The 55,092-nt window shown below is 66.2% G+C and carries 58 protein-coding genes, 1 pseudogene and 1 riboswitch (1 of these 60 cut by a window edge); of the genes and pseudogenes, 23 read left to right on the top strand and 36 right to left on the bottom strand.

Annotated features, from left to right (window positions below; translation table 11 throughout):
* Window positions 1–369: hypothetical protein (locus QX010_RS26390; RefSeq protein ID WP_316182798.1), on the top strand; the 369-nt coding region annotated here is incomplete at its 5' end.
* 90 nt (window positions 370–459) lie between these two features.
* Here QX010_RS26390 and QX010_RS26385 read toward each other — a convergent pair.
* Window positions 460–750 (bottom strand): hypothetical protein, encoded by a 291-nt coding sequence (locus QX010_RS26385; protein WP_410051985.1) that lies wholly within the window; start codon window positions 748–750, stop codon window positions 460–462.
* Between the two features lie 208 nt (window positions 751–958).
* On the opposite strand from QX010_RS26385, the gene QX010_RS26380 reads away from it, so the two are divergent.
* Window positions 959–1,285 carry a hypothetical protein gene (locus QX010_RS26380; RefSeq protein ID WP_316182802.1) on the top strand — a complete coding sequence of 109 codons (327 nt, stop codon included), beginning with the start codon at window positions 959–961 and terminating at the stop codon, window positions 1,283–1,285.
* Between the two features lie 79 nt (window positions 1,286–1,364).
* On the opposite strand, the pseudogene QX010_RS26375 reads toward QX010_RS26380, so the two are convergent.
* Window positions 1,365–1,568, bottom strand: a pseudogene (locus QX010_RS26375) (hypothetical protein); the annotation flags it as partial.
* Window positions 1,569–1,836: 268 nt separating this feature from the next.
* On the opposite strand from QX010_RS26375, the gene QX010_RS26370 reads away from it, so the two are divergent.
* Window positions 1,837–2,256, top strand: coding sequence for an NUDIX hydrolase (locus QX010_RS26370; RefSeq protein WP_315805164.1), 420 nt, complete (start codon window positions 1,837–1,839; stop codon window positions 2,254–2,256).
* A 51-nt stretch (window positions 2,257–2,307) separates the two neighbouring features.
* On the opposite strand, the gene QX010_RS26365 is transcribed toward QX010_RS26370, so the two are convergent.
* Both QX010_RS26365 and QX010_RS26360 read right to left on the bottom strand, forming a co-directional pair.
* Window positions 2,308–2,517, bottom strand: coding sequence for a PRC-barrel domain containing protein (locus QX010_RS26365; protein ID WP_316182797.1), 210 nt, complete (start codon window positions 2,515–2,517; stop codon window positions 2,308–2,310).
* Between the two features lie 140 nt (window positions 2,518–2,657).
* A complete protein-coding gene (locus QX010_RS26360; protein WP_316182796.1) occupies window positions 2,658–4,325 on the bottom strand; it encodes a tannase/feruloyl esterase family alpha/beta hydrolase in 1,668 nt (555 codons plus the stop codon).
* 198 nt (window positions 4,326–4,523) lie between these two features.
* Here QX010_RS26360 and QX010_RS26355 point away from each other — a divergent pair, with 198 nt between their 5' ends.
* Window positions 4,524–5,882: an LLM class flavin-dependent oxidoreductase gene (locus tag QX010_RS26355; protein ID WP_316182795.1), complete on the top strand. Its 1,359-nt coding sequence runs from the start codon at window positions 4,524–4,526 to the stop codon at window positions 5,880–5,882.
* A 12-nt stretch (window positions 5,883–5,894) separates the two neighbouring features.
* Here QX010_RS26355 and QX010_RS26350 read toward each other — a convergent pair whose 3' ends face one another.
* Entirely contained in the window at window positions 5,895–6,494 is a 600-nt protein-coding gene (locus QX010_RS26350) for an aspartate/glutamate racemase family protein (RefSeq protein ID WP_315805172.1), read from the bottom strand.
* Here QX010_RS26350 and QX010_RS26345 point away from each other — a divergent pair.
* Window positions 6,415–6,582 carry a hypothetical protein gene (locus QX010_RS26345; RefSeq protein WP_315805174.1) on the top strand — a complete coding sequence of 56 codons (168 nt, stop codon included), beginning with the start codon at window positions 6,415–6,417 and terminating at the stop codon, window positions 6,580–6,582. The two genes, QX010_RS26350 and QX010_RS26345, sit on opposite strands and share 80 nt — an antisense overlap.
* A gap of 77 nt (window positions 6,583–6,659) precedes the next feature.
* Here QX010_RS26345 and QX010_RS26340 read toward each other — a convergent pair whose 3' ends face one another.
* The gene (locus QX010_RS26340; protein WP_315805160.1) at window positions 6,660–7,322 is read right to left on the bottom strand and encodes an O-methyltransferase; all 663 of its coding nucleotides are present in this window, start codon (window positions 7,320–7,322) and stop codon (window positions 6,660–6,662) included.
* Between the two features lie 93 nt (window positions 7,323–7,415).
* Here QX010_RS26340 and QX010_RS26335 point away from each other — a divergent pair, with 93 nt between their 5' ends.
* A complete protein-coding gene (locus QX010_RS26335; protein ID WP_316182794.1) occupies window positions 7,416–8,066 on the top strand; it encodes a TetR family transcriptional regulator in 651 nt (216 codons plus the stop codon).
* A gap of 442 nt (window positions 8,067–8,508) precedes the next feature.
* On the opposite strand, the gene QX010_RS26330 is transcribed toward QX010_RS26335, so the two are convergent.
* Window positions 8,509–9,933 carry an IS1182 family transposase gene (locus QX010_RS26330; RefSeq protein ID WP_316182793.1) on the bottom strand — a complete coding sequence of 475 codons (1,425 nt, stop codon included), beginning with the start codon at window positions 9,931–9,933 and terminating at the stop codon, window positions 8,509–8,511.
* A 152-nt stretch (window positions 9,934–10,085) separates the two neighbouring features.
* Between QX010_RS26330 and QX010_RS26325 the strand changes: the two genes are divergently transcribed.
* From QX010_RS26325 to QX010_RS26290, 8 genes are all read left to right on the top strand, one after another.
* Window positions 10,086–10,373: a hypothetical protein gene (locus QX010_RS26325; RefSeq protein WP_315805158.1), complete on the top strand. Its 288-nt coding sequence runs from the start codon at window positions 10,086–10,088 to the stop codon at window positions 10,371–10,373.
* Between the two features lie 1,161 nt (window positions 10,374–11,534).
* A complete protein-coding gene (locus tag QX010_RS26320) occupies window positions 11,535–12,683 on the top strand; it encodes an IS4 family transposase (protein WP_316182801.1) in 1,149 nt (382 codons plus the stop codon).
* An 891-nt stretch (window positions 12,684–13,574) separates the two neighbouring features.
* Entirely contained in the window at window positions 13,575–14,504 is a 930-nt protein-coding gene (locus QX010_RS26315) for an aliphatic sulfonate ABC transporter substrate-binding protein (protein WP_316182800.1), read from the top strand.
* An 81-nt stretch (window positions 14,505–14,585) separates the two neighbouring features.
* Window positions 14,586–15,206, top strand: a complete 621-nt coding sequence (locus QX010_RS26310; protein WP_316182792.1) for a nitroreductase family protein — start codon at window positions 14,586–14,588, stop codon at window positions 15,204–15,206.
* A gap of 92 nt (window positions 15,207–15,298) precedes the next feature.
* Window positions 15,299–16,594, top strand: a complete 1,296-nt coding sequence (locus QX010_RS26305) for an O-acetylhomoserine aminocarboxypropyltransferase (protein WP_316182791.1) — start codon at window positions 15,299–15,301, stop codon at window positions 16,592–16,594.
* Between the two features lie 3 nt (window positions 16,595–16,597).
* Window positions 16,598–17,380: an alpha/beta hydrolase gene (locus tag QX010_RS26300; RefSeq protein ID WP_316182790.1), complete on the top strand. Its 783-nt coding sequence runs from the start codon at window positions 16,598–16,600 to the stop codon at window positions 17,378–17,380.
* A 123-nt stretch (window positions 17,381–17,503) separates the two neighbouring features.
* Window positions 17,504–17,902 (top strand): BA14K family protein, encoded by a 399-nt coding sequence (locus QX010_RS26295; RefSeq protein WP_316182789.1) that lies wholly within the window; start codon window positions 17,504–17,506, stop codon window positions 17,900–17,902.
* A gap of 140 nt (window positions 17,903–18,042) precedes the next feature.
* Window positions 18,043–18,582 carry a hypothetical protein gene (locus tag QX010_RS26290; RefSeq protein WP_316182788.1) on the top strand — a complete coding sequence of 180 codons (540 nt, stop codon included), beginning with the start codon at window positions 18,043–18,045 and terminating at the stop codon, window positions 18,580–18,582.
* 316 nt (window positions 18,583–18,898) lie between these two features.
* On the opposite strand, the gene QX010_RS26285 is transcribed toward QX010_RS26290, so the two are convergent.
* The 12 genes from QX010_RS26285 to QX010_RS26230 all read right to left on the bottom strand — a co-directional run bounded on the left by QX010_RS26285 (window position 18,899) and on the right by QX010_RS26230 (window position 29,220).
* On the bottom strand, window positions 18,899–19,807 hold the full coding sequence (locus QX010_RS26285) for a flagellin (RefSeq protein WP_315805152.1): 909 nt from the start codon (window positions 19,805–19,807) through the stop codon (window positions 18,899–18,901).
* Window positions 19,808–19,822: 15 nt separating this feature from the next.
* Entirely contained in the window at window positions 19,823–21,580 is a 1,758-nt protein-coding gene (gene flgK / locus QX010_RS26280) for a flagellar hook-associated protein FlgK (protein ID WP_316182787.1), read from the bottom strand.
* A 27-nt stretch (window positions 21,581–21,607) separates the two neighbouring features.
* Window positions 21,608–22,060 (bottom strand): flagellar protein FlgN, encoded by a 453-nt coding sequence (locus QX010_RS26275; RefSeq protein ID WP_316182786.1) that lies wholly within the window; start codon window positions 22,058–22,060, stop codon window positions 21,608–21,610.
* A 15-nt stretch (window positions 22,061–22,075) separates the two neighbouring features.
* Window positions 22,076–22,345 (bottom strand): hypothetical protein, encoded by a 270-nt coding sequence (locus QX010_RS26270; protein WP_315805149.1) that lies wholly within the window; start codon window positions 22,343–22,345, stop codon window positions 22,076–22,078.
* A 2-nt stretch (window positions 22,346–22,347) separates the two neighbouring features.
* Window positions 22,348–23,586, bottom strand: coding sequence for a flagellar hook protein FlgE (flgE, locus tag QX010_RS26265; RefSeq protein WP_315805148.1), 1,239 nt, complete (start codon window positions 23,584–23,586; stop codon window positions 22,348–22,350).
* Between the two features lie 22 nt (window positions 23,587–23,608).
* On the bottom strand, window positions 23,609–24,274 hold the full coding sequence (locus QX010_RS26260; protein WP_315805147.1) for a flagellar hook assembly protein FlgD: 666 nt from the start codon (window positions 24,272–24,274) through the stop codon (window positions 23,609–23,611).
* A gap of 365 nt (window positions 24,275–24,639) precedes the next feature.
* Entirely contained in the window at window positions 24,640–24,912 is a 273-nt protein-coding gene (locus QX010_RS26255) for a hypothetical protein (RefSeq protein WP_315805146.1), read from the bottom strand.
* A gap of 232 nt (window positions 24,913–25,144) precedes the next feature.
* Window positions 25,145–25,570 (bottom strand): flagellar export chaperone FliS, encoded by a 426-nt coding sequence (locus QX010_RS26250; protein ID WP_316182785.1) that lies wholly within the window; start codon window positions 25,568–25,570, stop codon window positions 25,145–25,147.
* A complete protein-coding gene (fliD, locus tag QX010_RS26245; protein ID WP_316182784.1) occupies window positions 25,570–27,282 on the bottom strand; it encodes a flagellar filament capping protein FliD in 1,713 nt (570 codons plus the stop codon). Before fliD ends, QX010_RS26250 begins: the two co-directional genes overlap by 1 nt.
* Before the next feature lie 61 nt (window positions 27,283–27,343).
* Complete coding sequence (locus QX010_RS26240; RefSeq protein WP_315805143.1) at window positions 27,344–28,168, bottom strand: flagellin; 825 nt, start codon at window positions 28,166–28,168, stop codon at window positions 27,344–27,346.
* 138 nt (window positions 28,169–28,306) lie between these two features.
* Window positions 28,307–29,014 (bottom strand): RNA polymerase sigma factor, encoded by a 708-nt coding sequence (locus QX010_RS26235; RefSeq protein WP_315805142.1) that lies wholly within the window; start codon window positions 29,012–29,014, stop codon window positions 28,307–28,309.
* Window positions 29,011–29,220, bottom strand: a complete 210-nt coding sequence (locus QX010_RS26230; protein WP_316182783.1) for a hypothetical protein — start codon at window positions 29,218–29,220, stop codon at window positions 29,011–29,013. Before QX010_RS26230 ends, QX010_RS26235 begins: the two co-directional genes overlap by 4 nt.
* A gap of 734 nt (window positions 29,221–29,954) precedes the next feature.
* Here QX010_RS26230 and QX010_RS26225 point away from each other — a divergent pair.
* Together QX010_RS26225 and QX010_RS26220 are read left to right on the top strand one after the other, a co-directional pair.
* The gene (locus tag QX010_RS26225; RefSeq protein ID WP_316182782.1) at window positions 29,955–31,286 is read left to right on the top strand and encodes a hypothetical protein; all 1,332 of its coding nucleotides are present in this window, start codon (window positions 29,955–29,957) and stop codon (window positions 31,284–31,286) included.
* A gap of 18 nt (window positions 31,287–31,304) precedes the next feature.
* Window positions 31,305–32,030, top strand: coding sequence for a formyltransferase family protein (locus tag QX010_RS26220; RefSeq protein WP_316182781.1), 726 nt, complete (start codon window positions 31,305–31,307; stop codon window positions 32,028–32,030).
* Between the two features lies 1 nt (window position 32,031).
* Here QX010_RS26220 and bluB read toward each other — a convergent pair whose 3' ends face one another.
* Window positions 32,032–32,688, bottom strand: coding sequence for a 5,6-dimethylbenzimidazole synthase (gene bluB / locus QX010_RS26215; RefSeq protein WP_316182780.1), 657 nt, complete (start codon window positions 32,686–32,688; stop codon window positions 32,032–32,034).
* Window positions 32,685–34,025 (bottom strand): cobyrinate a,c-diamide synthase, encoded by a 1,341-nt coding sequence (locus tag QX010_RS26210; RefSeq protein ID WP_316182779.1) that lies wholly within the window; start codon window positions 34,023–34,025, stop codon window positions 32,685–32,687. The genes bluB and QX010_RS26210 overlap by 4 nt, the downstream gene beginning before the upstream one ends.
* Before the next feature lie 47 nt (window positions 34,026–34,072).
* Here QX010_RS26210 and QX010_RS26205 point away from each other — a divergent pair, with 47 nt between their 5' ends.
* The gene (locus QX010_RS26205) at window positions 34,073–35,203 is read left to right on the top strand and encodes a cobalt-precorrin-5B (C(1))-methyltransferase (protein WP_316182778.1); all 1,131 of its coding nucleotides are present in this window, start codon (window positions 34,073–34,075) and stop codon (window positions 35,201–35,203) included.
* Here QX010_RS26205 and cobM read toward each other — a convergent pair.
* From cobM to cbiE, 3 genes are read right to left on the bottom strand one after another with little or no spacing between them, the layout of a single operon-like run.
* Window positions 35,173–35,934 carry a precorrin-4 C(11)-methyltransferase gene (gene cobM, locus QX010_RS26200; protein WP_316182777.1) on the bottom strand — a complete coding sequence of 254 codons (762 nt, stop codon included), beginning with the start codon at window positions 35,932–35,934 and terminating at the stop codon, window positions 35,173–35,175. The two genes, QX010_RS26205 and cobM, sit on opposite strands and share 31 nt — an antisense overlap.
* Entirely contained in the window at window positions 35,931–36,335 is a 405-nt protein-coding gene (locus QX010_RS26195) for a cobalamin biosynthesis protein (protein WP_316182776.1), read from the bottom strand. Before QX010_RS26195 ends, cobM begins: the two co-directional genes overlap by 4 nt.
* Entirely contained in the window at window positions 36,332–37,567 is a 1,236-nt protein-coding gene (cbiE, locus tag QX010_RS26190; RefSeq protein ID WP_316182775.1) for a precorrin-6y C5,15-methyltransferase (decarboxylating) subunit CbiE, read from the bottom strand. Before cbiE ends, QX010_RS26195 begins: the two co-directional genes overlap by 4 nt.
* Window positions 37,568–37,581: 14 nt before the next feature.
* Here cbiE and QX010_RS26185 point away from each other — a divergent pair, with 14 nt between their 5' ends.
* Window positions 37,582–38,355, top strand: coding sequence for a cobalt-precorrin-6A reductase (locus QX010_RS26185; RefSeq protein ID WP_316182774.1), 774 nt, complete (start codon window positions 37,582–37,584; stop codon window positions 38,353–38,355).
* Here QX010_RS26185 and cobJ read toward each other — a convergent pair.
* Genes cobJ through QX010_RS26145 form a run of 8 tightly spaced genes read right to left on the bottom strand, consistent with a single transcriptional unit; the run spans window position 38,319 to window position 47,249 of the window.
* A complete protein-coding gene (gene cobJ / locus QX010_RS26180) occupies window positions 38,319–39,086 on the bottom strand; it encodes a precorrin-3B C(17)-methyltransferase (protein WP_316182773.1) in 768 nt (255 codons plus the stop codon). The genes QX010_RS26185 and cobJ overlap by 37 nt on opposite strands.
* Window positions 39,083–39,841 carry a precorrin-2 C(20)-methyltransferase gene (locus QX010_RS26175; protein ID WP_315805130.1) on the bottom strand — a complete coding sequence of 253 codons (759 nt, stop codon included), beginning with the start codon at window positions 39,839–39,841 and terminating at the stop codon, window positions 39,083–39,085. Before QX010_RS26175 ends, cobJ begins: the two co-directional genes overlap by 4 nt.
* Window positions 39,838–40,470, bottom strand: a complete 633-nt coding sequence (locus QX010_RS26170; protein ID WP_316182772.1) for a precorrin-8X methylmutase — start codon at window positions 40,468–40,470, stop codon at window positions 39,838–39,840. Before QX010_RS26170 ends, QX010_RS26175 begins: the two co-directional genes overlap by 4 nt.
* A complete protein-coding gene (cobG, locus tag QX010_RS26165) occupies window positions 40,463–41,734 on the bottom strand; it encodes a precorrin-3B synthase (RefSeq protein ID WP_316182771.1) in 1,272 nt (423 codons plus the stop codon). Before cobG ends, QX010_RS26170 begins: the two co-directional genes overlap by 8 nt.
* Window positions 41,731–45,153, bottom strand: a complete 3,423-nt coding sequence (gene cobN / locus QX010_RS26160; protein WP_316182770.1) for a cobaltochelatase subunit CobN — start codon at window positions 45,151–45,153, stop codon at window positions 41,731–41,733. Before cobN ends, cobG begins: the two co-directional genes overlap by 4 nt.
* 9 nt (window positions 45,154–45,162) lie before the next feature.
* Complete coding sequence (cobW, locus tag QX010_RS26155; RefSeq protein ID WP_315718434.1) at window positions 45,163–46,200, bottom strand: cobalamin biosynthesis protein CobW; 1,038 nt, start codon at window positions 46,198–46,200, stop codon at window positions 45,163–45,165.
* 20 nt (window positions 46,201–46,220) lie between these two features.
* Entirely contained in the window at window positions 46,221–46,613 is a 393-nt protein-coding gene (locus tag QX010_RS26150) for a DUF1636 domain-containing protein (RefSeq protein WP_316182769.1), read from the bottom strand.
* Window positions 46,614–46,616: 3 nt separating this feature from the next.
* On the bottom strand, window positions 46,617–47,249 hold the full coding sequence (locus QX010_RS26145) for a HupE/UreJ family protein (RefSeq protein WP_316182768.1): 633 nt from the start codon (window positions 47,247–47,249) through the stop codon (window positions 46,617–46,619).
* Window positions 47,250–47,367: 118 nt separating this feature from the next.
* A riboswitch (cobalamin riboswitch) is annotated at window positions 47,368–47,561 on the bottom strand.
* Between the two features lie 34 nt (window positions 47,562–47,595).
* Between QX010_RS26145 and cobU the strand changes: the two genes are divergently transcribed.
* From cobU to QX010_RS26130, 3 genes are read left to right on the top strand one after another with little or no spacing between them, the layout of a single operon-like run.
* Entirely contained in the window at window positions 47,596–48,132 is a 537-nt protein-coding gene (gene cobU, locus QX010_RS26140) for a bifunctional adenosylcobinamide kinase/adenosylcobinamide-phosphate guanylyltransferase (RefSeq protein ID WP_316182767.1), read from the top strand.
* 16 nt (window positions 48,133–48,148) lie between these two features.
* Window positions 48,149–48,757, top strand: a complete 609-nt coding sequence (gene cobO / locus QX010_RS26135) for a cob(I)yrinic acid a,c-diamide adenosyltransferase (RefSeq protein WP_042339416.1) — start codon at window positions 48,149–48,151, stop codon at window positions 48,755–48,757.
* A 4-nt stretch (window positions 48,758–48,761) separates the two neighbouring features.
* Window positions 48,762–50,255, top strand: a complete 1,494-nt coding sequence (locus QX010_RS26130; RefSeq protein WP_316182766.1) for a cobyric acid synthase — start codon at window positions 48,762–48,764, stop codon at window positions 50,253–50,255.
* Here QX010_RS26130 and cbiB read toward each other — a convergent pair.
* Window positions 50,242–51,213 (bottom strand): adenosylcobinamide-phosphate synthase CbiB, encoded by a 972-nt coding sequence (gene cbiB / locus QX010_RS26125; protein ID WP_316182765.1) that lies wholly within the window; start codon window positions 51,211–51,213, stop codon window positions 50,242–50,244. The two genes, QX010_RS26130 and cbiB, sit on opposite strands and share 14 nt — an antisense overlap.
* 37 nt (window positions 51,214–51,250) lie before the next feature.
* Here cbiB and cobD point away from each other — a divergent pair, with 37 nt between their 5' ends.
* Complete coding sequence (gene cobD / locus QX010_RS26120; protein ID WP_316182764.1) at window positions 51,251–52,303, top strand: threonine-phosphate decarboxylase CobD; 1,053 nt, start codon at window positions 51,251–51,253, stop codon at window positions 52,301–52,303.
* Here the strand turns inward: cobD and cobS are convergent.
* The 3 genes from cobS to cobT are packed head-to-tail and all read right to left on the bottom strand — an operon-like array spanning window position 52,300 to window position 54,664.
* The gene (gene cobS, locus QX010_RS26115) at window positions 52,300–53,019 is read right to left on the bottom strand and encodes an adenosylcobinamide-GDP ribazoletransferase (RefSeq protein ID WP_316182763.1); all 720 of its coding nucleotides are present in this window, start codon (window positions 53,017–53,019) and stop codon (window positions 52,300–52,302) included. The two genes, cobD and cobS, sit on opposite strands and share 4 nt — an antisense overlap.
* Window positions 53,016–53,609, bottom strand: coding sequence for a histidine phosphatase family protein (locus QX010_RS26110; RefSeq protein WP_316182762.1), 594 nt, complete (start codon window positions 53,607–53,609; stop codon window positions 53,016–53,018). Before QX010_RS26110 ends, cobS begins: the two co-directional genes overlap by 4 nt.
* Complete coding sequence (gene cobT, locus QX010_RS26105) at window positions 53,609–54,664, bottom strand: nicotinate-nucleotide--dimethylbenzimidazole phosphoribosyltransferase (RefSeq protein ID WP_316182761.1); 1,056 nt, start codon at window positions 54,662–54,664, stop codon at window positions 53,609–53,611. Before cobT ends, QX010_RS26110 begins: the two co-directional genes overlap by 1 nt.
* A gap of 143 nt (window positions 54,665–54,807) precedes the next feature.
* Between cobT and QX010_RS26100 the strand changes: the two genes are divergently transcribed.
* Window positions 54,808–55,092: the beginning of an Orn/Lys/Arg decarboxylase N-terminal domain-containing protein gene (locus QX010_RS26100; protein ID WP_316182760.1), read on the top strand. Its footprint extends 2,073 nt past the window's final position; only the first 285 of its 2,358 coding nucleotides appear in the window; its start codon is at window positions 54,808–54,810; its stop codon lies off the right edge, out of view.

Below are 55,092 nucleotides of genomic sequence, written 5' to 3'. Positions count from 1 at the left end.
GCGAAAACCATGGTGTTACCTTTGAAACATTGTCCGCCGAAGTCTTCTCGTCCGATCTCAGAACCAAAAGCCGAAGCTCTCAACCCCGAGACCCGCAAGGACTCCGCCGTCCACGTTTCTCTTTCTTCATCTTCACTTGTCAAACAGCCCGCACTTGTTAGTTCGCTCGAACTACTTAGTGCATCATCTTCGATCGTCTGTTTCGCCGAAGAAGTCCCGATGTCCGGGGCGCTTCACATAGCCGATTTCCAGAGACCGTCAAGAGCATTTCTTGAAGAAAAACTCAGGAGCCAGTCAGACGAAAAGCAACGTCGGTCCCGAAAGTCGGGGGCCTCAGTCATCAGTGATGTCCGGCTGGCGTGGTGGTGAGATAGTGCGATGCCGCATCCCGCGCAAGAACTTTTTGCGACGGCTGTGCAGAAATGTGGATAGCGCTGTCGCCCCCCACGCTCGAACCCCTCACACGCGGTTTCCGTTCCATTTTGGAACGGTGGGCGCGCGCAGCGTCGGGAATTGCCCGCCTTCGGTTGCACCGGCGCACGATACGAGCGCGGCATGGGCATGCAGGACGACATCCTTCCGCCGGACAAGGTTGGTCGAACAGACGCTGTCGAGATTGCGGGTGTCGATTTCGACGGTCGCGATCCCCTCCCCGCCTGCGACGATCGCGGCGCGGACGCGGAAACGCCAATGGTTCCGCACCGAACACGCCGCTGAGCCCGGGATCGAAATTCGCGGCGTCGCACGCATTCGCGAATGCGAACTGGCATTGCTCTCGCCACCGCGAACACCGAAGTGACGCCGGTGATACGGATCGGCGATATCCGCAAAGCCTGGCGGTGACGCGGCCGGGAATTGGCTCGCCGTCTCGGCCGGATTCGGTCAGCCCTGTTGCCGCAAGCTCCGGAAATACCACCAGCCCGGCGCTCTCGCCTTCGCGGCCGCAGCCAGATCAGCGATGCGCGCGACGACGCCGGACGGAGCCGGTCGAGAGCCTCCCCAACGCGACACGTCGTCCGTCCCGCGTCCCAAAAAAACGCCCGTCGGCCGTGAAGCCGAGGGCGCCCTCGCCACCAACCAAACATTCTTCAATCCGCGCGGCCTTGGAAATGGTTTGATCGTGCTCGCGTCTCTGGACTGCCTTGCCCAACGCATGGTCGTTGCGGTCGCTCAGGACGTCGATCCTGTCGAGCGCGTTGTTGCAGCGATGTCTGCATCAATTCGAGTCCGCATGCCGCAAAAGCAGCCGCGGCATTGTTGCTCGGTCGACATTGCTGCTTGGTGACCTGCTGCGTGGTGACCTCCGCGGCGTCGCGCCACGTCGTCCGAGGCCGGCGCGAGACGGCGTCAACGCGACCGCGGCGGCGTGCTGGGGCCGTCAGGAAGCGATCGAGCTCGACGATCGCTTCGGCCTCGCGGGCGCGCCGCAGCTGCCTGGCCTGTTCGATGCCCGGGGGCAGACGTTTCGCCCTGTCTCGCGCCTCGCGCGCCATCTCCAGCAACCGCTCACCCAGCGACATCGTCTGCTTGACACGCCGGCGCCGCTTCTTTTGACCTTCTACTTCCATGCGGGATTGCATCCAGTTTCATTGATGCGCATCGACAACTCTAGATCAGGCGATGCCGCGCGCATCAACATAGGTGAATCGGCCGTGACCAACGTCGTCCCGGACGGCAGACCAGCAGCGGCCGGCCGCGCCGGGAGCATCGACGGTAGCCGCGGTGCCGGCCCGCTCTCGGATCATTTGATATGCGGTGGCCCAGGTTTTCCGGCGGCTCTCTCAGGAACCAATCGAGCCGGTGTATGGTTCAAGGCATTCGACGAAAGGGGGTCTCATGAAGAACAAGCAATTCGCCGCCCTGCCCTTTCGTATCGAGGCCGCGCAGCTCAGCATCCTGCTGATCACCACCCGGCGCAAGCAGCGCTGGTCGGTGCCGAAGGGCTCGCCGATCCTTCGCAAGGGTCCGCATCGGGTCGCGGCGATCGAGGCGTATGAAGAGGCAGGCTTGCGCGGCAAGATCGGCCGCCAGCCGCTTGGCCGTTTCAAGCACAGCAAGCGCAAGGGCAAGCGGAAGATCCCGTGCGAGGTCAAGCTCTACCCGCTGAAGGTGACCAAGCAGCACGGACGCTATCCCGAACGCGGGCAGCGGAAGCTGGCCTGGCTGCCCGCCGCGGAAGCCGCACGTCGCGTGCACCGGGCCAAGCTGCGGCGCCTCATCGAGAGCTTTGCCAGCGGGCACGCCAAGCAGCGTTGATCAAGCCGCTCGATCGCTTGAGCGCTCCAGATCCGAGACCAACGCCGCCGCTCAGGATTGCGTGAACTTGATGGTCGACACCGGCCAGCGCCCGTCATGACCGCTGAGGGTGATGCGCAACCCATGCAGTTCGTCGAGATACACCTGCTCGACGGTTCCCGCCTTGCCGTCGCTCAGGGCCACGCATTTCCCGATCAGCTCGATCTGGGCGCGCTCGAACTCGCACAGAATGGTGAAGGCTCGCGTCTTGACGGCAACCATGATTGAACGGTCTGAGGGCTGATGGGAGCCGCAACGCTGCGGAGACAGGCCGGCGCTGGCGGATAGATCGGCTCGTCCCCGTCCCGGGTCAACCGCTCATCAAGTGATCGTGCACCGTGCAGACGGCATGCACGACCGGTTCAGCGGCACTCGAAATTCGCCGCGTCCTCGAGGCTGCCGCTGCCCTTGTAGGTCAGCACCTTCGGGAACGCGCAGAGATCGCGTGTGCGTCCGGGCCATGGCACATCGGGCGCGCGCCGCGCGGTGGCCCGGATCGCCTCGGGCGCCGCGGCCGTGCCCTCCACCCATCGGTCCAGCGCGGTCAGCAAGTCGAACTGATCGGTGGTGGGTCCGCCGCCGCAATGGTTCATGCCGGGAACCAGGAACAGCCGCGCAAAGCCGTCGGCATCAGGGCCGTATCTGGTCTTGAGCTGATCGACATAGTCGATCGTGTCGAGCGCCGAGAAGATCGGGTCGGCCGTGCCGTGATAGAACAGCATCTTGCCGCCCTTCGCCTTGAAGGCGTCGAGATCGGTCGAGGTCGCGGCCTCATATTCCATGCCGGCGTCGAAGCCGCCGGCGCCCTTCATCACCTTCCGCGGATCGCGGTCGAGATCGAAATTGCGCACCCAGGCGACGAGATCCTCCGGCGTCTCCGGCGGGCTCATGAAATCATAGGCGACGCCGCCGGGAATGAGCGTGAGGTTGCGCGCATTGGGTGGACTCGCCTTGGGCGTACCGAGCTTCCAGGCGCGCCAGCCGGGCGCGGCGAGCCCGGGATCATACGGCCAGCGCGCATAGATCAATCCGCCCATGGAATTGCGGCTGCCGTCGAACATCAGCCTGACGGCCTTCAGCTTGGGAGCGGACAGGCATTGCGCGCTCTCGCCCTCCTTGCAGGCGAGCACGGCCGGATCGAAGCGGCAGGCCATGACATCCTGCACCATGCCGTCCTTGGCACCGTCGGCGCCGTCGCAAGAGGCGGTCACGGCATCGGCGACGAGCTTCAGGTCGTCGTCGGTCAGCGCGCTGCCCACATCGGCCTTGCCGTCAGGTCCCGGAGGCGCGATCGCCAGCAGCGCCTGCTCCTGCGCGATCACGTCGATGCCGGCCAGCGGCACGCGATAGGCCGGCGCACCGGCGATGACGCCGTCGAACAGCTCGGGGAAGCGCTGGGTCACCGCCATCGCCTGCCGGCCGCCGTTGGAGCAGCCAGCGAAGTAGGACCGGCGCGGTGCCTTGCCGTACAGCTTCTCGGCCGCGGCCTTCGCCGCCGCGGCCACCGGCGGGATCGAGCTGTAGCCCTTGTCCCGCCGCGCCTGCGGATCGAGGCCGAACAGATACGGCCCGAGCGGCCCCGGCTCCTCGAGATGGCCCGAGTCGGTCGAGGCGACGGCATAGCCGTTCGAGAGTCCGTTGGGCGGCGTCGCGCCGGTGAGCAGGCCGAGTGCCGGGCGCAGCACGCCGTCGACGCCGCCGCCGCCCTGAAAGACGAACTTGCCATTCCACGTCGCGGGCAATCGCAGCTCGTAGCCAACAGCATAGGGCTTGCCGTCGATGCCGGTACGCTCGTTGATCTTGCCCCGGATCAGGCAGTGATCCGGCGCGGGTGCGGTCGCGCCCGCAGGCGCGGGCGGCGCCAGTTGCACGCCGCCTGCAGCGACGAATTCCGCCGTGACGATGCGGCCGCTGCCGGAGAAGCCTTGCGCCAGCGTGGCGCAGCTCGCCTTGAACTCCTCCGCCTGCGCGGCCGCCATGGCGGACGTCGTCAGCAAGACCGCGGTCAGCGCCGTCACACGGATCGTCATCACGGTCGTCCTCACAGTCGTCCCCACACCTGCGGGCCAAAGCCCGTCACGCATCGTCGTTGCTTCGCGGCGCGCTCGATCGCTTCCGACCATAGCCAAGCCTGCGCCCGCCGCAAGCGGCCGTGCGCAGGGGTGCGATTGAAAACGTCGGCCGAAGCGTGCCATCTGATGGGCGTCGAGGAAGCGCCGAGGGACATCATGGCTGCGGACATCAGGTTGAATGCGTTTGCGATGAACTGCGTGGGGCACCAGTCGCCCGGCCTGTGGCGGCATCCGCGCGACCGGTCCTCCGACTACAATCGCCTGCCCTATTGGCTCGACCTCGCCAAGACCTTGGAGCGCGGCCGCTTCGACGGACTGTTTCTCGCCGATGTGCTCGGCGTCTACGATGTCTATGGCGGCAACCCCGACGCGGCGCTCCGTCACGCCATCCAGGTGCCGGTGAACGATCCGATGATGCTGATCTCGGCCATGGCCGCCGTGACCGAGCATCTCGGCTTCGGCGTCACCTGCACGCTGTCCTATGAGCCGCCCTACCCGTTCGCGCGGCGGATGTCGACGCTCGATCATCTGACCGAAGGCCGCATCGGCTGGAACATCGTCACCGGCTATCTCGACAGTGCCGCGCGTGGCATGGGCAAGGACCGCCAGACCGCGCATGACGACCGCTACGACGTCGCCGACGAGTACATGGAGGTGGTCTACAGACTGTGGGAAGGCAGCTGGGAGGACGACGCCGTCAAGCGCGACCGGACCAGCGGCGTGTTCACCGATCCCACGAAGGTTCACCGCGTCAGCCATCGCGGCGAGAACTACCAGCTCGACGCCATCCATCTCTGCGAGCCGTCGCCGCAGCGGACGCCGGTGCTGTATCAGGCCGGCACCTCGCCGCGCGGCCGCGTGTTCGCCGGCCGGCATGCCGAATGCGTGTTCATGTCCGGCCCGTCGGCCAAGATCATCGCGCCGCGCGTCGCCGCGATCCGCCAGGCCGCCGCCGACGCGGGTCGCGCGGGCAGCGACATCGTCATCTTCAGCATCGCCACCGTCGTGCTCGGCGAAACCGATGGGGCGGCCGAGGCGAAGTTCGCCGACTATCGCCGCTACATCGACCACGAGGCGTCGCTGACCCTGATGTCGGGCTGGACCGGCGTCGACTTCTCGACCTACGACCTCGACCAGCAGGTCCGCCACGTGCTCAACGATGCCGGCCGCAGCGCGATGGACAACGTCACGCGGGCCGATCCGGACCGGGTGTGGACCGTGCGCGAGGTTGCCGAGCATGTCGGCATCGGCGGCATCGGCCCGGTGTTCGTCGGCTCGCCGGCGAAGGTCGCCGATCTCATCGAGAGTTGGATCGAGCAGACCGGGGTCGACGGTCTCAACCTCGCCTTTGCGCTGTCACCAGAGAGTTTTGCCGATGCCGCCGACATGCTGGTGCCGGAGCTGACCAGACGCGGCCGCTACAAGAAGGCCTACCAGCCGGGGACGCTGCGCGAAAAGCTGTTCGGCCGTGCCCGGCTCGCGGCCCCGCATCCCGCGGCGGGCTACCGGCCGTAATGCTGCTGGCACTCAGCCCGACAGACGCGACAGCAACACGGCCACCGCCGCCTCGATCGGCTTGATGATCGGCACGGCGAATTGCCGCTGCAACTGATCGGCGGCCTGCGCCAGCGGCCCGCCGCCGATGATCACGGCCTCGGCGCCGTCCTCGGCAATACAGGCGCGCGTGGCGTCAGCCAGGGCGGCAGCAAGCCGCGCCGGATCGACGGCGAGCGCGGCCGGGTCGCCGTGCGTCAGACGCGTCCCGGTGAACTGCGCGGACAGGTTCAGCCTGTCTGCAAGGCCCGCGATGCTCGCGACCAGCGCAGGCGTCACCGTGGCAACGCCGAAGCGCCGCCCGCCCTCTGCGGCCTCGCGCATCGACGCCTCGCCGATGCCCGCCACCGGCAGCGAGCACTGGCTGCCAAGCTCCGCGGCGCCGGGATCGCCGAACGCCGCGACGATGATGCCGTCGCAAGCATCGCGATGCGCGCGGCCGATATCGACCACTTCCGCCGCCGATGCGGCCAGCGCCTCGGCATCCACGATCATGGCCGGCGCCCGCGTCGCGGTCGCGCCGACCACCTCGGCCCGGCCGGCGCAGCAGGCGGCCGCGATCGAGACCATCATCGCGGTGGTCGTGGCCGAGCTGTTGGGATTGATCAGGAGGATGCGAGGCATGAGGACGGTTGCTCAGATGACGAAGCTCTCCTCGTGAACAATCGTCGGCCAAACGTCAACTCCAGCCCCATTCGCCTATGAGGGTGGCGGGCATCGCCGTTCGCCGCCGCCGGCTCACCCGATCCGCATCGACAATTCGACTTCGTCGCCGAACGGCACCGACAGATAGCCGTTATCAGGCGAACGGACGTAGGCGAGGTAGTCGGGGCTGTGGTCGGCATTGTCAGCGACGATGAACGCGCCGGCGCTGAGCCGGCTCTCGAGCAGCGCCAGGATATCGCCATACAGCGGCTTGGCGCCGTCGAGCAGAACCAGGTCGATCGCGTCCGGGAGATCACCGCTTAGCGTCTGCAGAGCGTCGCCCTGGCGGATCTCGACCAGATCGGCCAGCCCGCCCTCCGCGAGGTTGGCACGGGCACGGGCGACCTTGGACGGCTCGAACTCCGTGGTGATCAGCCGGCCGCCGCCATTGTCACGCAGCGCCGCGGCGAGGAACAGCGTCGAGATGCCGAACGAGGTGCCGAATTCGACGATCGATCGCGCACCGACGCCGCGCGCCAGCATGTAGAGCAGCATGCCGGTGTCGCGCGACACGGGCAACGGAAAGTCCTTGAGCTGCGTGTAGAGCTCGACATGGCCGGACCTGCTGCGCATCAGCTGCGCGCCCCGTTCGGCCATGCCGGCGAAGATCGGGCTCGTCTCCGGCCGCAGCAACGTGGCCTCGGCAAGCAGGCGATCCAGCAGCGGCGCCACCGGCTGGGTGGTCAGGGTGATCATCGATATTCTCCGTATTCTCGATGCGTGTCGTTTGCGTCGAAGTCAGAATACGAATAATCATTCGCATTCGCTAATCGCATTTCGGAACGCTCCATGGCCCCGGCTCGAAAAGCCCCGATTTCCCCGCGAAAACTGCCGCAACAGGCACGCTCGGCCGACCTCGTCGCGGCCATTCTGCAGGCGGCTGTTCAGGTTTTGACCAAGGAAGGCGCGCAACGTTTCACCACGGCCCGTGCCGCCGAGAAGGCTGGCGTCAGCGTCGGCTCGCTCTATCAGTACTTCCCGAACAAGGCGGCGATCCTGTTCAGGCTGCAGAGCGACGAGTGGCAGCAGACGACGAAACTGCTGCACGGCATTCTGGAGGACACCCGCCGTCCGCCTCTGACGCGATTGCGCGCCCTCGTTCACGCGTTCCTGCAATCGGAGTGCGACGAGGCCGCCGTGCGCGGCGCACTCTACGACGCCGCCCCGCTCTATCGCGACGCGCCCGAGGCACGCCAGGCCAGGGCCAGTGGCCGCCGCGCCATGCTCGCCTTCATGCGCGAGGTGCTGCCTGGTGCCGGAGAGGCCGAGCGCGCGCGGGCCGCCGATCTGATCAAGACGACGCTCGGCCAGGTCGGCAAGCGCTTCTCGGAGACACCGCGCAGCCGGGCCGAGATATCGGCCTATGCCGATGCGATGGCCGACATGTTCTGTGCGTACCTCTCCACCGCGAACAAGCCTCACAGGCGTAAGGCCGGGTAGTCCTAGAGCCGGCGTGTCTCCGGTCAAGCGGCCTCTCGGGGTGTTCCCGCCATGGGCGGGCTTGTCCCGCGCATCCACGCCTCTCCCACGCAAACTGGGAACCTCTGCACGGCCACGGGGCGCCGCGACGCTCCGTTGACTTGATGCCGTCGTATCCCAGATCGCCGCCGACTTGATGCAGCGCCGCAGGTCGGGGGTCCGCAGCCAACGACGGACCTCTCATCAGAGTCCGTGATTGTCGGTTAAGGGCGAATTCCGGACACGATGAGGCGTCCAATCAAGTCGCGAATTGACCGATGCTGTCGAAAAAAGTCTTTGTCGCCGCGCGGGACTGCTTCTCCTGGTCTGGTTCGACGGCGAGGCCATTTATGGATCGAGTACCCGCTGCGCCGGCCGATCGCTGGCTGCGACGCTGACGCATAATTGCTCACACGCATACAACTCATACCCGCGCCGGCTCTGGCGGCTTGAGCAGCTTCAGCGCCATTGTCTTCAGGTTCTGCACGATGGCGGCGAGATGGAATTCGTCGCGGGCGCCGGACAGACCTCTCAGGCGCAACCGCTCGAACCCATGGTGGGTCTTCAAATGTGCGAACCGCATCTCGACCCGCTTGCGCTCGTCGCGTGATTTGAGGAACGCTTTCGTCGTCATTTTCCGGCGCGCGACATCTCGGGCGTCTTCGTGGAGATCGCGCGGGATCTGCCGGGCGGGCATGTTTGGGCAACACTGCGCCTTCAGAGGGCAGATGGAGCAATCGTGTTTGCTGGCGCGGAACCGTAGCATCATTCCATCGTGAACTTTGCCGGTGGTGCGAAGTACCTTCCCACTGGGACAGACATACACATTGGCGCGGCTATCCCATTTGAAGTCTGCACGCGAGAAGGTGCCGTCTTCGCGTTTACTTTTATCCCACACGGGGATATGCGGCGTGATCTGCTTCTCCTTGACGAGCCAACCGAGGAACTTGCCTGTGCCATAGGCTGTATCGGCGATCAGTCGCTTCGGCTTCAGATCGAAGCATCGCGCTGTGCGATCGATCATCGTCTTGGTCGCGACGACTTCGTCATAGGTTCGCGCTGGCGTTGCTTCCACGTCGACGATGACCGCATGTTCGACGTCGATCAGGTAATTTAGACCATAGCCGAACTGGACGCGCTTGTTGGCTTTTGCCGTCCACGCAGAAGACGGATCGGACGGCGAGATCACCTTCGGCGCCTTGCGTTCGCTGCGCCGGTGCCGCGGCGTCTCAGGATCATTGTCGGTGTCGTCGGCGCCATCCGCCGCCTCGGTGGGCTGCGCGGCAGCTTCGATCGAAGCAAGATACTCAGCAACGGCGCGCCGCTGACGTTGTGCGTCGGTCCAGTCGAGTTCAGCCGGCGGCTTGCCGTGGTAGCGACTGGCGTTGGCCTCCAGCACGCTGGCATCGACCGCGAAGCCTTCGCCCTTTACCAGCCCGGTCGCCATCGCCGACCAGACGACACGCTCGAAGATGTGGCGCAGCACGTCGCTCTCGCGAAAGCGGCCGAGCCGGTTGACCGAAAATGTCGAGTGATGCGGGAGAGCGTCATCGAGATCGAGCTGGCAGAACCAGCGGTAAGCGAGATGCAGTTCCACTTCCTGGCAAAGCCGGCGCTCTGAGCGGATGCCGTAGCAGTACCCCACGAGCAGCATCCGGATCATGAGTTCGGGATCAATCGACGGTCGCCCGATCTCGGAATAGTGCGGCTCAAGCTCCTTGTGTAGATCGGCGAGTGCCACGGCGACGAACGCATTCATCCGCCTGAGCAGATGGTTCTCGGGGATACGATCCTCCAAGCGAAACTCATAGAACAGGCTGCCCTGATCCCGCTTCCGCCGTCCCATCATCACCGTTCTCCGTCACCGAAGCTCGATCAGATGAAGGAATCAGTGTTCGCCGCGGCTCTCAAGCCTTTTTTCGACAGCATCGGCCCATTGAAGACGTCGCATGGTTCGGTAAATGTGAGGCTCGGAGATATCTCACGACCAACGGAGTGAGAATGAATTTCGTTGCCGTCACTGCTGAATACGGGATCGTCATCCGTCGGCGCGCCTTGACCGAAAGGGGCGTATCGTATCAGGCCGTACTTAATGCCCTTGAGACGGATAAGCCGCGCGGTGCTGATGAGGAGCTACTCTCTTTTGGTCCAAGCTTCGGTCCAGAGGCACTCGCAACTCTGACGCGGAGGCTCATCGATCTGGGCCTCGTCTATTTCGATGACTTCTTCGAAGTTCGCCAGCGACGTCCCGCTGTGGTGCAAGTTTGCCGTGGCGTTTGTGGCGACTAAGTCAACGTGAAACCAGCGCACAGGATGTCTGCTGTTAGTCCGTCGCGGATCTCACGGTCGGTGGTCGTGAAGTCCGCATTCTGGTTTCAACCGGAAGTAAGCCGCCGGAGGGCCGGAGGTCGCTTTGACCCAGAGCGGACCTATGATGGGACTGTTCCCAGTTCACCGCCGGGCGTGATCAGTCAGCTTTTCTCAGCGTGAGATTCTGGCTTTGAATGGCTCTGATACGGCTGATGTTCAATGTATCCTTAAGGTCGACGCAATCAATATACGCTACTGGACGTCCCCCGACCTTCGCTTGGCAACGGCTGGCGCCAAGGACAACGTTCAATGTACTTACTCATTGTCTGTCTAATCATTATAATCGTTAGTGCCCAGATATCATCTCGTTGGGCCTGGAACCTGTTCCGGGACTATGAGCTGGCGAGCCCATCCAAGCGGCTCGCCGCGCGGCGGCGCGCGGTTTTGCCAGTACTCTGCGTGGGAGGTGTGGGGCTTCTTGTCGTCCTGCTACTTCGTGTTTCAGGGCCAGAACTTGGAGCAGCCTTAGTGAATGCTCTGATGGTGGTGGTTTCCATTTTTTTCGGCCTGTTTATTGGCATCATTGGTGCCGTCGGCGCGCACCGTAATTAACAAGCACTACAATGGCCGGCACTTCCGCTTCTGTGAAGGGTTTCGGACGCCGGCCGCATGATTGACGGCGCGGCACATTCGGGCGGCCGGCGTGCCCTACCGCGCGAGCGGTTTAATCCATTGGCCCATCTCCGACCTTCCGGTCTACGCCTGGGATGTCCGCGACGCGCTGAATGCGGACGCCGCCGACTCGATCGCAGAGGTCTGCCTTAGTCACGGGCTGTCCTCCCGAACGTGCCCGCTCCGCGGCTCCTGCCCCCCATGGCTGCTGGCTTGCTGCACCGCGCAAGCATGCGGGCTTCGGCCAAATCCGCTCATGAGCCCCCGCGCTTCATTTCGGCCGGCAGATGCAAGGCAGTTCGATCGGACATGCCCGCCCAGACCTCTGCGGAGAGTCGCTAAGACGTCATGGCCGGGCCGAGGCCCACGGCTGTCCGGTTCAGGCAGGCTGGACAAGGCGCATGGCGTGGATTCTTCTGCGATCTTGAGCATCGCCAAATGTTCGAGACACACGAGGAGGATCCCGCCATGCGCCACCACAATACTGTATTTCACGGTCTGCAGAAGCTCGTTCCGTGGAGGGTTTTTGACCGGCTTGTGGAAACACATGGAGGAGACAAGCGGGTGCGCCGGCTCAGTACCCGGAATCAGTTTTGTGCTTTGCTCTATGCGCAACTGGCTCGCGCTGAGAGCCTGCGTGCCATTGAAGCTGCTTTCGAGAGCCACGCTGCACGGCTCTATCACGTAGGCGCCAAGGTGGTTTCGCGTTCGACGCTGGCCGATGCCAATGCAAAGCGACGGCCCGAGGTCTTTGCCGGTCTGTTGGCAGAGATGATGAAACGCTGTGAGCGGAAGCTGGCAAACGAGGTGGCGGATGCGGTCTACCTGGTCGATTCGACCAGATTTCCCCTGAACTCTCTCAGCGCCAGCTGGGCCAAGTTCAGCAGCGGCATCAACTGCTTCAAGCTGCACATCGTTTATAATCCGGATACCGGAAATCCGGTTACGGCCGACGTGACCGCGGGAAACGTCAACGACATCACCGCGGCAAAATCTCTTCCGATCCGCCCGGGCGCGACTTACGTCTTCGACCTCGGTTACTATGACTACGGCTGGTGGGCCAATCTCAACGAGCAGGGGTGCCGTCTCGTCACCCGTCTCAAGGCGAATACTAAACTCAGAGACGTGACTGAGAAGACAATCCCGGAGGGCTCGTCCGTGTTGTCCGATCGGATCGGCCTGCTGCCTGGCAGATTGGCTGTCTCGCGAAAGAACCCGTTCCAGGATCCCGTCCGTGAGGTCAGAGTTGCCACGGAAACCCGCAAGGTCCTGCGCATCATAACCAACGACCTCGACGCATCTGCCGACGAAATTGCCGACCTTTACAAGCGCCGCTGGCAGATCGAGCTGTTCTTTCGCTGGGTCAAGCACACGCTGAAGATCAGACACTTCCTCGGAACGTCCGAGAACGCCATACGCATCCAGATTGCAGTGGCGCTGATCGCTCATCTCCTGCTGCGCGCGGCCCATAAGCTGCAAAGCAGCGTGGAAAGCCTGCGGACCTTTACCGGCCTGGTCGCGCAAAACCTCATGCACCGCAGGAGGATCGATGGACTGCTCGATCCTCCACAGTCTCTCACCCGAGACGACCGCCAGCTGAGCCTTAGTATATGCTAAAACCTCAACCGGACAGCCGTGGGCCGAGGCCCTGCCATGACGTCGCGGCAGAGGGGCACAAGCTGATTGTGATATGCCGAAGCCCCAGGGCTTGCGTGACGAGCCGATGGCTTCTCCTCGCGCGTGCGCGACGAAGTGGAATTCGCCCGCATTCTCAGGCTGATTTGCCCTGTCCAGTCCCGCGACGAAAAATATTCTTGTTTCTTTTTTTCAGAATTCATGATTGAATAGCGCCATCCCGCCCGATCGAGAGGGGCGCTTCGCGAACGTCACGAAACGTTGGTGCGGGATGCGATGGCCGGTTCTCGTCGCAGCGTGCGTCAAGCGCGCGGACGAACGAGGGGAGCCGGACGGCGAAATCGCGTGGTCCTGATACTCCGACGCTAGTATCAAGTTCGCGAAGATGCTTGCGTGTCTCGCGGATGACGGTGGCCAGAAAGCCCGGCGCACCGGGGAGATCGCGTATAAGCCGTAAGCCCATTGCGCAGGGAAGGCCGGATGTCCGGCTGATCCTGTGGTAACCGCCGCGTGCTTCCTTTTTGCACGCGGGCCATGGGTGTCAGTCGACGCCCGGCCTTCCCTGTGCCCTCTCATCGAAAGAGGGACAAACGGCAGACACATCTCGGACGCCATGCGCGCCGCGAGGATGCGAGCGGCTGTCCACCGGGTCTCTCACGCGCCAAGAAAACAAACTTCTCGCGACGCGGCCACATGAAGAACTTTCCTCTCCATCCGAACCGATCTGCAAAATTGCGCAACACTCCCGATCCTGCGAATGATCCGGGAGAAGTGCACGCCATCGCCTGTTTGGGAGATTTCCGAATGACCCCGTCCTTCAGCGGACTGCGCCGCGCGCGATCCTCGCATCTCGCCCGCCGCGGCGTCCTGGTGATGGCGCTCGCCCTGCTCGGCGCGCTCGCCACGCCGCGAGCCGACGCCGCCGAGACGCTGCGCATCGGCTATCAGAAGTCCTCGACCCTGATTGCTCTCCTCAAGAGCAATGGCGAGCTGGAGAAGGTGCTGGCGCCGCTCGGCATCAAGGTGTCCTGGCACGAATTCTCCAGCGGCCTGCCGCTGCTGGAAGCGATCAACATCGGCAGCATCGATTTCGGCGCCGATGTTGCCGACACCGTCCCGGTGTTCGCGCAGGCCGCGGGCGCGAAGCTCGCCTATGTCGCGGAGGAAGCCGCCTCGCCGTCGGCGCAGGCGATCCTCGTGGCGACGGCATCGCCGACCAGGACGCTGGCCGACCTGAAAGGCAAGAAGATCGCGGTGACCAAGGGCGCGGGGAGCCACTATTTGCTGCTGTCGGCGCTCGCCAAGGCTGGTCTGACCTTCAAGGACATCACCCCGGCCTATCTGCCACCCGCCGACGGCCGCACCGCTTTCGTCAGCAACAATGTGGATGCCTGGGTGGCGTGGGATCCGTTCCTGACCAGCACCATCCGCCAGTCCGGGGCGCGCGTGCTCGCCGACGGCAGCGACGGGCTTGCCAGCTACAAGCGCTATTATCTCGCCGCCGCCGACTATGCCGCGGGGCATGGCGACGCGCTCGACGTCATCTACGGCAAGCTGGTCGAGACCGGCAAATGGGTGAAGGCCAATCCGGCCGCCGCGGCCGGCCAGCTCGCGGCGCTCTGGGGCATCGATGCCGCCACCGTCGAGGAGGCCAACAGCCACCGCTCCTACCAGGTCGGCGCGGTCACCGCGGCCGGCCTCTCGGAGCAGCAGAAGATCGCGGACGCTTTCCTTGCCGAGCGCGTGCTGCCGGTCAAGGTGGACACATCTGCGTTGGCGATCTGGACTCCCAAGGCGCCGTGAGCCACACAGGGGCCGAGGATTGTGCTCCGCAGCGAGGCGCGGCACGAGGCCCGACGACGGGCCTGAACGAAGGAGACCACCGTGACTGCCCATCTTCCCCCGCCGACCGATCGCATCACCGAGCATCCGGCGCATCGCATCTTCGTCGATCGCTGGTCGCCGCGCGGCTTCAGCGACGAGGCGCTGCCCGAAACGGAGCTCCTGACCTTCATCGAGGCGGCACGCTGGGCGCCCTCCTCATACAACTCGCAGCCCTGGCGCTTCCTCTACGCGCTGCGCGGCTCGGCCGAGTTCGACACCTTCCTGGCGCCGCTGGTCGAGTTCAACCGCGGCTGGGCGCAGCATGCCGCGGCGCTCGTCTACGTGCTGTCGAAGAAGACCTTCATCCCGGCGGGCAAGACCGAGCCGGCACCGACGCGGACGCATTCCTTCGATGCCGGCGCGGCCTGGGCCAATTTCGCCAACCAGGCGGCGGTGTCCGGCTGGGTCACCCATGGCATGAGCGGCTTCGACGTCGCCGCCGCACAGGCAGCGCTCGGGGTGCCCGACGGTTTCGCCGTGGAGATCGCGATCGCGGTCGGCCGCAAGGGCGATGGCGACAAGCTGCCGGCCATGCTCAAGGAGCGCGAGAAGCCGAGCGCACGCCTGTCCATCGCCGAGATCGCCTCGGCTGGCCTTTTCCCGCAGCGCTTCGCCGGCTGATCGATGCGTCAGGGGCGGCGTGCCGCGCCGCCCCTGACGGACGGCGAAATCTGTGGCAGAAGACGCGTTCTGCTTGAGGAGAGTTGATCCGCATGCCGCCGCCGAAACCGCCCGCCTTCGAGACCCTGAGCCTGCACGCGGGCCAGCACCCGGATCCCGCAACCGGCGCCCGCGCAGTGCCGATCTACCAGACCACGTCCTACGTGTTCGACGACACCGAGCACGCCGCGGCGCTGTTCAATCTCGAGCGCGCCGGCCACATCTATACCCGCATCTCCAACCCGACCACGGCCGTGCTCGAGGAGCGGCTTGCCGCGCTCGAGGGCGGCGTCGGCGCCGTCTGCACCGCGAGCGGCCAGGCGGCGCTGCATCTCGCCATTGCCACGCTCTTGAATGCGGGCGATCACATCGTCGCCTCCTCCTCGCTCTATGGCGGCACCATCAATCTGCTCGCCCACACGCTGCCGCGCTTCGGCATCACCACGAGCTTCGTCAAGCCCAGGGATCACGACGGTTTCCGCGCCGCGATCAAGCCGAACACGCGGCTGCTGATCGGCGAGACATTGGGCAACCCCGGCCTCGAGGTACTGGACATTCCCAAGGTCTCGGCGATCGCGCACGCGTCCGGCGTGCCGCTCCTGATCGACAACACCTTCGCGACGCCCTTTCTCAGCCAGCCGATCACCCAAGGCGCCGACATCGTGATGCACTCCGCCACCAAATGGCTCGGCGGCCACGGCATCGCGATCGGCGGCGCGCTCATCGACGGCGGCCGGTTCGACTGGCGCGCGTCCGGCAAATTCCCTCAACTCACCGAGCCCTATGCCGGCTATCACGGCATCGTCTTCGACGAGCAGTTCGGCACAGCCGCCTTCATCATGCGCGCGCGCACCGAGGGCCTGCGCGATTTCGGCGCCTGCCTGTCGCCGACCAACGCGTTCCATCTGCTTCAGGGCGTCGAGACCTTGCATCTGCGCATGGAGCGCCACGTCGCGAACACCGCCGCGGTGCTGGCGGTGCTGACGGCCAACAAGGCCGTCGACTGGGTGCTGCATCCCTCGCTCGAGACCCATCCGGACCATGCGCTCGCCAAGGAGCTGTTGCCGCGCGGCGCCGGCTCGATCATCTCGTTCGGCATCAAGGGCGGACGTCCCGCAGGGCGCAAGTTCATCGAGAGCCTGAAGCTGATCAGCCATCTCGCTAATGTCGGCGACGCCAAGACGCTGGTGATCCACCCCGCCTCGACCACGCATCAGCAGATGGACGCAGCCCAGCTCGCCGCGGCAGGGATCGGCGAGGAGCTGATCCGGCTCTCCGTCGGCATCGAGGCGGCCGGCGACATCATCGACGATCTCGGACAGGCGCTGCGCGCCTCGCAGAAGGTGTGAGCCATGCAGCTGTCGATCGGAGATCATGAGGTCTTCGCCGCCACGGGCGGCCGCGAGTTCGATTCGTCCTTGCCCGCCGTCGTCTTCATCCATGGCGCCGGCTTCGATCATTCGGTCTGGGCGCTGCACAGCCGCTGGTTCGCCCATCACGGCTTTGCCGTGCTGGCGCCCGACCTGCCGGGCCACGGCCGCTCCGCTGGCCCGGCGCTGCCGACCATTGCCGCGATGGCCGACTGGATCGCCGCGCTCTTGCAGGCGGTACACGCCAAGCCTGCGCACCTGATCGGCCACTCGATGGGCTCGCTGATCGCGCTCGATGCCGCGGCGCGCCATCCCGATCGCGTGTCGGCGCTCAGCCTGATCGGCACTGCGGCCACGATGACGGTCGGGCCTGACCTCCTGAACGCCGCCGAAGCCAATGATCACGCCGCCATCGACATGGTCTCGATCTGGGGCCTCGGTTTTGCCGCCGAGCTCGGCGGCAGCCGCGCGCCGGGGCTGTGGATGCATGGCGGCGCGCAGGCGACCCTGGAGCGCTGCGCGCCGGGCGTGCTGTTCAACGATCTCTCCGCCTGCAACGCCTATCAGGATGCGCTGGCGGCGGCGGCCAAGATCAAGGTGCCGGCGCGGCTGATCCTCGGCGAGAAGGACATGATGACGCCGCTGAAAGCCGGCAAGGCGCTGGCGGCTGCGATCGCGCAATCGCGCACCATCGTGCTGCCCGGTGCGGGGCATACGATGATGACAGAATGTCCGGATGCGCTGCTCGATGCGCTGATCGCGTAGCTTGCGGTCACGGTTCCCCTCTGGGATGCGACCTCGTGCCGCCGACATGCTCCGTCGCGGCGCGGAACGGAGGACGGCGGCGAGCCGTTGCCCTCCGCATAACGAACAGAAAGGAGCACGCAGATGGATCTGCGCAAACTTTTCACGGTCGCCACCATCGGAACGATGACGCTCGCGACCGCATCGCCGCTCGCCGCCGCGCCGTTGCTGCCGAACCACCCGGCACCGGCCGCCGCCACGCAGGACGCGACCGAGCTGCAGCAGGTGCAGTATCGCCACTGGCGCGGCGGCTACGTTCATCGCCACGGCTATTACGGCCATCGCTACGGCGGGCACGGCTACGGTGCGGGTGCCGCGGCCCTGGGCGGTCTGGCGGCCGGCGCGATCATCGGTGGCGCGATCGCCAACAGCCGCGCCGAGGCCGCCAATGCCCAGGCCTATTGCGCCCAGCGCTTCCGGTCCTACGACCCGGCCTCCGGCACCTATCTCGGCAATGACGGCCTGCGCCATTCCTGCCCGTAACGACACCAGGGTCGATGCCGGTCTCCGGCATCGACCGCCCCCTGGACCAATGGCGCGCGACAAAACGTCCGTCGCGACGACTGCAACGAAGATCGTCTCTTCCGGTTGAGCATGACCCAGAATCAACGGGAGACACCAGGATGGTCACCTTCAAAGCCGCCGCGACGCTCGCCATCGCCGGCGCACTTTCTCTGTCCACGCTGCACTCAGTCTCGGCTGCGCCGCTGACGTCGCTGTCAGCAGCCGCCAAACCGGGCGCCGAAAGCGCGCATGCCGTCCAGGTCCGCTACGGCGGCTGGCATGGCGGCTGGGGCGGCGGTGCCGCGATCGGCGCGGGGCTGCTGGCGGGGGCCGTGATCGGATCAGCGATCGCCGCGCCCTCCTATTATGGCGGCTACGCGCCCTATCCCTATTACGGCGGGTATCGCTACGCCGCCTATCCCTACGGCTATGGCGGCTACTACCCGGCCTACCGCCCCTATTACGGCGGCTATGGCTACAGCTACGCGCCGCGCCCGGTCTATCGCAGCTACGGCTATTCCTATGGCCCGCGGCCGTGGCGGCACAGCTACGGCTATTACCGCGGTCCGGGTTGGGGCCATCATCATGGCTGGCACGGCGGCCGTCATTTCGGACACCGCCACGGCCATGGCGTGATCCGCACCCATCATCGCTGGTGACGTGAGTTCGCCGGTGCGTGGGGCTCGCCCGACGCACCGGCACGTCAATGCGCAACCTCCGCCGCGCGGATGACGGACTCGTCATGATCGCGCCACGGCAAATGCTGCCAACGCCTCATTGCGCCGAGCGCCATCACCCACCAGATCTGCTCGAGACCCATGACCGTGGCGACGAAGTCGCAGACGACTCCAGCGCGGAATTCCTCGGCAGCTCGACGTCCGGATCATCCTCTTCCCGCAGATGGAGCTGCTGAACTTTCGCGTTTTCCTTGATCCGCCCATGCCCATCCCGCCGACCGCAATCGGTGCCGCTGTCTCAGCGCAGGTAACTGGCGAGGTTCAGGCTCTGGATCTTGGAGATGGCGGTATAGCTCGCCGTGAGCTGGGCCTGATATGTCGAGAGCTGGGCGGTGACCGCAGCGACGTCGACGCTGGTCAGGTCGGTCGCCAGGCTCTCGGCATAGCTCTTGTAATCGGTCTGCTGCGATTTCGCGCTCTCGATCCGGGACGCCGCATCGGAGAGCTTGGCCTGCACCGTCGCGACGTCGTCCACCGCCTGATCGGCAAGCGTCAATGCGGAGGTGACGTCGGTTCCGGAGAGGGTCGAGCTGTTGGCGACGAACTTCAGGACCCGCATGACCTCCTCGAACGCCGGGTTGTCGGCGGTGACGCCATAGGTGACCGACTGCCCGTCGGAAACCCGGACCGAGGCCAGCTCGCCGTCGCCCCGATAGTAGCTGCTATCCGTCGTTGTCAGCGATCCCGTGCCGGAGGCGAAGCTCGACGTGTCGACCGCCGCCGTCGCGGTTCGTCCGCCGCCGAACAGATACTGCCCGTCATACTGGGTGTTCAGGATGCCCGCCATCTGCTGCAGCAACTGCTGCGCGCTGCTGATCGCGGACGTGGTTCCCGTGCTGCTGCCGGAGCTCGCAGCACTCAGCGCCGTGCGCAGCTGACTGACGATGTCCGACACCTGTCCCACTGCGGAATACATCACCTGCACCTTGCTGTCGGCCAGGGTCGCGGCATCGATATAGGACTGCGCCCGCGTGACCGACACCTGCAGATTGACGACGTGCTGGGTGTCGGCGCCATAACCGGCGAGATACTCGGTCTTCAGCCCCGAGGCCTCCTGCACCTGGAGGTTGGCCATGGTCGCCTGCGTCCGCAGCGCGCTCGCGATCATCTGGTCGGAGTTCGAGAATGTCGCAATCCGCATCGTCATGATAGGCGCTCCGGACTAGGTCGACTGCACGGCAGTGAGCAGCGACGAGAACATGCTGTTGATCACGGAGATCAGCTGCGAGGCGGCAGCGTATTTGTTCTGCAGCGAGCTCACCCGCGCCGTCTCCTCGTCGAGGTTGACGCCCGACTGCGAGGACAGCGAGCTCGCATAGCTCGACTGGGCCGTCGATTTCGCGGTGTAGGCCGTCGCGGCCTGCGACGCCTTGCTGGCCACATTGGCGACGATCGCCGCGGCATAGTCGGCAAACGAACCGCTCGTTGCGCTCAGGCCGCCGGCCGAGGCGAAGCTGGTCGAGCCGGTCAGCTTGTCGATGAGCGCGTTGATGACCGTCGCCGAGCCGGCCGTCAGCACCTGGCTGCCGGTCGTCAGGGTCGCGGAGCCGTCGAGCGTGCCGGTCGGAAGACCGGCAGCGCCGCTCAGGATGCTACTGTTGACGGCAAAATTGGCCGCGCTCGTGCCGGTGACGAGGTCATTCATGCCGAAATAGCCGGCGAAGCCGCTGCCGCCGATCGCGCTGGTCATGTCGTTGATCGCGATGCCGTTCGACGACGACGTGGCGCTGATCGACAGGTGCCCGCTGGAATCGATCGAGGCGGAGACGCCGGAGATGCCGTTGAGCGCTGTGACCAGATCGCCCACCGTCGCATAGGACGACAGGTCGAGATCCTGATACGAAACGAGATTGCCGCTCTGGTCAGTCACGGCGATGCGGACCGTTCCGGATGCCGCCAGGGCCGTCGTGCTGCTGACGCTCGCCGATCCGGTCAGGGTAGTCGGAGGTGGAACGGCCGACGCGCTATCAGTGATCGAATTCAGCGCCGATTTCAGCTGCGAGGCCAGTTGATCGAGCTGGGTCTGCGCGGCCGGCAGGGTTTCGTCCCGCAACGTGACCAGCGAGCCGATCTTGCCCGACGTGATCTGGGACGTGACGTCGACGCCGTCGACCGTGATGCCGCTGAAGCCGCCGGACGCATAGCTCGACGCCGCCGAGACATTCGCCGAGGCCGTATAGCTCAGCGTGTGCGCCGAGCTGTCGACCAGAGCCCGCCCCGATGAGGTATAGACCTGAAGATCGCCGTTCGACGCCGTGTAGTAGCTGACGTTCATGTAGGACGACAGGTCCTGCAGCGCCGCGTTGCGCTCGTCCTCGAGATCCGCGGTCGATTGGCCGGACGCCGCCATCTTCCGGATCTCGACGTTGAGATCGGCGACCTGCTGCAGGTCGTCGTTGACGCTCTGGACCGACGACGCGATGTCCTTGTCGGCATTGGCGCGCAGCGTCTGCACGCCGCTCGACGTGCTGCGCAGCTGGCTGGCGAAATCGTCCAGCGCGCTGACCACGGCCGATTGCAGCGACACGCTGCTGGGCGAGCTCGCCAGCGACGACAAGGCGGACTCCAGCGAGGCCAGCGAGTTTGCCAGCGACGTTCCCGTCGTCGAGGTGCCGGACGTGGACGCGCTGCCGAACAACTGCTGGAGTTGCGTCAGGTAATTGTTCGTGGTGTCGGCCGCGCCGAGCTCGGAGTTGGCTCCGATCAGGGATTTCAGCAGCAGCTTGTCGACATTGCTCGAAATGCCGGTAATGGAAACGCCGGTTCCAACTCCCCCGGTCACGTTCGTGACCTGGTTGGCCGTCTTCTGCGTATACCCCTTCGTGTCGGCGTTCGAGATGTTCGACGACGCCACGCTGATCTGCAGCTCCGTGGCCGAGATGCCGCTGAAGGCGACCAGCCGTGCTATGTCGAGCGACATTGCCCTACTCCCGCTGCTGGCTGGCCATCACGCCCTCACATTGGTTCCGCACGATGTCGCACGCGCGGTACGACGTCCACCGGCTCCATAGGGGGAGGCATTTGCGATCTGCTCGCGGATCGCCTGCATGACCGCCTCGATGCGACGATTGCTGGCTTCGATCGCGGCCCGCAGCCGCACGAGGTTCTCATCCATCGCGCCACGCAGGTTGAGGATGTGCTCCATGAGCTGCTCGCGCAGGACGCCGTCGCGGACGTCGAGGCTTGCCGTCTGCCTGGCGCATTCGGCCACCCGCTGCTCGAACAACCCGGCCAACCGGTTCTTGTCGTCGAGCTGCTTCGAGCGCGAGGCCGGCAATCCCTTGGCGAGCTCCACATTCTCCTCCGACACCACCGCGATGAGTTCGTCGATCAGCGCGATCAAGGTCCGCACCTCGTCCTCGCTTGCGGGCCGTCGATCGGCCTGAATTGCGTGTTTCATCCTGTCGCTCCCCTCTTACTGTTCACGCTGCGGTCGGCGACTGATTTGCGCGACGCGGGCATAGGTATTCAGCGCCGTCACCCTCACGGTGGCGACCTTGAGTTCCTCGTCGAGCAGCGCACATTCGCGAAGCAGCTTTCGTCGGACCGTTTCGATATCGTCGATCAAGGCCAACAGTTGCACGCGGTCGTCCTTGCCGGCGGTCGCGGCGCGCAGTCTCAGCCGCCGCAGCTTCTTCAGCAGAACCTCGCCCTCGCCGAGCCGCTCCCTCTTGAGGTCGGCCATGATCACCTCATCGACGAGATCAGGGTGTCGTACATCTTGTTGACGGCCGAGATCACCTGCGACGCCGCCGAATAGGCCTGCTGAGCCGAGATCATGCTACTGAACTGGCCCGTGGTATCGGTCGTGCTCGACTCCAGCTCGCTACCGTAAATGGTCCCTGCACCATTCTCGCCGGATGCCTGCAGCGTCGCGTTGCCCGATGTCGCCGTCGACGTGTACATGCCGCTGCTATGCGCCACGAGGCCATTGGGATCGGCGAAGGTCGCCACCGCGATCTTGTAGATCGGAACCGTCTGGCCGTTGGAATAGGTCGCCTCGACAAGACCGTTCTTGCCGACCGAAATGCTGCTCAGCGTTCCGAACGAGATGCCGTCGGAATTGGCGCTGAAATTGGAGACGCTCGGCGTCGTGCTGCCGGACGACAATTGGGTCAGACCGTCGGTGCCGCCGCCGGTGGTGCCGAAGCTGAGCGTGATCGAGCTCGCCGCGGCGCCGTTGTTCCAGGTGATGCCGAGATTGGTCGAGGAGACCGTGCTCAGCGAGCCGTCAGAGTTGAAATCGATCGTATAGGTGCCGCTCGTCACGGTGCCGTCCGACGCCGTGGCAGGCGCGACATCGGCAGTCCATTCGTTCGCCGTCGCCGACTTGGTCCAGGTCACATTGAGCGTATGCGACTGGCCAAGCGAATCGTACACCGTCATCGAGCTGCTGAAGGTGTCTCCGCTCGCAGCATCGGCCGGCAGGTTGGCCGCAAGCGACGTCTTGGTCGTCGCCCCACCATTCGTCAGCGCCACCTTGGTATTGACCGGCTCGAGGCCGTTGCCGACCACGTTGCCGCTCGCATCTGTGCGCCAGCCTTCGAGATAGTAGCCGTCGTTCTCGAGATAGCCGGCATTGTCGGTCGTGAACGCGCCGTTGCGCGTGTAGAAGGTCTCACCCCCGGCCGAAGTCGAGTTGGTCGCGACGAAGAAGCCTGAGCCCTGGATGGCGACGTCGGTTGCGTTGGTGGTGGCGGCCAGCAGCCCCTGCTGCGTGATGTTGGCACGGCCGGAGACCGAGACGCCCCCCGAGGAATAGGCTTTCGAGCTGCTCGATGCCGTCACCAGCTGCTCGAACAGGCCGGACGTGGTCTTGTATCCGGTCGTATCGGCGTTGGAGATGTTGTCGCTGATCATGGCGAGCGACGAGCTCTGCGCGTTGAGCGCCGAGATCGCCGATGACAGGGCTCCAGAAAGACTCATGATTGTACTCCGGGTAATGCGGTCAGGAGGTGACGCCGATGATGTTGCTGGCGCTGACAGGAACGCCGCCGACGGTGAGCGACGGCGTGCTAGTCGAGGTGTCGATGCCGGTTACGGTCCCGGTGACCGTCGTGTAGTTGAGGACCGAGGTGCCCGCGGAGTCCGTCGCCGTCACGGAGATCGTGTACTGGCCGCCATTGCTGAGTTGATTGCCGCTGGAATCGGTGCCGTCCCAGGTGATCGAATTGGCGCCCTTGTTGCCGGTCCCGGTGCCTGTCCAGACCGTGCTTCCGGAGGAATCCTTGATCGAGATCGAAACGTTTGACGCTGCTGACGACAGCGAATAGCCGAACGTCGCCGAGCCGTTCGAGAGGACGGCAGTGTCACTCTTGGCCTCGACGGTGTGGCCGATGTAGTTCACCGAATTCAGCGTCACCAGGCTCGAGAACGAGCCGGCCAGCGAGGTCATGCTGCTGTTGAGCGACTGCTGCGAGGTGAAATTGGCGTAGGACGTCATCTGGTTGATGAAGTCGGTCACGCTGGTCGCGTTGAGCGGATCCTGGTTCTGCAGTTCGCTCACCAGCAGCTGAAGAAAGTCGGTCGAGCTGAGCGTCGTACGCGATGTGTCGCTGGACGATGATGTCGATGAGGTGGTCGCGGTCGACGAACTCGCGGCGGTGACGGTCATGGCAGAACTCCGGCTCGCGCCGCGAGCGGCGGCGGGACACAGCACGACCACGCGGTCGTGAAGGCGTTTGCTGATCAAACGGCCAGAGCGCCGATTCCAGGCGCACAATTAGTCGATCGAATTAGTTGATCCGACGGCAGAATTTGCCGCCGCGCTGTTGCGCAGAGGCGGCAAAAATCGCCTGGTGCGAGGCCCCGATCTGCATCGGCGCCACGGCTCGCCGTCGTCGCACTCGGGCGCCCTCGATTCGCGCGCAAGCGAGCTCAAGAAACTGAGCGAGATGACAGTTGCGATGGTGTTGCGGTTCCAGCGGCGAGGTCCGACCGGCCGAAGCGCAGCCGCGCAAGCGCGGTCCTGGCTAAGGCTCAGCCAGGCTGATGGGCGTCAGCCGGCGGGGTTGCCGCTTCCTCTTGGGCCAGGCGATGGGCCGCAGCAAGGATGCGCGACGTCAGGCCGGCGGGTGCACGAACCGGCGGCGACGACAGCGCCTCACGAACGAGACGTGCCTCGGATAGCAATCGATCGGCTTCGGGAGAGGACGCAAGCAGATCAGCAGCGGATTGACGCTGCTCCGCCGGCCAGCGCGAGAGGTCCTCACCCAGCCTGCCGATCAGATCCTCGAATTCCCTGACGTCCATCGTCCGCCCAATCCAGCGCTTCCAGCTTGGTCATAAAGCATTCAGCCCGCGAACGAAATTGATATCGGCAATTGTGACGATCGACCGCAACCAAGCTCTGGAAACTCCGTACTTTTCGGGAGTCGTATGCACGCGAGGCCGCACTGGATACCGAAACGGGAGACAATGCAGCCCATTTCTGATCGATTTCTCAAGATTTCCGCAGCGCGGCGAGTGCCCGATTCGGCGAGATCTACCGACGGTTGGCCGAATCAGCAGCCGCTCGCTTTCCCCGGGCCGCCACATCGACAGCCTCCCACGCCTGCCGCAGTTCCAGCAGGCTTTCGGTGATCCGCTGGAAATTCTCGCGCATGTGAGGTCGACCATAGGCCCGCAGCGCGGCCACGATCAGGGCGTTGTAGGTTCCGAACAACTGGTCGGCGACCGGTCCGCCGCGCGTGGAATCGAGGTGCAAGCTCAACCCGCGCAGGATCGCCGTTGCCCGGGTCAGGTGGGCATGCCCCTCCTCGAAGCGACGCACCTCCTGCGCCTGCACGGATTTCTGCAGGCAGGTGACCGCGCCGTTGAGCAGCATGATCACGGCCCGCAGCGGCGGAACCGCGACGGCCGTGCCGCGGTAGGCCTGACTTGCAAATTGCGCCATCGAACTCTGGGTCATCAGTTACTCGAACTCGAATTGAGGAGGGCTTTCAGATAGGTCAGCGTATTGTTGGCGCTCTCGATCGCGGCCTGGTACTTGGCGTATTGCGCCGTGAGCTGGGTCTGGAACGTCGCAGCCGAGCTCTTGATGTCGTTGACCTTGGCCTGCATCGTCTCGTCCTGGGACGTCAGATTGTCGATCAAAGTCTGCAACGAGCCGGTGCTGGACGATGCGGTCTTGGCGATCTGGTAGATCTGGGTTGCAAGCCCCTGGGTCGAGGTCACCGTGATCGATTGCGAGGTCGAGCCGGTATAGGTGAAAGCCATGCCGGCATAGATCGTCCCGGAATTGCCCACGATCGTGTTGCCGCTGACCGTGAACAGCGAACTGTCGCCACCGACGGATGCGGCCGAGAGATTCCCCGAGGCATCCACCGTCAGATCCAGGGTGAACGACTGCGGCGACGACCCGGTATTGACGACGCTGAGCTGGCTCGACGAGGTCTTGGTCTGCGCCGACAACAACGTCGTCACACCGCTCAAATTGGTGCTCAGGATCGTCGACAGCGTGCCCGTATCGAGTTCGAGTTCGTTCTTTTCGTTGAACGAGAGACCAAGGTCCGCCATCGTCAGCCCGCCGACGGACGTTCCGAGCACGGCCTGAAGCGAGTTCATGATGTCGCGCATGGTGCCGTCGCCGAACAGCACCGAGCTGGATGAGGCGGTTCCGTCGGAGTTGGTGGTCTGCTGCGCAATCACGGCATCGCGGAACGCATTGTAGTCGGTGACGAAGGTCTGCAGCGCCGACGAGATCTGGCTCGTATCGGCGCCGATGGTGACGGTCAGCGTCGTTCCGGAGGGTGTCGCCTGCAGCAGATCGAACGTGACGCCGCTGAGCACGTCGGTGATGTCGTTTGTGTTGCGGGTCAGGCTGATCCCATCGAGCGTGAACTCCGCGGCCTGGGCCGTCTGCAGCACCGTCGCGAAGGCTCCCGAGCTGTCGGTCACCCCGAGCTTGTTGAGGATGTCGTCCCCGGACGAGCTTGCATAGGTGATGTCGGCGGCATCCTGGGTCCCCGTCAGCACCAGTTGATAGGACCCGCTCGATACCTGGACGATCGACGCCTCGACATCGGTCGTGGAGGTCTGCGCGTTGATCGCGTCGACGACATCCTGCAGCGACATGCCGCTGGTGATGGTGATGTCGGCCGTGCTGCCTCCGGACAGGCCGAGCGAGAACGTGCCGGAATAGCCGAGGGCCGCGGTCTGGCTCGACTGCGTCGTGCCCGTCACCTTGTGCGCCGTGGCGACCTGGCCGATCGTCAGCGTGTGGCTGCCGGTCGCGGCTCCATTGCTCACCGACATCGACAGCGCCGATGAGGCGCTGACGTCGCCGGTCGCGCTGATGGTGGCGGCCCGCGTGGCGAAGGCGTTGGTCGCAAGCGAGTTCACCATCGATGTCGCCAGCGACGACAATCCCGATGACAGTGTCTTCAGTGCGGTCTGCAGCGTCTGGTACGCCGTGATCTTGGCTTCATTGGCGGTGATCTTGGTCGAGATCTGGGTCGCCTGGGTGAGCTTGGCATTGACGGCGGACTCGATCAGCGCGGTCCAGTCGATCGTGCTCGTGGTGCTCGTTCCCGACGTCGTGAGCGAGCTGCTCGAACTCGTCGATGATGAAGAAGACGATGTCGTGCTGCTCGTGCTCGAGGTTGCGCTGCTCACCGTCATCCGTCGTCGTCCTCCGAGGAAAAAGCCGGACCGGCGAGGCGCCGGCCCGGCAGATCACGGCTCAGCCCAGCAGCTTCAGGAGGTACTGCGGGATCTGGTTGGCGGCGGCTTCCGCCGATACCGCGGCCTGGGTCTTCACCTGCGCCGACGACAGCTTCGCCTGCTCCGAGGCGATGTCGACGTCCTTGATGGCGGAATTGGCCGATTGCAGGTTCTGCGTCTGCGTCGAGATCGAATCGGCCGAGAAGTTGAAGCGCGACTCCTGCGCGCCGATGTCGGCACGCGCCTTCGACACGGTGTCGATCGCGGTGTCGAGAGTGGTCAAGGCTGCGGTCGCGCCGGTCTGGGTGCTGACGTCGAGCGACGAGACGCCGAGCGTGCTCGCGGTGAGATCCGACAGCGTGATGTTGATGGTGTCGGACGCGGACGATCCGACCAGAACCGAGACGCCCGACGAGAACGTGCTGGTGCCGTCGAGCAGGCTCTGACCGCTGTAGCGCGTTCCGGTCGCGATCGACGAGATTTCGCTGATGAGCTGCGAGAATTCCGACTGGATGTAGGTGCGGCTGGTTCCGACCGTGGTGCCCGATGCGGACTCGGAGGCCAGCGACTTCATGCGCGCCAGGATGTCGCTGATGTTCGACGCGCCGCCATCCGCGGTCTGCAGGATCGACGTCGCCTGGGCGGCGTTGGTCGCGGCCTGCTGCAGCGTGGTGATGTCCGAGGAGATGCGCGTGGAAATGGCGAGACCGGCCGCGTCGTCCGAGGCCGACGTGATGCGCGAACCGCTCGACAGCTTGGAGAGCGAGCTCGTCTCCTGGTTGGAGTTGATGTTCAAGTAGCGGACGGCGGAGTTGGCGGCGATGTTGGTGGAAATTGCGGGCACGGTGAGGACTCCTGAGTGATCGGCAAAGCACGCCGCATCGTGGAAGGACTGACGGTGCGGATCGGCCCCGTCTGACCGATCAAACGGAAGCGCCTGCGGGAATCAGGCGGGAATTCTCCCGCGCCGGGAATTTTATGGTTAGCAATCGGTGAAGGCGCCGCGAATGTCGCGCTCGTGACGCCGCAGCATGTCGCGCAGATGCTGGCGACCCCGCTTCAACAGCGACTCCACGGCGGCCACTGTCGTGTCCATCACCTCGGCGATTTCGCCGTTGCTCATGTTCTCGTGATACGACAGGATCACGGCGATCCGTTGCTGCTCCGGAAGCCGCTGCATCGCTCCTTCCAGGAGGTCGCTGAGCTCCGCACGCTCGATGACGCTCACGGCATCCGGCTTGCCGTCCGCAACCTCGGGCACCACATCGACATTCTCGGTCCGCGGCTTGCGGCGGATGTCGATGCAGCGGTTGCTGACGACGCGATAGAGCCAGGTCGAGAATTTGGCACGGCCGTGCTGCCACCGCCCGCGATGAGTCCAGACCTTCAGCATCGTATCCTGAACGACGTCCTCGGCGTCGGCGGCATTGCCGACGATGCGCAACGCAATCGCATAGGCGCGGTCGATGTGGCGCTCGACGAGAAGGCGAAATGCGAGCTCCTCTCCGGTGGCCAGCCGGTCGAGCAGATCCTTGTCCTCGTCGAAGACCATGGTCTCGCCCGGCGGCGCAGAGTCTGGAACGGTGCTGACCGACTCGCTCGACGGCAGCACCACCGCGACGTCCGGGGACCCCGGCTCCTTCGAAGATACGCCATCGGCCGGGGCCCAGACGTCCAGCGCGTAGCTCATTTCCGCATCTCCAACCCGCAATGCCGAATGCGGTATTCGCAGACGGCTTCCGATCGTTGAACGCTGTGATCGAGAGAAGCAGGCGAAGATTCTTCGTGATTTTTCAGGTAGTTAGATGGAATGTTTTGCCTAGGGACAGGCAAATTCTGCCGCACGCGGATCGAGCGCTCGACGATCATTGAGAAGGAGAGGCCGATGTTCGGCATGGCGCGGGTTCATTCCGGAAGACGAGTTCAGCAGAAAACGCGGGCTGCAACGCTTACTAACAGCATCCCTGGATGCGGACCGCGCACACCAAATCTGCGGTCGATCAAGATCCGGAGTTCTTGCGAAACGATCATCTCGCCCGGCAATTTTTTCCGAATCACCTCGACGAAATTATCGCATTTTTCGACTCTGTCAGTTTCCGCAGACGCGATTTTTGAATCTCGTGACGATTTTTGCGACAAGGCGCGCCTGATCTGTCGTGCTCGTACGTTGTAGTTGCTGATGGAACGACAAATGAAGCGATCGACGTGATGCGTCGCGCGCCGACGACGCACGCGTAGGTGTCAATCGATGTCTGTAGCGTCACCGAATGTTGCTCAATGTTTCGATCGACGTCGACTTTCGTGAGTATCGTCGCGTTCGATATCTCAGCGCGAAGCGCGCGATCCGCGCCCGCGACTGCTTTTTAATGCCCGATTTCGTACTTCGGCGTCGACCAAGCGCTATCAGATCGAAAGCGAATGCCCGTACGTCTTCTTACGCATCCACGATGTTGATTCATCTGTGCGGGCTTCGCGCGGCGCGCCGGCAACATTGCGAAACGAAGTTCGCGTTTTCCGTGTCGAGAGCTTCGTCCTGCTCGCATCATCGCAAGTGACCGACGCCGGCGCATGCGTGATCGACGCGCCTGATTGGCCGACGTGGTCCGTTTGATTGTGCAGGAGGACCCGGCATGATGCGACAAAACCCGAAAGCCATCGACGACGACCCGACGCAAGCCTTGCGCGCTCGAGGCGTCAGGCTCGGTCAGCAGCAAGGTCTTCGTCTGCAGTGGCTGTCGCGGACATTCGGGCCGCTGGTTCACTGCGACGAACGTCCATCGCCTGGCCGCGGCCGCACGATCGTCCTGCTCGATCCGCCAACCGGCGCGGGTGCGGAGCTGCTGTACGGCACGCTGACCTCGCACGATGCCGTGGCGATCCCTTTCGGCGAAAACCCCGCGTTCGATTTCCTGAAATCCAAGTTGACGGCGTTCGGCACCGTCGGCACCTCGGCCGACGGTCCGCATGAATTGTGGTGGGGCGGCCGCGACTGGCCTGCTCCGGAGACGGCACCCGCAACTACGATGCGTGTCGTGTCCTGCCATCCGACGACGGTCGGCGACTTGCACGTCTATCATCTCAGACGCTCGCTGCAGCGGCTCGGGCTCCCATTCGACATCGAGGCGATCGATTGCCGCCCCGGCGAACGCCTGAGCGCTGCCGACAAGGCCGACTTCGTCGCGCGGATGTGGCAGCGGCACCGCGAGCCGCTGTTGTACGTCGAGGCGGACGTGATGTTTCAAGCCGCCCCGGGCCTTCCTCATCTGGCCGGCTGCGACTTCGCCGTCCATAAGTGGAACGGCTGGGAGATGTCGCCGCGCACTCTCTATTTCGGCCGCTCCAAGGCGGCCGAGACCATGCTGACGACCTGGCGCGAGATTGCCTCGTCATATCCCGATGTCTGGGACGGCTATCTGATCGACCAGGCCTGGAGTGCGGTGACGTCCCAGATCGCACTCGATACGGTCTGGCTTCCCCGCAGCTACCATGCCGTTGCAGGGGAAGCCGGAGTCGGCAACGCGACGATCGTCCACAATCTGAAGCCGACAAACGCTGATCTCGGCCCCGACCCGGACTTCGCCGAAGTGGCACGCTCGCCGCGGCGGGCGGGGCGCGTCGGCGCGCTGGAGTCGCTGCTCGTGGTGCGCTCGAAAGTAAAATCTGGCCGGGGCGTCACGGTCATCCTGCGCGATGTCGAAGGTAGCAGCGCGCGCGCAACGGCCGACAGCATCGAGCGGCTGACGAGCGCCTTCGTCGCCGATTGCGGCGGCTTTGGCCGCCTCGAGCTTTCGCTGTGCTCGTGGGCGCCGGAGGTTCGCATGGCGCGGCGGGCCGCTTTGCTGGCCGACAACATGGTACTCGAGATCGTCCCCGGTCAGGAGCTGCCGGCCGATCTGTTCGCCGCCACCGCCGCCTCGGAAGCCATGCGCCGGCCCGCCAGCTTCAACGCCCATCGCCACTGACGCCAGCCAGGACAAATCATGTTCGACACCATCATTCTTCTCACCGGCAGCCGTGACCAGCAGCTCGCGTTGTCCGAGCTCCTGCGGGCGCACAACCCTGCCCTCGCATTCCGCTGCGCGGTCAGCCTGCAGGACCTCGAAGCCATCGAACGCGACGTGCTCGGCAGATCCCGCCTGCTTGCGTTCACGACCGGCGTCGTCGTGCCTGCCGCCATCCTTCAGGCGCTCGGTTACGGCGCCTACAATTTTCATCCGGGCCCACCGGATTATCCCGGCTGGGCGCCGGCCCATTTCGCAATGTACGACGGTACGAAGCGCTTCGGCGCGACGGCCCACGCGATGGAGACCCGGGTCGACTGCGGCGCGATCGTCGGTGTCGAGCCGTTCGACATCCCCCAAGGCGTGGATGTCCGCGGCCTGGAGCAGATGGCGTTCGTGCGGCTCGCCTATCTGTTCTGGCGGATGTCGCGCGACCTCGCCTGCCAGGCCGGCCCGCTGCCGGCGCTCGGCACCGGTTGGAGCGGCACCAAGAGCACGAGGCAGATGTACGCCGCCCTATGCGACATGCCCGCCGACATCGATCGATCCGAGATGGCGCGCCGCATCCACGCCTTTCACGACGATTTCCGCGGCATTCCACTGACCGTCAACCTGCACGGCACACGGTTTCAGCTCATGCGCGCCGAGGCCGCCGTCGGCGAGCCGATGACGGTTGACGCGCCGGCGTTGGCGCTCGCGTCGTGACCTAGCGCTTGAGCGGCTTGATCACGGTCTGGTCGAGCCGCGTTTCCCAGCCGTGACGTTCCAGCTCGGGATCGTCATGCTCCTCCTGCGGCCAGCCGACGCAGAGATACGCAATCAGGCTCCAGTCCGACGGCAATTCGAGCGCGCGACAGACAGCCTCCGGGTCCAGGATCGACACCCAGCCAACGCCGAGACCTTCCGCGCGCGCCGCCAGCCAGAACGTCTGGATCGCTGCGACCACCGAGTAGCGGAGCGTTTCCGGCATCGTGGCGCGGCCGAGACGGTGCCCGGTGGCAGCGCCTTCGTCGGCACAGACGGCGAGATGGACCGGCGCCTGCGTCAAGCCTTCCAGCTTGAGGCTTGCATAGAGCGCGCGCCGCTCACCATCATAGCCGGCGAGCGCCGCCTGGTTCGCATGCTGGAAGTTCTCGATCACCGTCGCGCGGCGTTCGGCGCTCTCGACGAGCACGAACCGCCAAGGCTGGCAGAAGCCGACGGACGGCGCGTAGGACGCGAGAGCGAGCAACTGCTCGATCAGCTCAAGGGAGACCGGATCGGCGCGGAAACGGCGGACGTCGCGACGCCAGCGCACCAGCTCGGCAAAGCGCTGCCGGAATGTCGCGTCGAACTGCGGAGGGCTTCGGCCTGGCTCGCTCATGCGCCCTCCCCGCTCAGGACGTGCAGGAACGATCCGGTCACCGACCCGCGCCGGGCGCCGCGCTCGGCGATGACGCCGCCCGAGGCATCGCGGCACGCGATCAGCGGATCGTCTGCCTCGCTCAGGATGGTTGCATAATGGAATTCGTGGCCGTGAACGACGGCCCCTCTCGGGCCGAGGCTGCAGTCGACCAAGAGCGTCGCTTGACGATAGCCGAGATGCAGGCGGCGTCGCGCGAACGACGTTTCCAGTGACAGCAGCCCAGCCATCACATGCCGGACACCATGGGCATCTTCGAGTCCCGCGCCTAGCGTCATGTAGCCGCCGCACTCGCCGTGGATTGGCACGCCGCGCGAGGCCATCGCGCGCAACGCGTCCAGGAACGACCGCGCCGAGGCCAGCCGTCCCGCATGCAATTCGGGATAGCCGCCTGGCAGCCACACCGCGTCGGCTGCCGGATCAGGAGCCTCATCGTTCAACGGCGAGAACGGGATGGCCTCCGCGCCCTGAGCGCGCCAGTGCCGCAGCAGATGCGGATAGCTGAACGAGAAGGCCGCATCTGATGCGAGCGCGATGCGCTGTCCGGGCGGTTTGATGCCGAGGCTGGAGCTCTGCGCGGCGAGGCCAGGCGCCCGAATCGGATTTGCGAGAGCAAGCACCGCGTCGAGATCGACCGACCCGGACACGCTTGCCGCAAGACGCTCGAGATGGGCCTCGATGGCCGTGATCTCCTGGGCCTGGACCAGCCCGAGATGGCGTTCGGGCAAGGTCAGTTGCGCGTCCCGCGCCAGCGCGCCGAGCACCTCGATTCCGACGGTCGCAAACGCCGGCTCGATGAGCGCCCGGTGCCGCTCGCTCGCGACCCGATTGAGGATCACCCCGGCCACGTGGACATCGTCGCGAAAACGCGCGCAGCCGAGCGCGACGGCGGCGGCCGTCTCGGTCTGCCCGCTGACATCGAGAACGAGCACGACCGGCCAGCCGGTCAGGGCTGCAAGATCCGCAGCCGAGCCCCTGCCCGCGCGCCCGGGATGCGACGCGCCATCGAACAGGCCCATGACGCCCTCGACGATGGCGATATCGGCGTCGGCGGCGACGCCGCAGGCAAGCCCGAGCAGCTGCGGCGCGGACATCGCCCAGCTGTCGAGATTGTAGCTCGTCCGTTGTGCCGCAGCCGTGTGATAGGCGAGATCGATATAGTCCGGGCCGCATTTGAAGGGTTGCACGCGCGCGCCGCGCCGGCTGAGTGCACGCAACAGCCCGAGCGTGACGGTCGTCTTGCCGGCGCCCGAACGCGGCGCGGCGATGATGATTCCGCTGGGCGCCGCCGTGCTCATGGCCGTAACGCCGCCGAGGCATGGCAAAATGTGCTATGCGAACCGACATGATGGACATCGCGGATCCGCCGAACCGACCGCTGAAGCGTGGCTGGACGACCGGCAGCTGCGCCACGGCCGCAGCGCGCGCCGCCTACGAGCTGCTGATCACGGGCAACTGTCCTGCCATGGTCGAGATCGCCCTTCCGGGCGGACGTCGCGTCGGCTTTGCGATCGCGATGCATGAGGCCGACGGCATCAAGGCCACCGCGGGCGTGGTCAAGGACGCCGGCGACGATCCTGACGTCACGCATGGTGCGCTGGTCAGAGCAACCTTGCGGCGCGGTGCAGACAATTCCGGCGTAACGTTCCGCGCCGGCCCCGGCGTCGGCACCGTGACACGACCGGGATTGCCGCTGCCGCCGGGAGAGCCTGCGATCAATCCGGTGCCGCGCGAGATGATCACGGCGGCGATTGGCGAAGCCTCGGCAAAGCTCGGTGCGACAGGCGACGTGGCCGTCGAGATCTCCATTCCCGGCGGCGAGGAGCTCGCCAGAAAGACGCTCAACCCGCGGCTCGGCATCGTCGGCGGCCTGTCGATCCTCGGCACCACGGGAATCGTGGTGCCGTTCAGCTGTGCTGCCTGGATCCACTCCATCTATCGCGGCATCGACGTCGCGCGCGCGGCCGGCCTGCCGCACATCGCCGGCGCGACGGGAAGCACATCCGAGAAGGCCGTGCAGCGGCTCCATGGCCTGCCGGAGACGGCGCTGATCGACATGGGCGATTTCGCCGGCGGCATGCTGAAATATCTGCGACGGCATCCGGTCGCTCGCGTCACCGTGGCCGGCGGCTTCGCCAAGATGACCAAGCTCGGCCAGGGCCTGCTCGACCTGCATTCGCGCGCCGGCGAGGTCGATCTCGGCTGGCTGGCGAACACGCTGCATGACGCGGGTGCGCCGGCCACGCTGGTCACGAGCGCACGCACGGCCAACACCGCGCTGCAGGTGCTGCAGGAGTCCCAGCGGGTCGGGTTTCCTGCCGGAGAGGTGGTCGCGCTCGCCGCCTGGACGACGGCGCGGCGTGCGCTGGGCGACAACGACATGGCCCTCGACATCGCCGTGTTCGACCGCGACGGCCGGCTGGTCGGACAAAGTCATGGACCGGCTCACTCCCCTCTCCCGCGGAAGCGCCGCTGATAGTCGGCATCGTACAGCGCGCTGTTGCGAAAATCCTTGGTTGCGAGTGCGCGGCCCACCAGGATCAGCGCGGTCCGCTCCACGGCGGAAGCCGCGGCCTGGCCGACGATGGTCGCCAGCGTGCCGGTCAGGACCAGCTGGTCCGGCCAGCTCGCGCGATAGACGATCGCGACCGGACAGTCGTCACCGTAATGCGGCCGCAGCTCCTCGACGACCTTGTCGAGAACGTGGATCGAGAGATGGATGGCGAGCGTGGCGCGCGACTGCGCGAACAGCGAAAGCTGCTCCGTGTCCGGCATGGCCGACGCGCGGCCGGAGGTCCGCGTGAGCACCACCGATTGGGCTAATCCCGGCAAGGTCAATTCGCGACCAAGCGCGGCCGCCGCCGCCGCGAACGACGGCACACCGGGTGTGATCGTGTAGGGAATCCGCAATGCATCCAGGCGCCGCAATTGCTCGCCGAGCGCGCTCCAGATCGAGAGATCGCCGGAATGCAGCCGCGCCACGTCGTCGCCCGCGAGCGTGGCGCGCTCGATCTCGGCCACGATCTCGTCGAGCGACATCGGTGCCGTGTCGACGATACGTGCGCCGGGCGGGCAATGATCGAGCAGCGCTCGAGGGACCAGCGAGCCCGCATAGAGACATACCGGACAGCGCGCGATCAGGTCACGGCCGCGCAAGGTGATCAGGTCCGGGGCGCCGGGACCGGCGCCGATGAAGTGCACCGTCATGGCGCACGCTCCGCATCGATGGCCGCCTCGCCCTCCGCCAGCGCGCAGGTCGCTACGGCGTTTGCGACGCGCGCCAGGACCAGCCGGGCATTCGCGCCGGCGGCAGCGAGCGCCGCCGTCTCGGCAACCGAAGGTACACCCTTCAGGCGCCTGACGCGATCGCTTCGCGTGATCGCGCGATCGGCGACAGCCGTCATGTCAGCAAGATCGACTCCGACGAGCGGACGGCCGAGCCGCTGCGCGGCGGACACCACGCCAGGCTCGCTGACCTTGTCCGCCGCCGTGGCGAGCACCGCCACGTCTGCCGGGGCGAGGCGCGCCAACGAGAGCGCCTGTGCGATGACCGCCTCGATGTCTGCGACGCTGGCGGCGCGGCGGCAACCGATCCCGAGCGCGATCATGGTTTCGTCACCCGCCACTGCGTGATCGGCATGGCCTGCCGCCAACCATGCATGCGGCCGACCGGCTCGATGCGCGAAACCGCGATGCGGATCAGTTCACCGCCATGCTGGCCGAACAACGCGCTCAGCCGCGCCTCGCCTTCGAGCGACACCACGTTGGCGACGAGGCGGCCGCCGGGTTTCAGCCGCGACCAGACGGCTTCGAACACACCCATTTCCGAAATGCCGCCGCCGATGAAGACCGCATCGGGCGCTTCCAGATCCGCCAGCACCGCCGGCGCGCGTCCCATCACCAGCTTCAGCTCGGGAGTGCCGAGCGCCAGCGCGTTGCGCATCGCCCGGTCGGCCCGGTCCTGCCGCGCCTCGATCCCGATCGCGCGCAGCGAGCCGTGCCGCAGCAGCCACTCGATTGCCACCGCGCCCGAGCCCAGCCCGACGTCCCACAGCAGTTCGCCTGGACGCGGCGCCAAGGCCAACAACGTCACGGCGCGCACGTCGCGCTTGGTGAGCTGGCCGTCATGCTCGAACAGGTCATCGGCAAGACCAGCGGTCAGCGGGATCACGGGTGCATCGGTCTCGGCATCGACCTCGACCGCGATCGTCGTCAGCGGATGAATATCAGAGAGATCGAACGCGTCGGCCAGCGCTCTGCGCACCCGCTCATGCGCGCCGCCGATCGCTTCCAGCACCGTCAGGCGCGAGCGTCCCATGCGGCGCGAGGTCAGCAGCGCGGCGAGCCGCGCGGCGGTGGATCCGTCCCAGGCCAGTGCCAGAATGCGCGCGCCCGGCGCGAGATGGCGGATAATCCCTTCGAGCGGGCGGCCGTGCAACGTCACCTGCGCCACATCCTGCAGCGGCCAGCCGAGCCGCGCCGCCGCGAGGCTAAAGGCCGAGGGCTGCGGGACGCAAAGCATCTCGGCGGACGCGAAGCGCTGCATCAGCTGCTTGCCGACGCCGTAGTTGAAAGGATCGCCGCTTGCGAGAACGACGACGGGCTGTCCCCGTCGCGCCGCGATCTGGTCGAACGCGAGCTTCAACGGGCTGGGCCAAGCCAGCCGTTCCCCCGCGATCAACGGCGCGGCAAGCTCGAGATGGCGCGCGCCTCCGACCACGAGCGCCGCCTGCGCGATGAGACGTCGTGCAGATACCGAGAGGCCGTCGACACCATCCTCGCCGATCCCGACGATGGACAGCCAGCGCTGCGCGTTGCAAGTTGCGGCCGAGTTCACCATGGACACTGCCCCGCATGCGTATTCTCATTCTTGGCGGGACGACCGAGGCTTCGGAGCTGGCGCGGCTGCTCGCCGGCGACGACCGGTTCGCAGCGACGCTCTCGCTCGCCGGCCGCACCGCCGCGCCCAGACCGCAGCCGCTGCCGACGCGCATCGGCGGCTTCGGCGGCATCGCCGGACTGGAAGCCTGGCTGCGGGATCATGCGATCGACGCCGTCATCGATGCCACGCATCCCTACGCCGACCAGATCTCGCGCCATGCGGTCGCAGCCTGCCATGCGCTGTCGGTGCCGCTGGCGTCGATCCGGCGCGCGGCCTGGCAACGCCAGGCCGGGGACCGCTGGATCGAAGTCGGCAGTGCCGACGACGCGGCTTCCGCGCTCGGAACGGATCCGGCGCGTGTATTCCTCAGTCTTGGCCGCCTGGAGCTCGCAGCCTTCGCAGCAGCCCCGCAGCACCACTACGTCGCGCGAACCATCGACCCGCCTGGCGACGTCGCGTTGCCGCCCGACATTCGCTTCGTCCACGATCGCGGGCCGTTCGACGAGCCGACAGAGCAAGCCTTTCTGACCCAAGAGCGCATCGCCTTTGTGGTATCGAAGAACTCCGGAGGCGCGGCCACGTATCCGAAGATCGCAGCCGCACGGCGGCTCGCGATTCCCGTGGTGATGATCGCAAGACCCGACAAGCCGCATGGCATCGCGCTGGACGGCGCGCGAGCCGCATTGCAGTGGCTGGAGGCACAACTGACTCATGCGCCGCCCTCGACCTCACGGCGCAGCGTATAGACAAACGGCGACTTTCCCTCGCGCGCGATCAGGCGCGTGGCGGTCGATCCGATCAGCACGAGCGTGCGCATGTCCGCCTTGCCGGGATCGACCTCGCCCAAGGTGGTGATGATCCGCCCGACATCACCACTGCCCGCGGCCCGCACCATGACGACGACGGTCGAAGCCGGCTTGATCTGGCGCAGCAGCGCGAACGCCTCGCCCAGCTGATGAGGCCGCGCCTTGGACAGCGGATTATAGAGCGCAATGACGAAATCGGCCGCGGCGGCCGCCTCGAGGCGGCGACGGATGGTCGTCCAGCTCTTGAGATTGTCGGAGAGCGAGATCGCGCAGAAGTCGCCGCCGAGCGGCGCCCCGACCTCAGCCGCGGCCGCCAGCATGGCGGTGACGCCAGGCTCGACGCGGATGTCGAGGTCGCGCCAAGCCGGCGGTCCCGCCTCGACCGCCTCGAACACCGCCGCGGCCATCGCGAACACGCCGGGATCACCGCCCGACACCACCACGACCTGCTTGCCGTCGCGTGCAAGCGCCAGTGCGTGGCGCGCACGGTCGAGCTCGACGCGATTGTCGCTGGCGTGCCGGATCTGGCCCGGACTCGTCGAGGTCACCCTGTCGAGATACGGTCCATAGCCGATCAGATCGGTCGCGCTTGCGATGGCGGCCGCGGCGGCGGGCGTGATCAATTCGGCCCGCCCCGGGCCGACGCCCACGATGGTCAGCATGCCCGTCATAGCCGTCGCCCCTGCCCGGGGATCAGGATCATCGAGAAATAGGGACCGCGGTCCAGCTCCACCTCGGCCAGCGGCGCGACGCGCTGCGCCTCCATCGTGCCGCGCTCGACATAGAGCGCGCGATCGAGCAATCCGGCGCTGATGATCGCGCGCTTCACCTTGGCGAGGTTGCGCCCGACCTTCATGATCACGGCAGCCTCGCAACGCGTCAGCCGATCATGCAGGACGTCCTCGCCCAACGTGCCCGGCAGCACCGAGAGGACGTCGTCGCCCCAGGTGATCGGAACATTGGCCTTTGTCCAGCAGCCGGACATGCCGGTGACGCCCGGCACCACCTCGACCGGATGATCGTGCTCCAGTCGCCGCCACATATGCATGAACGAGCCGTAGAAGAACGGATCGCCTTCCGACAGCAGACCGACCGATCGCCCCGCCGCCAGATGCGCGGTGATGCTGTCCGACGCGCGCCGATAGAAATCGGCGATCTCTGACTGATAGGACGGGTCGGCGACGGGCAGTTCCTCCGTGACCGGATATTCGAGCCGCAGCTCGTGGCGGCCGGCTTCCATCAAGGGCGTCACGATCCGCCGCGCGTTGCCTTCCATGCCGCGCTTGGCAAAGAACGCCACCACATCGACGGACCGGACCAGGCCGGCGGCGCGCAAGGTCAGATAGCGAACGTCGCCCGGACCGACGCCGATGCCGTACAGCGTGCCGGGATGAGCCGAGCCCGCGATGGTGTCTAAGAGGCTCATTCGACGTCGCTCGCGATGGCATTCACCGCCGCGACCGCCATCGCGCTGCCGCCCTTGCGGCCCTTCACGATCAGATACGGCACCCGGCCATCGGCCGCGAGCGCCTCCTTGGACTCCCGCGCTCCAACGAACCCAACCGCCGTCCCGATCACCGCAGCCGGTCGCGGCGCGCCCTGATCGAGCATGTCGAGCAGATGAAACAACGACGTCGGCGCATTGCCGATCGCCACCAGCGCGCCGCCGAGATGCGGCCGCCACAGCTCCAGCGCCGCGGCGGATCGGGTGGTCCCAAGCTTCGCGGCAAGCGCGGGCACCTCGGGTGCCTCGAGCGTGCAGATGATCTCGTTCTTCTCCCGCAGCCGCGCCCGCGTGATCCCCTGCGCCACCATCTTGGCATCGCACAGGATCGGCGCGCCGCGATCGAGCGCCGCCCGCGCCTCCGCGGCGAAATGTTCGGACATCGCGATGTCGGAGGTGATCTCGACCATGCCGCAGGCATGGACGATGCGCACGGCGATCTTCTCTTCCAGTCCCTGGAAGCGCGAAAGGTCGGCCTCGGCGCGGATGGTCGCGAACGAGCGGCGGTAGATCTCCGCGCCGTCCTTGATGTAGTCGCGGAGCTCAGACATCGGCCTTTTCTTTCGTTTCGAACAACCCGTCGCCGTCGATCTCGGCGGGATCGAGCATGCCGCAGGGCTCGCTCTTCACCGTGCCGTGGCGGACGATGTGATAACCTTTGGCCTCGCCGACCAGCACGATGTCGGCAGCCGCCGACCGTGCACAGCCCTTGGCGCAGCCGGAGACGTGCAGCGTGCCGTTGAATCCCGTCCGGGCCATCGCATCGGCGATCATGCGGGCATGCTGCCGCGTCGCCAATTCCGTGGACGGACAGCAGCCGGCGCCCGAGCAGGCGTCGATGCGCATCAGTGGATCGGCGTCGTCGACGACCAGGCCGAGCCGGGCTGCGTCCGCCACCAATTGCCCTGCACTCACGGCGCCCGCGACGACATATAGCGCGCGCCATGGTGACAGGCGGACCTCGGCGACATCATGTGCCGCGAGCACGGCCGTAAGCCGCGCCAGCGCGTCGCTATCGATGCGGCCGAACGGCACGCCGAGACCGACGGCGCAGGTTTGATCCGTGAGAGCAATGACGCCGCAATGTCGCTGCCCCATGGCGGCTGACGGTGGCGCGATGTCGGAAACGTCAAGGTTCAGCTCTGCGCTGACCGCGGCGATCGCGGACGGCGGCAACGTCGCGGAGCGGCGCGTGGGGCTAAGTTGCAGCACCAGCCGCGCGAGGTGAACGGCCGTCGATGCCGCGTCGATCACGGCTGTCGTTCCGAGCCACACGGGATCATCGGAACCCGCAATGCCGACGGCGACACGCCTCCCCCGAGTGCCGCCACAGGCGACGAGACGAACATCCGCGGCGAGCTCCGTCAGCGGCAGCCGGCCGCCGCCGTCCAGCGCAAAGCCGAACTTGGGCGGCAGCGCATGGAGCGTCTGATCCGAGGCCAGCAACGTCTCCAGCTCGGCCGCGACGGGTCGCATGTCGGCCCGTTCGGCCGGGTCGTGTCCCGCCAGCGGATTGACGACGATGTTGCGGATGGCTTCGCGCTCGGCGCTGTCATCGAGCAGGCCGAGTGATGCCATCAGCTCCCACAGAGGCACGAGCGTCTCGGACGATACGCCACGTATCTGCAGATTGGCGCGGCGCGTGAGGTCGATCTCGCCGTTGCCGTAACGCCGCGCGGCCTCGGCAAGCTCGCGCAGCGTCGACACCGGCAGCGCGCCGCCATGCGGCCGGACGCGAACGATCAACCCGTCGCCGCTCGGCATCGGACGCCGCGCGCCCGGACACCAGCCCTTGATCTCGACCGCGGCGCTCACGACACGCTCTCCTTTTGCGTGAGGCGCGCGCGAGCCTGCACGATCTCGTCAGCGACCGCATTGCGGCGCGGCACCCAAAGCCGCCGGCGCAGCGCATCCTCGAACCGCGAGACGATCGCGGCGACGGCCGCAGGATTGCGCGCGACCATGCCGTCCAGCACAGCTTCGTCACGCAGCAGCGCGCCATGCGCCAGATCGAACAGGTGCTCGGCGACGGCATCGGAGGTGGCCGCAAAGGCATAGAGCGCGTCGACGCCCTGCGCGATCTCGGCCACGCCGCGATAGCCGTGAGCGAGCATTCCGTTGATCCACCGCGGATTGGCGAGACGGCCGCGGACCACGCGGGCAATCTCCTCGCTGAAGCTCCGCGCCGTCGGCGCCTCCGGACGGCTGGTGTCGAGATGCAGCAGCGCGGGCGACGCGCCAAGCGACGCTGCGGCGGCGGCAAAACCTCCGGCGAAATCGGCGACCTCCTCGCCATCGAGCAGGTCGCGCTCACGATCGTCCTGCGGATGCACGAGGGCATCGGCGCTGCGGACGCGGGCGCGAAACGTGTCGGAGGCCGACACGCCGTCATGCGCTCCGCCGAAACTGTAAGCGGTGCTCTCAAGATACGCCTCGCCGAGCTGCGACCGGCTCGTCCAGTCCATCCCGAGCGCGAGATCGGCGGCAACGGCGCCGTAGCTGCCGGGCGCGCCGCCGAACACGCGCGCCAGGCTCTCGCCACGCCGCCGGGCCGCGGCCAGCGGATTGTCGGCATCGTCCTCGTCGAGCGCCGCCACCTTCTGCACGGCGAGATCGAACAGCGCGATCTGCGCTTCGAACAGGTCGCGGAACAGCCCCGAGATCCGCAGCGTCGCATCGATGCGCGGGCGATCGAGCATCGCCAACGGCAGCACATCGACGCCCGTGACGCGATTGGAGTTGAGATCCCAGCGCGGCCGCACGCCGAGATAAGCCAAGGCCTGGGCCAGATCGTCACCGCCGGTACGCAGCGATGCTGACGCCCAGAGATCGAGCATGAGCGCGCGCGGATAGTCGCCATGGTCCTGCAGATAGCGCCGGATCACCTCGTCGGCGGCGCGCTGGCCAACCAGAGCCGCAGTGCGGGTCGGAATCGCGCGCGGGTCGATCGCGGTCAGATTGCGGCCCGTGGGCAGCACGTCGAGACGGCCGCGGCTCGGCGCGCCGGCGGGACCGGCGGCGACGCGCCGGCCATCGAGCGCGGCGAGCAACGCGCTGCGCTCGGCCGCCGCGCTCCCGTCAATCCGGGCTGCGATGTCGGCGCGATCGATAGTTGCTGCCGCCTGTCCCGCGGCCGCAATGATCGCATCGGCCAACAGGCCGGTCGCCGCCGTGTCGGGCGCCTGCCCGAACACGTGCAGGCGGTCACGCACCGCGAGCTCCTTGATGTCGCAGAGCTGCGCATCGAGCTGCGCGATCGCCTCGCGTCCGGCCATGGCACGGTCGAGCCCGCAATCGGCGGCCAAGCCGCTCTGCCAGGCCCGCGCGACGATCTCCTCCTCGAGCAGCTTCAAGCGGCGTTTGTCGAGACCATCCGCCTCGGCATACTCCTCGACCAGCCCCTCCAGCTCCAGCAAGGGTCCGTGCAGGCCGGCATGCGACAGCGGCGGCGTCAGATGCCCGAGCGTCAGTGCCGACAACCGCCGCTTGGCCTGCATCGCTTCGCCGGGATTGTTGACGATGAAGGGGTAGATCACCGGCAACGGGCCCAGCACGGCCTCCGGCCAGCACGCGCTCGAGAGCGCCAGCGCCTTGCCCGGCAGCCATTCCAGCGTGCCATGCGCACCCAGATGAATCAGCGCATCGATCCGCTCGGCCTCACGAAGATGCGCGTAGAGCGCGACGAAAGCGTGCCGCGGCGGCACGCTGGTGTCGTGATAGCCGGACTTGCGGTCGGCGCGATGGCCACGATCCGGCTGCAACAAAATCAGCAGTTTTCCTGTACGCAGCACCGGGAAACGGAACGCGCCATCCCGGAATGCCGGGTCGACATCTGCCTCTCCCCAGGTGTCGTGCAAGGCGCGCTGCAGATCATCCGGCAACAGCGCCAGTGCGGACTGATAGGCTGCGAGCGGCACGACGAGCTCATCTGCCTGGTCCCGCAGCAGCGCTTCGATGTCGTCGGCGATCGGCGCTGCGCGGCCGATGTCGTACCCGCTGTCCGCCAACAGCCGCGCGATCGCGGCCGCGCTTGCGCTGGTGTCGAGCCCGACCGCATAGCCACGGCGGCCGCCGCGCGCCGGATAATCGGACAGCACCAGCACCACGCGCCGTTCGCTGGCCGGCAGCGCGCGCAATTGCGCCCATCGCGCCGCGAGCCGGGCGACGTAAGCAATACGGTCGTGTTGAGGCACATAACGCATCGCGCTGAACTGCAGACGCTCGTCCGCCGGCGCCTCACCCTTGAACGCAATCGGGCGCGCCAGCAGTCGGCCGTCGAGCTCCGGCAGCACGACATTCATCGCAAGGTCCGTCGGCGACAGTCCACGCGCCGAGGAAGCCCACGCGTCCTCGGTGCTCTGCGCCTGGATGATCTGCAGAACCGGCGCGTCCGCGAGGTCGAGCGCCGTTGTGCCGTCCTCGCGCTGCGCCGAGAACGCGGTCGCGTTCAAGATGACCGCAGGACGCCGGTGCCGGACCAGTCGCACCAGCGCATCGTCGATGCTGGGATCCTTCAGGCTGGTTACCGCGACCGCGACGGCCGCCAGCCCTTCGGCTTCGATCGCCCGCATCAATTCTGCAATCCCGGCCGTATCGGCAGCAAGCAGGCTCGCACGGTAGAACACGATCAGCGCAGTCGGCCGCGCATCAGCGTGGCTGCAGAGGTCATCGATGCCGACCGCGCCGTGATCGCGCGTAAAGCCGACGATGGAGCCGAGCGCGAGCGGCTCGCCAAACGGCACGTCACAGCCAAGCAGGCTCGCGAGATAATGCAGCGCCTCGCGCGCATTGCCGACGCCGCCCTCGTGCAGATAGCCATAGAGCCGCGACGTCGCGTCGTGCGGCAAGGTCGAGAGCGCATCGAGCCGGTCGTCGGCGCGATCATCGCCCGGCAGTGCCGCGAACAGAATGTTGCGGCTGCGGCAGGCCGACGCGATGCGCTCCAGCCCGTAGCGCCAATAGTCGAGCCCGCCGAGACAGCGCACGACGACGGCGCGCGCGCCGAGCACGACGCGATCGACATAGAGATCGACCGACATCGGATGCTTCAGCCGCTTCAGGCTGGCGAGGCGCAGGCTGGGCAGCTCGGTCGACGTCGCGGTCCAGGCTTCGGCCAACGCCGACAGGTCGGTGTCCGAGAACGACAGCACGACGATCTCGGCCGGCGACTGCGCAAGATCCACGGCCTGTTCGAGGTCGTCGAGATCCCCGCCCGTTGTCGCCAGCAGGTGCATCGGTGACGCCTACCCTGTGATCAGGCTCTGGATGGCGGCGGCATCGAGGCCGCGCTCGCCGATGATCACCAACCGCCCCTGCCGCGATTCGCCCGAGCGCCACGGGCGCTCGAACTGGTGCTGAATGCGGCTGCCCACGGCCTGCACCAGGAGGCGCAGCGGCTTGCCGGCAACTTCCACGAACCCTTTCACCCGCAAGACATCATGCGCATCGACGGCGGCCGCGATGCGGTCGACGAGCGCATCGGGCGAGGCCTGCGCCGGGACGTCGAGCACGAAGCTCTCAAAATCGTCGTGATCATGCTCGGCCTCGTTGTCGTGATGCGACGGCCGGGCGGCGAGATCATCCTCCGCCGCGGCGCCGAGCCCGAGCAGCACCGACGCCGACAGCCTGCCATGCTCGGTCGCGATCACCTTGACGGCGCGCTGCACCTTGGCGGCAATCTCGGCGGCGACATCCTTGCGCTGCTCCTCGCTCATCAGATCGCTCTTGTTCATCACGACGAGATCGGCGCACAGCAGCTGGTCCTCGTAGACCTCCTCCAGCGGGTTGTCGTGATCGAGCGAGGCATCGGTGGCGCGCTGCGCCGCGAGCGCTTCCGGATCGTCGGCGAAGCGGCCCGCAACCACCGCCGGGCCGTCGACGACCGCCACGACGCCGTCGACCGTGACACGCGTCGCGATCTCGGGCCAGTTGAAGGCCTGCACCAGCGGCTTCGGCAGCGCCAGCCCCGAGGTCTCGATCACGATATGCTCCGGCGGCTCCTTCTGATCCAGCAGGCTCCTGAGCGCGGGCACGAAATCGTCGGCGACGGTGCAGCACAGACAGCCGTTCGACAGCTCGACGATGCGATCCTCCGGACAGTCCGGCACGCCGCAGCCCTTCAGGATGTCGCCGTCGATGCCGACGTCGCCGAACTCGTTGACGATGATGGCGAGCCGGCGGCCGTTCGCGGTCTCGATCAGATTGCGCACCAGCGTCGTCTTGCCGGCGCCGAGAAAACCGGTGACGATGGTGCAAGGCGTCTTGGCGAACGACTTCGTCATGGCGATACGATCTCTCGGTTTCAGCGTGGCGCCGACAGCGCAGGCACGCGCGCGACGGTGTTCTTGCGGATGTATTCCGGGCGCTCGCGCCAGGCCGGCAGGCCCGCATCATGGCGCTGATGCAGCTGCGCGAATGCCAGCACATCCCGCGCATGCAGATCCGGATCGAGCGCGCCGAGCACATAGGTCCATTTGCCCGGCGCTGTCACCGCAACCGTGCACGCACGATTGCAGTTCGACAGGCACTCGACACCGACAACGGTGACGCCGGCGCGCTGCGCGGCCGGCACCGTCTCGATGGCTGCGAGCAAACGGGCACCGGCCCGCGGCTCGTCCGGCGGCGCAGCTTCAGGCGCCTGCGTGCGGCAGGTGACGCAGACGAACAGCGTCGTCTCTCCAGTCGATGCGATCATCAATCAGCCGATCACGCCGGCGGCCGTTGCGGCGGCAACGCCGCCCACCAGCACGATGGCAGCGCCCGCGAGCCGCAGCGCCAGCGGCGCAGCCGCCTTGGCCTTCGCCGACAGCAGCCTGGTGCCGAGGAACGCACCGGCCGCGATGACGGTCTGGATCACGAGCAGCCCGGCGAGATAGGCTCCTAGCGGAGAGTTCTCGGCGCCGACGATCGATTCACCCAGCGCATATCCGTGGACGAGGCCGGTCACGGCGAACAGGCCGGCAACCGGCAACACGCCGAAACGCCCACGCATCACCACCACCAGCCCAACCACGGCGGTGGTCAGGCCGACCAGCAGCTCGGCAGCGGGGATGTTGGCCTTGGCCACATGCAGGCCGACGCCCGCGATCATCGCGGTGGTGAAGGCGAGCACCGGCGCGAAGCCGCGGCCCAGAAGAGCTGCAACGATGCCTGCGCCCACGATCGCCGCGAGATGGTCGATTCCGATGATGGGATGGCCGAGGCCGGACAGCATCCCCTGCGCAAACGTCTGCGGCAGCTTGCCGCCCATCATGTGATGCGCGAAGGCGGGATCGGCGGCGAGCAGCAACAGGCTCGCGGCTGCAAAGGTCGTGGTACGGGTCAACTTCATGGCCGTCTCCGTCGCTTGCCGGCTCCCCAGAGGACCGGACGATGCGCTGCATCCGACGGCATCCCGCCCATCCCGGCGGGATCAGAACCAGCATCGCGACTCCCCGCGCGACGGGTCGGCCAACAGCAATGTCGACGGCAGGTCTCCTGGCTCTCGGGTCGCTGCATCAGGCCACCTTCCCGGTTTCCCAGTGGTGTCTTGGCCTCACACTCGCCGATTACAGTTGCGGGGGCAGCCACGGCCTTGGGTCAAGAACCCGCACCGTGTTCCCTAAATCTCTCCTTTCGGAGAACCGTCATCTGTTAGATACGGGTCGCGCCAAAGCCCGTCAATCGGAATCGTCCCCATGGCCCCTGCCCCGCCGCACCCCGTCCTGCCGCGCCTGACGCTGGTGCTCGGCGGCGCGCGCTCGGGCAAGAGCCGCCATGCCGAGGCGCTCGTCACCGCCCTTCCGCCGCCCTGGACCTATGTTGCGACGGCGCAGGCGTTCGACGCCGAAATGACCGACCGGATCGCCCAGCACAAGGCGCGCCGCACCGAGGGATGGCAGACGCTGGAGACCTCGCATGATCTACCTAGCCTCGTCCGGGCAAGCGGAGATTCGGGCACGCCCATGCTGATCGATTGCCTGACGCTCTGGCTCAGCAATGTGATGCTCGCCGACATGGACGTGCCGGCCAGATGCGCCGAGTTGATCGACGCGCTCAGGAGCGCGAATGGCCCCATCGTGGCCGTGTCCAACGAAGTCGGGCTGGGCATCGTGCCGGACAATGCGCTGGCGCGCGCCTTTCGCGACGCCCAGGGTCGACTGAACCAGGACGTCGCGGCCGTGGCCGATCGCGTGATCCTGATGGCGGCAGGACTGCCGCTGACTTTGAAGTGACAAGGAGAACATGCCCGTGACCGAAAGCGCCGACGATTCCCGCCACAAGGCGAAGATGGAGAACCGCAAGGCGGTGCAGGATGCCGAGGTCGCCTCCAAGACCGTGGAGAAGGGCCTGCTCATCGTTCACACCGGCAAGGGCAAGGGCAAATCGACGGCGGCGTGGGGCCTGATGCTGCGCGCGATCGGCCGCGGCTTTCGCATCGGCGTCGTGCAATTCGGCAAGGGCGCGTGGGAGACCGGCGAGCGCAAGGCCATCGAGACGTTCGGCGACCAGGTGTCGTGGCACACGCTCGGCGAAGGTTTTACGTGGGAAACCCAGGATCGCGCGCGCGACGTCGCCGCGGCCGAGCGCGCCTGGGCCAAGGCAAAGGAGCTGATGGCGGATCCGTCGATCCGGCTGCTCGTTCTCGATGAGCTCAACATCGCGCTGCGCTACGATCATCTTGATATCGCCGACGTCGTCGCCACGCTCGCAGGGCGCCGTCCCGATCTGCACGTCGTCGTCACCGGCCGCAACGCCAAGCCGGAGCTGATCGAGGCCGCCGATCTCGTCACCGAGATGAACCTCGTGAAGCATCATTTCGCGGCCGGCGTGAAGGCGCAGGAAGGCATCGAGTACTAGGCTCATGAGCGCGCGCGCCATCATGTTCCAGGGCACCGGCTCCGACGTCGGCAAATCGCTGATCGTCGCTGGGCTCGCGCGTGCGCTGACCTTGCGCGGCCTGAAAGTGGCGCCGTTCAAGCCGCAGAACATGTCGAACAACGCCGCCGTCACCACGGATGGCGGCGAGATCGGCCGCGCCCAGGCGCTGCAGGCGCGCGCCGCGCGGCGGCCGATGACGGTGCACATGAACCCGGTGCTGCTGAAGCCGCAGAGCGAGATCGGGTCGCAGGTCGTGGTGCAGGGCCGCGTCATCGGCAACGCCAAGGCGTCGGCCTATCAGGCGATGAAGCCGCAATTGATGAAAGCGGTGCTCGAGAGCTTTCACCATCTGGCTGCTGATGCTGACATCGTGCTGGTCGAAGGCGCCGGCTCCGCCTCCGAGATCAACCTGCGCGCCGGCGATATCGCCAACATGGGCTTTGCCCAGGCGGCGCAGATTCCGGTGGTGCTGATCGGCGACATCGACCGCGGCGGCGTCATTGCGAGCCTGGTCGGCACCCAGGCGGTGATCGCGCCCGCGGATGCCGCACGCATCGCGGGTTTCCTCGTCAACAAGTTCCGCGGCGATCCGGCGTTATTCGCGTCGGGCATCAACGAGATCGCGCAGCGGACGGGCTGGACGTCGCTCGGGCTCATTCCGCATTTTTCCGATGCGCGCCGCCTGCCCGCCGAGGATGCGCTCGGACTGGCTGAACGCGGATCATCGGAAGGACGCAGGCCGAAGGTCGTCATCCTCGCCTATCCGCACATCTCCAATTTCGACGAGTTCGATCCGTTACGGCTGGAGGACGGAATCGACCTGCAGTTCCTGCGCCCGGGCACGCCGATTCCTGGCGACGCATCCATCGTGATCCTGCCGGGCTCGAAGGCGACGATCGCCGATCTCAGCGCCCTGCGTGACGCCGGCTGGGACATCGATCTCATCGCGCATCTGCGCCGCGGCGGCCGCGTGCTCGGCATCTGCGGCGGCTATCAGATGCTCGGACGCATGATCAGCGATCCCGACGGACACGAGGGGGCATCTGGTTCTGTCACGGGACTTGGGCTGCTTGACGTCGAAACGACCCTGACCGACGACAAGGCGTTGCGCGAGGTCCAGGGCACGCTGATGGACGGTCAATTGTCGTTTCACGGCTACGAGATGCATATCGGCCGCACCGAGGGACTGGCGACACAGCGCCCCTTCCTGACCTTCTCCGATGGCCGGCGCGATGGTGCCATCACGGCCGATGGCCTGGTTGCCGGCTGCTACGTACATGGCCTGTTCGCCGACGACGGCCTGCGTAGCCACTGGCTGCGCGGCCTCGGCTCGACGACGAGCGGCCTCTCTTATGAGACCGATGTGGACACAACGTTGGATGCACTCGCGGCGCATCTCGAGCGCTACGTCGACGTTGATCGTATCCTGGCATTGGCGAGCAAACCCGCGCCCCCCGTGGCGACTACAGGATCCTGACCAGGACGAGGCCTGCGACGACCGCCGCCTGAACCAGACACGCCAGCCGATACAGCCGCAGGGCACGCCGGATGTCGGACGCGTCGAGATCGGCGCGCCCGTCTCCCATCCAGGCGTCGGTGACGAGATGCCCGTGATAGACGCGCGGTCCTGCCAGGCGCAATCCAAGCGCACCGGCCATCGCCGCTTCCGGCCAGCCGGCATTGGGCGAACGATGCTTCGATGCATCGCGTGCAACGTCTCGCAGTGCGGCCGAAGCCGAGGCGTTGGGGATGCAGACCGCAGCGGCTGCGATCCACAGCGCGGACAGGCGCGAGGCCGGCAAGTTGACGAGATCATCGAGCCGCGCCGCCGCCCAGCCGAATGCGCGGTGACGGTCAGAGAGATGACCGATCATGCTGTCGGCGGTGTTGAGAGTCTTGTAGATCAGGATGCCTGGAAGACCGCCGATGACGAGCCAGAACAGCGGCGCAACGATACCATCGGAGAAGTTCTCAGCCAGGCTCTCGACCGCAGCCCGCGCGACGCCGGCTTCATCCAGCCGCTCGGGATCGCGGCCGACAATCATCGCCACGGCCCGGCGGCCGCCGTCGAGTCCCTGCTGCTCCAACCCCTCTGCGACCGCGGCGACATGCGTATCGAGACTGCGCTGGGCCAGCAGGCTGCTTGCCGCCACACCAAGGATGATGGTTGCAACCGGCTCGCCGACGAGCGCCTGCACGACCCATGTTGCAATGAGGCCGGTGGCCATCATCCCGACGACGAGCAGGCACACGAGCGCAATGCCGCGCGCGCGTCGTGCGGCAAAGCTGTCTGCTGCCCTGTTCCAGCGGCGGTCCCCCCATGCTATCAGCGCGCCCATCCACATCACGGGATGTCCGATCCGCTGCACCAGCACCTGGGGATAGCCGACCGCCGCCTCGACGAGGAGCGCCGTGAGCGCGAGAGAGACGAACATCGATCTCCGCTGAAGGAAAGGCATGTAAAGGAACGAGATGGACGACAGAGCGACTAGCACGCATAAGGATGAGCCGGAAGCGATCCTTCACGGCGGCGATCTCGCTGCGGTCAGCCGTCTCTACCCGGACGCACCGCTGCCGTGGATCGATCTGTCGACCGGCATCAATCCGATCCCTTACCCCGTGCCGACGGTCCCGGCTGAGAGCTGGACACGGTTGCCCAGCAAGCCCGACGAGGACGCGCTGCTGTCCGTTGCCGCTGCACGGTACCGCCTGCGGACACCCGCATCGATTGTTGTGGCCGCAGGCACCCAAGCGCTGCTGCAGATTCTGCCGCGCCTGCGCGCTTCAAGTTCGGTCGCTGTGTTTGCGCCGACCTACGAAGAACATGAGCTCTGCTGGCGCCGCTGCGGTCACCGAGTGCGTTTGGTCGACAAGGTCGATGCGCTGGCGGAAGCAGACGTCGCCATTGTGGTCAACCCGAACAATCCCACTGGACGATTGCTGCCACGCGCCACGCTCCACTTGCTCGGCGTGACGCTCGCGCGTCGCAACGGCCTGCTTGTGGTAGACGAAGCTTTTGCTGATTTCTGTCCCGTGGAGGCGAGCCTGATTCCGAACTTGCCACCAGCCACTCTGGTGTTGCGATCGTTCGGAAAGGCTTACGGCCTGGCAGGATTGAGGCTCGGCTTTGCCATAACTTCCCAGGACCTGGCCGATCAATTGCGCCGTGCGCTGGGTCCATGGGCCGTGTCTGGACCTGCGCTTGCGATAGGTTCGATTGCTCTGGCTGACGACCAATGGCTGCGGGACGCACGCGTGAGGCTGGTGTCCGACGGACAACGGCTCGATACGATGCTGACCGCGTCCGGCTGCCAAATTCACAGCCTCGGTTCCAGGGCTCTTGGCGGAACACCCCTGTTCAGGCTGGTCGAGAACGCGAATGCTGCCGCATTGGCCGAGCGGCTCGCCCGGCATGGCATCCACGTCCGGCGTTTTCCGGCTCAGCCAAACTGGCTGCGTTTCGGCCTTCCAGGCGACGCGTCCGAATGGCAGCGGCTGGCGCAGGCGCTCGGCGGCGCCTTCTAGCCGAGCACGCAGGCGGCAAGCAGCAGCGTTTCCGTGACCTCGATGCTGGCGCCATGGCAATCACCAGTGATGCCGCCGAGCCGCCATTGCCAATAGAATGCGACCGCCGGCAGGAGCACGATGGCGAGCAGCGTCGGGACCGCGCCGGCCAGCGCGGCGATCACGAGCACGCCGCCCCACGCGATAATGACATTCCAACCGACGCTGTTCGCGACGCTCGCGCCGAGCCCCGGCTTCAGCGACAGCAGCGTCTTGGTGCAGACCAGCGTTCCCAGCCGTGCCCAAGCCGGGATCAGCAGCAGCACCCAGGCCGTCGGGCCCGTGGCCAGCTCGGCGATCAGCACCAGCTTGGCGGCGATCTGAAGCGATATCGCGACCACGGCGAAGCTGCCGGCATGGGGATCGCCGAGCACGGCGATGAAGCGTTCAGGCTTGCCATGCGCGGCGCCGAACGCATCAGCGACGTCGCCGAGCCCATCGAGATGCAGCGCGCCGGTGATCCAGATCCAGGCGACCAGCACGGCCAGCGCGACGATCCACGGATCGGCCTCATGAAAAAGGCGGGCGATCAGCGCCAGACAGGCGCCAATCACCAGTCCCGCGGCCGGAAACCAGACCGACGCCCGCGCAAGATCGTCCGGTCGCGACTCCGCGACGCGTGGGGTCGGCAGCCGCGTCAGGAACTGCAATGCAATCCAGAATTCACGAAGCGTCATGGCTGAATGATCTCGACGATTTCGCCCCAAGCTACACCATCATCGCCCTGCCCGGCTTCGAGCGTGATCCGCGTGCCGGGACAGATACGGAGGCTCCATAGCTGGCGCAGCGGCCAGCCAAGCAGATGCGACAACGCGGCACGCATGGCGCCGCCATGCGTCACCACCAGAACCGGCGCAGACTCGGACTTTGCCAGAATGCGATCAGTCGCGCGCGTGACACGCGCTCGCAGATCGACCCAGCTCTCACCGCCCGGTGCCCGGACTGTGGGATCGGCATGAAAGGCGTCGAGCAAGCCTTCACCCCCGGACTCGGCGGCGATGTCACGGCGGCTTCGCCCGTCCCAGCGCCCGAAATCGAACTCGCTCCAATCCGCGTCGATGTTCAGCGCGCAGCCGGTCTGACGCGCATAATCCTCCGCTGCCGCACGTGCGCGCGCCAACGGCGAGCTGACGACGCTGCGCCAGATCCGGCTCTGCGTCTGCCGCCGGAATTGATCCCAGCCGGATTCGCTGAGCGGCGGATCGGTGCGGCCATCGAGATGGCCATCCCGCCCCGTCGTCCCGTGCCGCAGCAGATCGATCCGCATCAGGACTTGGCTCCCGAGACGGCGGCCTCCGCGAAGGTCGCCATGCCCCCGTGGAGCGCGCAGGCCAGCCGGATGATCGGCAGCGCGGTGGCGGCGCCCGAGGCCTCGCCGAGCCGCAGATCGAGGTCGATCAGAGGACGGGCGCCGAGCACGTCGAGCACGATGGCGTGGCCGCGTTCGGCCGAGCGGTGCGAGAACAACAGCCACGGACGGCAGGACGGATTGAGGCGGACGGCAACCAGCGCCGCGACCGAGACGATGAAGCCGTCGACCAGCACCGGCCAGCGCCGCTGCGCGGCGGCTACGATCGCGCCGGCCATCGCGATGATCTCGAAGCCGCCGACCGCTTTCAGGATGTCCGCGACGGCCGCTCCCGCCGTGAGCCCGTGTCGCCGCAATGCGTCGGCGATCACCGCGGCCTTCCTGGCCCGCCCGTCGGCGTCGAGCCCGGTGCCGCTGCCGACGGTGTCCGCAGGCGCACAGGACAGCAGCGCTGCGGCGATCGCTGCCGCCGACGTCGTGTTGCCGATCCCCATCTCGCCGAAGATCACGAGTTGCGGCGCGTGATCGGCCTGCCGCAGCACCGCGCGCCGTCCGGCTTCCACCGCGAACGCAACCTCCTCCGGCGTCAGCGCCGCCTCGGTGCTGAAATCGCGGGTGCCGCGCCGTGGCTTGTCGACGACGACGCCGGGCACCGGCTCATGCGCCAGCGTCCCGACGTCGACCACCTCAAGCGGGCAGCCCAGGCTGCGCGCCAGCACCGAGATCGCCGCACCACCGGCCGCGAAGTTGTGCAGCATCTGCACCGTCACTTCCGGCGGATAGGCCGACACGCCCTGCGCCGCGATGCCGTGATCCCCTGCGAACAGCACCACCGGGACCCTGTCGGCCCCCGGCCGTTCCAGGGCCTGCAGCGCCGCCAGTTCGACCGCCACCTGCTCCAATCGCCCAAGGGCGCCAAACGGCTTGGTCAACTGCGCCTGGCGTTCCAGCGCCGCCTGCCGATGGAGTTCGGACGGGGCCGCACAATCAAGGCTGATCCATTCAGGAAGCACCGCGGATCCTTTCAGCGTCACTCGGGTTCGGGACGATTGCCACCGCGAGACGGCCGAGACAAGCTCCGTGAGTGCCCGATTGTCATTGAACCGTCATCGAACGTGACGACAGGTGGCTGCCCCACCCAGCCCGAAAGACGCTCATGGATTACTTCCGCCGCTTCACCTTCCTGTTCGCCGCGCCCGTGTTCGAGACCGACGATCTCGCCGGCGTCCGCTTCAACCAGATCATTGAGGAGATCCAGCGCTCGGGCTTCGAGGTGGTGCGCGCCCGCAAGCTGGAGGACGCCGAGATCGCGGTGCAGACGGATGCCGCGATCGGCTGCATGGTCGTCGATTGGGGCAAGAAGGGCCTGGAAGGCAAGACGGCGTCGCTGATCAACCTGATGCGCCGGCGCGGTCTGGACTTCCCGATCATCCTCCTGATT

This window comes from Bradyrhizobium sp. SZCCHNRI1009, assembly GCF_032487575.1.
Classification (GTDB): domain Bacteria; phylum Pseudomonadota; class Alphaproteobacteria; order Rhizobiales; family Xanthobacteraceae; genus Bradyrhizobium.
The sequence above is the reverse complement of the archived record's forward strand: the minus strand, read 5'-3'. Positions and strand labels throughout refer to the sequence as shown.

Excerpts from the sequence above, each read along its gene's own strand:
- QX010_RS26385 (WP_410051985.1), bottom strand. The coding sequence starts at position 750 with ATGCGTGCGACGCCGCGAATTTCGATCCCGGGCTCAGCGGCGTGTTCG.
- QX010_RS26380 (WP_316182802.1), top strand. The coding sequence starts at position 959 with ATGCGCGCGACGACGCCGGACGGAGCCGGTCGAGAGCCTCCCCAACGC.
- QX010_RS26370 (WP_315805164.1), top strand. The coding sequence starts at position 1,837 with ATGAAGAACAAGCAATTCGCCGCCCTGCCCTTTCGTATCGAGGCCGCG.
- QX010_RS26365 (WP_316182797.1), bottom strand. The coding sequence starts at position 2,517 with ATGGTTGCCGTCAAGACGCGAGCCTTCACCATTCTGTGCGAGTTCGAG.
- QX010_RS26360 (WP_316182796.1), bottom strand. The coding sequence starts at position 4,325 with ATGACGATCCGTGTGACGGCGCTGACCGCGGTCTTGCTGACGACGTCC.
- QX010_RS26355 (WP_316182795.1), top strand. The coding sequence starts at position 4,524 with ATGGCTGCGGACATCAGGTTGAATGCGTTTGCGATGAACTGCGTGGGG.
- QX010_RS26345 (WP_315805174.1), top strand. The coding sequence starts at position 6,415 with ATGGCCGGCGCCCGCGTCGCGGTCGCGCCGACCACCTCGGCCCGGCCG.
- QX010_RS26350 (WP_315805172.1), bottom strand. The coding sequence starts at position 6,494 with ATGATGGTCTCGATCGCGGCCGCCTGCTGCGCCGGCCGGGCCGAGGTG.
- QX010_RS26340 (WP_315805160.1), bottom strand. The coding sequence starts at position 7,322 with ATGATCACCCTGACCACCCAGCCGGTGGCGCCGCTGCTGGATCGCCTG.
- QX010_RS26335 (WP_316182794.1), top strand. The coding sequence starts at position 7,416 with ATGGCCCCGGCTCGAAAAGCCCCGATTTCCCCGCGAAAACTGCCGCAA.
- QX010_RS26330 (WP_316182793.1), bottom strand. The coding sequence starts at position 9,933 with ATGATGGGACGGCGGAAGCGGGATCAGGGCAGCCTGTTCTATGAGTTT.
- QX010_RS26325 (WP_315805158.1), top strand. The coding sequence starts at position 10,086 with ATGAATTTCGTTGCCGTCACTGCTGAATACGGGATCGTCATCCGTCGG.
- QX010_RS26320 (WP_316182801.1), top strand. The coding sequence starts at position 11,535 with ATGCGCCACCACAATACTGTATTTCACGGTCTGCAGAAGCTCGTTCCG.
- QX010_RS26315 (WP_316182800.1), top strand. The coding sequence starts at position 13,575 with ATGGCGCTCGCCCTGCTCGGCGCGCTCGCCACGCCGCGAGCCGACGCC.
- QX010_RS26305 (WP_316182791.1), top strand. The coding sequence starts at position 15,299 with ATGCCGCCGCCGAAACCGCCCGCCTTCGAGACCCTGAGCCTGCACGCG.
- QX010_RS26300 (WP_316182790.1), top strand. The coding sequence starts at position 16,598 with ATGCAGCTGTCGATCGGAGATCATGAGGTCTTCGCCGCCACGGGCGGC.
- QX010_RS26295 (WP_316182789.1), top strand. The coding sequence starts at position 17,504 with ATGGATCTGCGCAAACTTTTCACGGTCGCCACCATCGGAACGATGACG.
- QX010_RS26290 (WP_316182788.1), top strand. The coding sequence starts at position 18,043 with ATGGTCACCTTCAAAGCCGCCGCGACGCTCGCCATCGCCGGCGCACTT.
- QX010_RS26285 (WP_315805152.1), bottom strand. The coding sequence starts at position 19,807 with ATGACGATGCGGATTGCGACATTCTCGAACTCCGACCAGATGATCGCG.
- flgK (WP_316182787.1), bottom strand. The coding sequence starts at position 21,580 with ATGTCGCTCGACATAGCACGGCTGGTCGCCTTCAGCGGCATCTCGGCC.
- QX010_RS26275 (WP_316182786.1), bottom strand. The coding sequence starts at position 22,060 with ATGAAACACGCAATTCAGGCCGATCGACGGCCCGCAAGCGAGGACGAG.
- QX010_RS26270 (WP_315805149.1), bottom strand. The coding sequence starts at position 22,345 with ATGGCCGACCTCAAGAGGGAGCGGCTCGGCGAGGGCGAGGTTCTGCTG.
- flgE (WP_315805148.1), bottom strand. The coding sequence starts at position 23,586 with ATGAGTCTTTCTGGAGCCCTGTCATCGGCGATCTCGGCGCTCAACGCG.
- QX010_RS26260 (WP_315805147.1), bottom strand. The coding sequence starts at position 24,274 with ATGACCGTCACCGCCGCGAGTTCGTCGACCGCGACCACCTCATCGACA.
- QX010_RS26255 (WP_315805146.1), bottom strand. The coding sequence starts at position 24,912 with ATGGACGTCAGGGAATTCGAGGATCTGATCGGCAGGCTGGGTGAGGAC.
- QX010_RS26250 (WP_316182785.1), bottom strand. The coding sequence starts at position 25,570 with ATGACCCAGAGTTCGATGGCGCAATTTGCAAGTCAGGCCTACCGCGGC.
- fliD (WP_316182784.1), bottom strand. The coding sequence starts at position 27,282 with ATGACGGTGAGCAGCGCAACCTCGAGCACGAGCAGCACGACATCGTCT.
- QX010_RS26235 (WP_315805142.1), bottom strand. The coding sequence starts at position 29,014 with ATGAGCTACGCGCTGGACGTCTGGGCCCCGGCCGATGGCGTATCTTCG.
- QX010_RS26230 (WP_316182783.1), bottom strand. The coding sequence starts at position 29,220 with ATGCCGAACATCGGCCTCTCCTTCTCAATGATCGTCGAGCGCTCGATC.
- QX010_RS26225 (WP_316182782.1), top strand. The coding sequence starts at position 29,955 with ATGATGCGACAAAACCCGAAAGCCATCGACGACGACCCGACGCAAGCC.
- QX010_RS26220 (WP_316182781.1), top strand. The coding sequence starts at position 31,305 with ATGTTCGACACCATCATTCTTCTCACCGGCAGCCGTGACCAGCAGCTC.
- bluB (WP_316182780.1), bottom strand. The coding sequence starts at position 32,688 with ATGAGCGAGCCAGGCCGAAGCCCTCCGCAGTTCGACGCGACATTCCGG.
- QX010_RS26210 (WP_316182779.1), bottom strand. The coding sequence starts at position 34,025 with ATGAGCACGGCGGCGCCCAGCGGAATCATCATCGCCGCGCCGCGTTCG.
- QX010_RS26205 (WP_316182778.1), top strand. The coding sequence starts at position 34,073 with ATGATGGACATCGCGGATCCGCCGAACCGACCGCTGAAGCGTGGCTGG.
- cobM (WP_316182777.1), bottom strand. The coding sequence starts at position 35,934 with ATGACGGTGCACTTCATCGGCGCCGGTCCCGGCGCCCCGGACCTGATC.
- QX010_RS26195 (WP_316182776.1), bottom strand. The coding sequence starts at position 36,335 with ATGATCGCGCTCGGGATCGGTTGCCGCCGCGCCGCCAGCGTCGCAGAC.
- cbiE (WP_316182775.1), bottom strand. The coding sequence starts at position 37,567 with ATGGTGAACTCGGCCGCAACTTGCAACGCGCAGCGCTGGCTGTCCATC.
- QX010_RS26185 (WP_316182774.1), top strand. The coding sequence starts at position 37,582 with ATGCGTATTCTCATTCTTGGCGGGACGACCGAGGCTTCGGAGCTGGCG.
- cobJ (WP_316182773.1), bottom strand. The coding sequence starts at position 39,086 with ATGACGGGCATGCTGACCATCGTGGGCGTCGGCCCGGGGCGGGCCGAA.
- QX010_RS26175 (WP_315805130.1), bottom strand. The coding sequence starts at position 39,841 with ATGAGCCTCTTAGACACCATCGCGGGCTCGGCTCATCCCGGCACGCTG.
- QX010_RS26170 (WP_316182772.1), bottom strand. The coding sequence starts at position 40,470 with ATGTCTGAGCTCCGCGACTACATCAAGGACGGCGCGGAGATCTACCGC.
- cobN (WP_316182770.1), bottom strand. The coding sequence starts at position 45,153 with ATGCACCTGCTGGCGACAACGGGCGGGGATCTCGACGACCTCGAACAG.
- cobW (WP_315718434.1), bottom strand. The coding sequence starts at position 46,200 with ATGACGAAGTCGTTCGCCAAGACGCCTTGCACCATCGTCACCGGTTTT.
- QX010_RS26150 (WP_316182769.1), bottom strand. The coding sequence starts at position 46,613 with ATGATCGCATCGACTGGAGAGACGACGCTGTTCGTCTGCGTCACCTGC.
- QX010_RS26145 (WP_316182768.1), bottom strand. The coding sequence starts at position 47,249 with ATGAAGTTGACCCGTACCACGACCTTTGCAGCCGCGAGCCTGTTGCTG.
- cobU (WP_316182767.1), top strand. The coding sequence starts at position 47,596 with ATGGCCCCTGCCCCGCCGCACCCCGTCCTGCCGCGCCTGACGCTGGTG.
- QX010_RS26130 (WP_316182766.1), top strand. The coding sequence starts at position 48,762 with ATGAGCGCGCGCGCCATCATGTTCCAGGGCACCGGCTCCGACGTCGGC.
- cbiB (WP_316182765.1), bottom strand. The coding sequence starts at position 51,213 with ATGTTCGTCTCTCTCGCGCTCACGGCGCTCCTCGTCGAGGCGGCGGTC.
- cobD (WP_316182764.1), top strand. The coding sequence starts at position 51,251 with ATGGACGACAGAGCGACTAGCACGCATAAGGATGAGCCGGAAGCGATC.
- cobS (WP_316182763.1), bottom strand. The coding sequence starts at position 53,019 with ATGACGCTTCGTGAATTCTGGATTGCATTGCAGTTCCTGACGCGGCTG.
- QX010_RS26110 (WP_316182762.1), bottom strand. The coding sequence starts at position 53,609 with ATGCGGATCGATCTGCTGCGGCACGGGACGACGGGGCGGGATGGCCAT.